Here is a 57,671-nt window from a genome sequence, read left to right on the forward strand (position 1 = left end):
GTGTTCCCGCGTACGCGGGGTCACAGCGTGCGCGCCGCGCGAGGCGTGGCGTCGAGATCGGTCGAGCCGCCCGGAACGAGCGACCAGGGGAATACGTGCAGCCGGGCCTCGGTCGCGGCCGGCTCGAGCGCGCGCGCCACGATGATCTCCGCCTGCCTGCGGTAGAAGTCGGTCGGACCGACGGTCGTCAGCGTCGGCGCGACTGATTGCGCGTCGGGGGTGTTGCCGACGCCGATGACAGCGACGTCGTGCGGCACCCGAAGACCCAGCATGTGCGCGGCGTTGATCGCCGCGATCGCCGCGAAGTCGGTCGTGGCGTAGACGGCCGTCGGACGATCCTTCCGCGAGAGCAGCCCGACGGCCGCAGAGAAGGCGCTCGCCTGCGTTCCGGCGTACGTCGCGGTGTGCTCGGGCACGATCGGCAGGCCGCGCTCGCGCATCCGTTCGAGGTAGGGCGTGTACCGCGAGCCCTCAGGTGCGTGCACGGCGTCCTCGGCCACGAGGCATCCGATCGCGGTGTGCCGCTCGAGCAGGTGGTCCATCGCGAGGTAGCAGCCCGGGATCGCATCGGAGCGGATCACGTCGTAGCCGTTCGGCTCGAGCGTCTCGCTGAAGACCACCAGGCGTTGCCCGCGCTCGGCGAGGGCCTGCACCTTCTGCTCTGCGTCATCGGTTCCGATCGCGCCGTCGAGGTAGGCCACGTCGCTCTCGACCCGGTCGAGCGCCGCGTACCAGTCGCCGTCGGCGAGGATGAGCGTCGTGAGCCCGTGCCGGTTCGCCTCCTCGTTGACGGCGGCCGCGACGGCGAGCGACCACGGGTCGCTCAGCATGTGCAGCGAGAGCTGCACCGTGTCGCTGCGCCCCGTGCGGATCGTGCGGGCCGCGCGATTGGGACGGTAGTTGAGCTGCTCGGCCGCCGCCAGCACGCGCTTCGCGGTCGGCTCGGCAACCCCGGAGCCTCCGCCGCTGCGGCCCGAGAACACGTACGACACGGTTGCGGTCGAGACGCCCGCGAGGTCGGCGACCATGCGCAGCGTCGGCCGCCGGCGCCCCGCGGCGCTGCTGCCGCCGCCGTTGCCGAGATGACCGCCCTGGCCGCCGCCCGTCGTCGATCCGTCCACGTTCGTCCGCACCATCACGTCACCCCTTCGTTCCCGAGAAGGCGATGCCCTGGATGAACTGCTTCTGCAGGATCATGAAGGTGATCAGCATGGGCAGCGTCGCCAGGAGTGCGCCCGCCATCAGCACAGGGTAGTCAGTGCCGTGCAGGCCGACGAGCTGCGACAGGCCCACCGAGAGGGGCATCTTCTCGGGGTCGGTCGTGACGACGAGCGGCCACAGCAGGTCGTTCCACGACCACAGCACCGTGAAGACGGTGAGCGCGACGATGCCCGGCTTCGCGAGCGGCACCATGACCCTCCAGAACGTCTGCCACGGATTCGCGCCGTCGATGCGCGCCGCCTCTTCGAGCTCGGACGGCATCGACATGAAGAACTGGCGCATGAGGAAGGTGCCGAACGCGCTGAAGATGCCCGGCACGATGAGCGCCTGCAGGGTGTTCAGCCAGCCCAGGCTCTGGATGATCTCGTATTGCGGCAGCAGGTAGAGCTGCGACGGCACCATGAGCACCGAGAGGAACAGCACGAAGACCACGTTGCGGCCGCGGAACGGGATGCGCGCGAAGGCGTAGCCCGCCATCGTGCAGAGCACTACCTGGCCGACGGTGCGGCCGACGGTGAGCAGCACCGAGTTCAGGAACATCTGCCCGAACGGCATCGAGTCGAAGACCTCGGCGAAGTTCGTGAACACCCACGGGTCGGGGATCACGACCGGCGGCACCTGCACCGAGTCCTGGAACGTCTTGAACGCCGTGAGGGTCTGCCAGACGAACGGGAAGACCATCAGGATCGCGCCGCCGGCGAGCAGCAGGTGCACGAGCCAGTGACCGCGATTGCGTCGGCCACGGGCAGCGGATGCCGCGCGCCCACGCTCGGTCGCGGCATCCGCGCCGGTCATCGCCCGGGTATCGAGGGAGAGGTCACTCATAGTGCACCCACTTCTTCTGCAGGCGGAACTGCACGACGGTCAGCACCAGGATGATGATGAGAAGGAGGAACGCGATCGCCGCCGCGTAGCCCTTCTCGTTGTCGATGAACCCCGCCTGGTAGAAGAGGTAGACGATGGTGCGGGTGTTCGGCATCGCCGGGTTCGACGTGCCGAGCATCATGTAGATGAGGTCGAACACCTGCAGTGCGCCGATGACGCTGATCACGCTGACGAAGAAGATGCTCGGACTCAGCAACGGGATGGTGATCGAGAAGAACTTGCGCACAGGGCCTGCGCCGTCGAGGTCGGCGGCCTCCATGACCGTGTCGGGGATCCCCTGGAGCCCCGCGAGGAAGATGACGATGTTCGTGCCGAGGCCCGCCCAGATGCCGACGACGGCGATGGCGATGAGCGCCGTGCTCGGGTCGGTGAGCCAGCTCGCGCCCTCGATGCCGAAGACGCCGAGCACCTCGTTGAGCACGCCGTAGTCGCCGTTGTAGATCATGCGCCAGACCAGTGCGATCGCGGCCGGCATGGTGACGACCGGGATGAAGTAGAGGGTGCGGTACACGCCGCGGCCGCGCAGCCCGGTCGTGTTCAGCAGCGCCGCGATGGCCACCGCGAGCGGGATGCCGACGAGGGCGATCACCGTGTACAGCGCGGTGTTGCGGAGGGCGCCGAGCAGCTCGGGGTCCTGGAAGAGCCGCACGTAGTTGTCGACACCGACGAACTCGGAGCCGCCGAAGGGGCCCGACTCGGTGAACGACATGAGGAAGGTGCGCACGGTCGGCCACAGGTAGAAGGCGAGGAGGCCCGCGGCCGTCGGGCCGATGAACAGCAGCGCCCACCATGGCGACTGGCCGGGTCCTCGCCCGCGCCGGCGCCCCCGGCCGGGGGCGGCCTCGAGCCGCCCCCGATCGAGTTCGGAGATCGGCGCGCTCGCGCGCTGCGCGATCAGGTCGGTCATGGCGCTACTCCGACTCCGAGTCGAGCGCCGCCTGCATCTCGGTGGCGAGCTGCTGAAGGCCGTCCTCCGGCGAGATCGAGCCGGCCCAGACCTGCGAGAGCACCTCGCTCTCGATCGACGTCCACGCGGCGGTGTTCTTCGACACGGGGTAGGCAACGGCCGTGTCGAGCGCGTCGATGTAGACCTGGAGGTCGTACTGCGGCAGCGCGTCGACCCAGGCCTGCTGCTTGCCGTCGAACGCCGGGATGACGGTGCCCGAGTCGGCCATGATGTCGGACGCCGCCTCTCCGCTCGCGAACGCGGCGAATTGCTTGGCGAGTTCGAGGTGGTCGCTCTCGGCGTTCACGACGTTGGCGAGGCCGTGGATGACGCTCTGGTTCCCCTCGGCGCCCGCGGCGAGGGGCGCGACGTTCACCTTGTCGGCGATGTCGGGGTTGTCGGCGTAGGCGCCGGCGGCCCACGAGCCGTTCTGGAACATGGCGACCTTGCCGGAGAAGAAGAGGTCTTCGGGGTTGGTGTCGGTCATCTGCTGCGCGGTGGGCGAGGAGCCGGCCGCGATGAGGTCGGTCCACAGCTCGACGCCCGCGAGCGCCTCGGGGCTGCCGTAGCCCGATTCGGTGCCGTCCGCGCTGATGACCTCGCCGCCGGCCTGCGCGATCGAGTTGTAGTAGTTCTCCTGGCCGAACTGCGAGGCCGCGATGCCGAACTGCCCCGTCGCGGGGTCGGTGAGCTTCGCAGCGGTCGCCTTGAGGTCGTCCCAGGTCCAGCCGGCCTCGGGATACGCGACGCCAGCGGCGTCGAAGAGTTCCTTGTTGTACCAGAGTCCGACGGTGTCGAAGTCCTTCGGGGCCCCGTAGAGCGCGTCGTCGTACGTGTAGAGATCGACGAGTCCCTGCGGGTAGTCGGCCGGGTCGATGCCCTGGTCGTCGAGCGGGGCGAGCACCCCGTTCGAGGCGTAGAGCTGGAAGTTCGGGCCGTTCATCCAGAAGACATCGGGAGCCGAGCCGCCCGAGACCGAGGTCTGCAGCTTCGTGAAGTACTCCTTGTACGGGGTGGTGACGAGCTTCACGGTGACCTCGGGGTGCTCCTCCGTGAAGGCGGCGGCGATCTCCTTCATCGCGGCCTCCTGCTTCTGGTCCCAGACGCCGTACTCGAGCGTGACGGCCTCGCCGTCGCCCGCGTCCGAACCCGAGTCGCTGCACGCGCTGAGCGCGAGTGCGGCCGTCGCGGCCAGTGCCACCGCGGCGGCCCCGCGACGGGTGATTGCACTTCGAAGCATCCGATCCTCCTTTGGATCTGTCTCTTGGTGAAGGATGGCGAGACTGTGCCCGCCGAATGTTAATCGTTTAGCTAAACGATTAACACGTGACTGTAGCGGCGGTCGCCGGGCGACGCAAGCTTCACTTCGGAACCACGGACGATCGGTCCATCTCGGCCCGCCATTGCCGGCGCGCGACGGTGAGCTCGGCGACGACCTCTGGATGCTCGGCCCGCACGTTGCGCTGCTCAGAGGGGTCCGTCACGAGATCGACGAGGCGGAGGCCGTCGCCCGGCTCGGTGTGCTCGACGCGCCGGATCTCCGCCGCATGCGGCGAGCGGGACTCGACCCAGGTGAGCTTCCACCGGCCCTGCCGCACCGCCCACTGCCAACGGCAGTCCCAGTGCAGCTCATCGCGAACCGGGCCGCCGTCACCACGGAGGAAGGCCAGGAGGTCGCGGCCGTCGAGCCCGCCGAGCCCGGCGCCCGCCGCGGCGAGCGCCGTCGCCGCGATGTCCATCGAGCTCACGAGTCCGTCGCGCACCACCCCGCCGGGCAGCGCCGCCGGCCAGCGCACGAGGAACGGCACGCGGATGCCGCCCTCGTAGAGCGTGTACTTCGTGCCGCGGAGCGGAGTGTTCAGGCCGTAGTTGCACTGCGAGCCGCCGTTGTCGGTCGTGTAGACGACGATGGTGTCGTCGCCGATGCCCCGCTCGTCGAGCAGATCGAGCAGGCGGCCGATCTGCCGGTCCATCAGCTCGAGCTGGGCGAGGTAGTAGGCCCGCCCGTTCGCCAGGTTCGGGCTGATCGCGCCGTCGTACCAGTCGAGGTATTCGGAGGCCCCGGGGTACCAGTCCTCGAATCCCGGCAGCCCGCGCGCCTCGAGCTCCTCGTCGGGCAACTGCCAGCAGAAGTTGTGCACCGCGTTGAAGGCGACCATCGCGAAGAACGGCCGCTCGTCATCAGCGCCGATGAAGGCGGCGGCACGGTCGGCGATCTCGTCGGTGAGGAATCGCTCGACCTCGACCGGCTCCCCGCCCGCCGACATGGGCTGCACGGCCATGGCCTTCGCCGCGCCGCCGTAATCGCCGACGGCCGCGCTCGAGTGACGCAGGTAGTTGAGGCGCCCCATCGACTGACCAGCGAGCCCGTAGAAGCTGTCGTCGAAGCCGTGCTGCGGCGGTGCGCCGCGATCCCCCTCCCGCTCGGCGCCGTAGTGCACCTTGCCGTAGTAGCCCGTCCGATACCCGACATCGCGGAGCCGCTCGGCGAGCGAGGGATGCTCGGGGCCCGCCATCGACGAGTCGTCGAACCAGTGCGCGCCCCAACGCTGCTGATAGGCGCCGGCGATGAGGCCGGCGCGCGATGGCGAACAGACGGGTGCGGTCACGTACGCCTCATCACAGCCCACCCCTTCGGCAGCCAGTCGGTCGAGCGCAGGGGTGCGCACCTCCGGATCGATGCCGAGGGCCGATCGGTCGGCGTACCCGTGATCGTCGGAGACGATCAGGAGGATGTTGGGGCGCGATCGAGGCGCTCTCCCGGAGAGTGCGTCATCGCGCTCGCTGCTGATCAGGGCCGGCATCCCACTCCCGTCGGGTTGTTAATCGATTAGCAAACCATAACCCGGAGCCCCTCGGCAACAAGGCCACCTGCCGGTTGCGTGTCCAGGCCGTCCTCATCTCCCACCGGCAGCACCGCCGGGCACTGAACGATGGGGGACACCCGTGCGCGGTTCGACCGCCTTCGCACCGCTGGAATCGTGCATTCGGCGAGGGCGGTCGGCATGGGGGCCGAGCCGCGTATTCGCAGAACGGGGGACATTTTTGTATTCAGTATGTAGCGCGTGACATGTAATGCATGACAAGATGACCGCGGTGCTTCGACGAAGACGCACCGCTCCGGCCGAGGCCGGAGACCGCACAGGGTCGAGAACCTGCAGTGCCGGTTCATCGATCCGCAGCACATGATTCAGGAGTCGACGATGACCCAACCCATCAAGCGCAGGGGGACGACCACAGCCATCGCGCTGTCGATCGCCCTCGCCTTCAGCCTCAGCGCTCCCCTCGGGGCGAACGCGGCACCACCCGATCCGGCGCCGTCCGGCTTCGGTCCGACGGCGTCCACCGCTCCCACGCAGACCGCAGCCACCGACGACGCGCCGCGTCCGGACGAGACGCTCGAGCCGGCGCCGTTCACCGCCAACTCCGAGGTGCACCGCACCGAGGCGGGCGAAGAGGTCGCCCTTCCCGACCGTCCCTCGGCGACCGGCACGGATGCACCGCTCTCCCGGCAGTCGGCCGCGGTGGCCGGAGCCTGCACGCCCGCGGAGTTCGCCGCAGCAAGCGGACGAGCGCTCGTCGACCTCGTCACGGCGACGACCCCGGACTGCGTCGACACGCTGTTCCAGGCAGCCGGCGCCGACGCGAAGGCCGTCTTCGCCGAGTCGCAGATGGTGACGATCGCGAACGCGCTGCGCACCGTCGCCACTGCCTACCCCGGCGACAACAGCACCTCGGCGTTGCAGCTCGTGCTCTTCCTCCGGGCCGGCTACTACGTGCAGTACTACGACCCCGAGAACGTGGGCGACTACGGCAGCACGCTCTCGACCGCGACCGCCGGTGCGCTCGACGCGTTCTTCGGCAACGCGCGCTCGCGCGACGTGACCGACGCGAACGGCGAGATCCTGAGCGAGGCCGTCATCCTCATCGACAGTTCCGAGCTGAATGCACGGTACCTCGACGTGGTCGAACGGCTCCTCACGGGCTACGACGCCGAGTACGACGCGTCGTGGTGGATGCGCAACGCGGTGAACAGCACCTTCACCGTGCTGTTCAGGGGCCACCAGGTGCCCGCCTTCGTCACGGCGGTCGCCGCCGACCCGTCGATCCTGACGACGCTGCGCGACTTCGCCGTCACCCACCTCGACCTGATCGGAGGCGACTCCGCGTTCCTCCCGTCGAACGCCGGTCGCGAACTCGCCCGCTTCCTCGGCGACAGCGCGGTGCGCGCCGCCGCGAAGCCCTTGGTGGTCGACCTGCTGACGCGCACGTCGCTCGACTCGCCGACCGCGCCGCTCTGGATCGCAACCGCGACCGTCGTCAACTACTACGACGGCGGGGCCTGCGCCCAGTACGGCACCTGCAACCTCTCCGAACGCGTCGCCGACGCCGTGCTCCCGACCGAGCACGTCTGCTCGTCGAGCATCACGATCCGCGCCCAGGAGATCAGTGCCGATCAGCTCGCGGCGAGCTGCTCGAGCCTGCTGGCCCAGGACCAGTACTTCCACGCGGTCGCGAAGGACCCGGGACCGGTGCCGAACGATGTGAACTCGCGCGTCGAGGTCGTCGTGTTCGACTCGAGCAGCGACTACCAGAGCTACGCGGGCGCCATCTTCGGCATCGACACGAACAACGGCGGCATGTACCTCGAGGGCGACCCCTCGGCGGCCGACAACGTCGCGCGCTTCATCGCCTACGAGGCGGAGTGGCTGCGCCCCGCATTCGCGGTGTGGAACCTGAACCACGAGTACACCCACTATCTCGACGGCCGGTTCAACATGCACGGCGACTTCGAGGAGGGCATGCAGACGCCCACGATCTGGTGGGTCGAGGGCTTCGCCGAGTTCATCTCGTACCACTACCGAGGCGAGGCCTATACGGCCGCGCAGGCGGCGGCCGCACAGGGCACGTACAAGCTCAGCGAGCTCTTCGACACGAACTACGACCACGGTCAGGAACGGGTCTACCGCTGGGGCTACCTCGCCGCGGCGTTCATGCTGAACGAGCGCCCCGCCGAGCTGCAGGCGATCCTCGGTTCGTACCGTGCCGGTGACTGGAGCGCGGCTCGCACGTACATCACCGACACGATCGGCACGCGGTACGACGCCGACTTCGCGGCGTACCTCGAGCGGTGCGCGGCGGGCGAGTGCAGCGCCGATCTCGGCGGCGGCGGAACCGACCCGGTCAACCGCGTGCCGATCGCCTCGTTCGGCATCGCGATCGATGGGCTGAGCGTCGCGTTCACCGACACCTCGACCGACCCGGACGGCACGATCGCCTCGCGCAACTGGCAGTTCGGCGACGGGCAGGAGTCGGACGCATCGAATCCGACGATCGCCTTCGCGGCGGCCGGCGCGTACTCGGTCACCCTGACGGTGACCGACGACGACGGGGCGACCGGCACGGTCACCCTCCCCGTCACCGTCGACGACGGCGGACCGGCACTCCCCGAGTGCACCGGCTCCGACCTTCGCCAGCTCGACGACGAGTGCAGCCGATCGGGACGTTCGGCAGCACGCGGTGACACCGACGGCCTCTACATCTGGATCCCGGCCGGGACCGCCCAGGTGACCGTCACGACGACGGGTGGCACCGGCGACGCCGACCTCTATTACAACTGCTACGACTGGGCCGGTGCGAACGCGCACGTCGCCCGCTCCACGACGCGCGGCAGCAATGAGGAGAGCGTCGTGGTCGCCTGGCCGCTGCCGGGATGGAACTACGTCGGCCTGACCGCCGTCGAGGACTTCGCGGGGGTGAGCGTCACAGCCAGCTACTGATCGATCGATCAGCGGCCGTGCGGTCCGGGTCTCCCGAACCGCACGGCCGCGCTGTCGGACGGCCGCAGGTCCGCCCACTCGCTTGCGAGCGCACCGGGCGGCGGTTAGTGTGATCGAGTCGTGAAGTCGAATCGATTCGACTCCGGCCGATCCGCGGAAGAGAGACAGGCAGCATGACCACCCCCGGCCACACGGAGCAGCCGATGCGCCCTGCACGCGAGCTGCTCGCCTGGCGCAACGCGATCTTCGCCATCTTCTTCCTCTCGGGGCTCAGCCTCGCGAGCTGGGTCGCACGCCTCCCGGCGATCCGCGACGACCTGGCCCTCAGCACGCAGGGCGTCGGCCTCATCATCCTCGCCGGCTCGATCGGCTCGGTCCTCGGTCTCATCGCCGCGCCGTGGCTCATGGCCCGCGTCGGCGCACGCCTCGGCATGTCGCTCGCGCTCGTGACGGTCGCGGCGGGCCTCCTGCTCGTCGGCGTGGGCGGGTCCGTCGTCTCGTCGGTGCCGCTCGTGGTGGTCGGTCTCGCCATGTTCGGCTTCGGCAACGGTGCGGTCGACGTGATGATGAACGTCGAAGGGGCCGAGGCCGAGCGAGAACTCGGCAAGACCGTGATGCCGCTCATGCACGCGTTCTTCAGCTTCGGCACGGTCGCCGGCGCCGGGCTCGCAGCCGCGGCATCCGCCATCGCACTCCCGGTGTGGGCGCATCTGGGTGTCATCGCCCTCGTGATCGCCGCGGGCGTCGTCGTCGCGGTGCGCTTCGTGCCGGTGCGCGTCGAGCTCGGCGACGACCCGCACGATGCGGGCCAGCGCGAGCCATGGACGGTGCGGCTCAAGCGAAGCCTCAGCGTCTGGGCCGACGCCCGCCTCCTCCTGATCGGCGTCGTGATGCTCGGCATGTCGTTCGCCGAGGGCAGCGCGAACGACTGGCTGGCCCTCGCGGTCGTCGACGGGCACGGGTACGACGAGACCACCGGAGCCGCGATGTTCACGGTCTTCACGATCGCGATCACGGGCGCTCGCGTGGTCGGCGGGCGCTTCATCGACCGGTTCGGTCGAGTGGTGATGCTGAGGAGCATGTCGGTCATCGGAGTGGCTGGCCTCGCACTCTTCATCTTCGCGAGCGAGCCGTGGCTGCTCGTCGTCGGCACCGCACTGTGGGGCATCGGCTGCTCCCTCGCGTTCCCGGTCGGCATGTCGGCCGCCGCGGATGTGCCCGATCGAGCGGATGCCGCGGCGCGCGTCAGCGCCGTCGCCATGATCGGATACTGCGCCTTCCTGGTCGGCCCGCCGCTCATCGGATTCCTCGGCGAGGAGTTCGGCATCCTCAACGGATTGATCCTGCTGCTCGGCCTCATGGTGCTCGCCGGCCTCGCCGCGCCGGCCGCGCGCGAACGCACCGGTCCGCGGGCGCGGCACTGATCGGAGCGCCGGGGCGTCGGCCCGAGGCATCCGGCGCATAAACTCATCGGGTGCGTCTCGTCATCGCCCGCTGCTCCGTCGACTATGCGGGGCGCCTCGCGGCCCATCTCCCACTCGCCACCCGCCTCCTGATGGTGAAGGGCGACGGCAGCCTGCTCGTGCACTCCGACGGCGGCAGCTACAAGCCGCTCAACTGGATGAGCCCGCCGTGCACCCTCACGACGCTCGAGCCCGACGACGACCAGCGCGCCGCGGGCATCGTCGAGCTCTGGAAGGTCGTGCACCAGAAGACGGCCGACCAGCTGATCGTCTCGATCCACGAGGTGCTGCACGACACGAACCACGAGCTCGGCATCGACCCGGGCCTGCAGAAGGACGGGGTGGAGGCGCACCTGCAGAAGCTGCTCGCCGAGCAGATCGAGCTGCTCGGCGACGGCCACCGGCTCGTGCGTCGCGAGTACATGACGGCGATCGGCCCGGTCGACATCCTGGCGACGGATGCCGCGGGGGCCTCGGTCGCCGTCGAGCTCAAGCGCCGCGGCGACATCGACGGCGTCGAGCAGCTGACCCGCTACCTCGAGCTCATGAACCGCGACCCGCACCTCGCCCCGGTGACCGGTGTCTTCGCGGCGCAGGAGATCAAGCCCCAGGCCCGCACCCTCGCGGAGGACCGCGGCATCCGCTGTCTCGTGCTCGACTACGACGCGATGCGCGGCGTCGACGACGGGCACTCGCGCCTGTTCTGAGGCGGGTTTCGAAAGACGGCGCAAGCGCACCCCTGCAATCCACACGTGCGAACCTGAGTGTCACTCGGGTTTTTGCCCCCTAGGATGTCACGGTGACTACCGAGACCATCACGATCCCGACGGCGACCGCGCCGACCCGCACCTGGTCGGCTGTGCTGTTCGACCTCGACGGCACGATCGTCGACTCGGCATCCGACATCACCGCGTCCCTCGCGCACATGTTCACCGAGCTCGACCTGCCCGTTCCCAGCGACGAGGTGCTCCGCGCCTACGTGGGCCCGCCGCTGCTCGACAGCCTCCGCCTGAGCGCCGGGTTCGACGACGCCGAGGCGTGGGAGGCGCTGAACATCTATCGCGACCACTACGGCGAGCACGTGCTCCGCTCCCCCGTGTTCCCGGGTGTCGCCGGCGTGCTCGAGCGCCTGCACGCAGCCGGAATCCCCGTGGCCCTCGCCACCTCGAAGCCCGAGTCGATGGCCGTCAAGGTGCTCGACCACCAGGGCCTCAGCCAGTACTTCACCGTCATCGCGGGCGCGAGCGACGACGAATCGCGCAGCACGAAGGCCGACGTCGTCGCCGAGGCGCTGCGCCGCCTGAACGAGCTCGGCATCAGCACCGAGCACTCGGTGATGGTCGGCGATCGCGGGTACGACACGCTCGGCGCCGCCGCGAACGGCGTGCCGACGATCCTCGTCGAGTGGGGCTACGGCTCCCCCTCCGAGGCCGCCGACGCCATGGCGGTCGTGCACTCGGCCGACCAGTTGCGGAGCCTCCTCCTCGGCTGAGGGGTGCGCCGCTGAGCGTGCTCAGTAGCCGGATGTCGCGGGCACGACCTCGACCGTGAACTCGATCGTCTCGCCTGTCTCGCCGTTCTCGAGGGTCACCGCGGTCGATCCGACGGCGGTCGCCGTCAGGCCGGGGTCGAACTGCGCGCTCCCGTCGTCACGACCCGGCGTGAACTCCACGATCGAGGGGTCCTCGATCTGGGCATCCCACTCGGTGTAGGTCTCGTCGTCGCCCGTCAGGTCGATCACGTTGCCGTCGACGACCTCGATCGTCTCGCCGTCGATCTCGCCGAGGTCGACGACGACCGGCGCGGGCAGGGTGTCGGTGCCCGAGCTGCACCCGGCGAGCGCGATGCCGCCGACGGCCGCGACGACGAGCAGCAGTGTCACACGTGCGCGGCGCGCGGCGCGCGGCATCCGCTCGTTCTCACTCGTTCGATCGGCCATGGCAGCCCCCTGCGCGCTCGGCTTGCGGCGCTCGGCGCCGTCGCGTTCAGCGTAGACCGAGCGGATGCCGCGCGACACCCCTGCCCGACCGATCGCCCACTCACGGCGAACGCATATCCTGACGAACCCTCAGCTTGAAGGGTTCGCAAGATTCGCCCCCGTGCGGGGCACACGCGCGCATGATCGACGCGGATCGCGAGGCGCACGCAACAGACATGCGTGATGTTCGGGCAAAGCCCCCACAGCTCTTCCATAGGCGCGGCGTTCCACGGCAGTATTCCGATTACGTTCGCCCACCGACGAACGTCGTACGCGCCTCACGGTCACCTCCGCGAGGCGTTCGAAGGGAGAAGCATGTCTGGATTCACGGGCCGTGTGCGCAAGCGCGCGGTTGCGGTCATCCCGGTCTTCGCGCTCGCTGCCACCGGTCTGGTGACACTCGGCGCATCGGGAGCGGTCGCTGCTGAATCGCCGGTCTCACCACCGGTGATCAGCGATTCCGAGTACTACATGAACTACGTGGCACCGCGCCTCGAGGGCCAGTTCGACACCGACGGCGAAGTCCTCGTCGACGGCGCCGTCGCGCGGTCGTCGGCACAGGTCCAGTCCGAGGCCGAGGCAGTCGACCGGAAGTACTCGCAGGGCAACCCGATCGCCGCGAAGGGGCTCGCGTCACTCGAGGCGGAGTCGCTCGCGACGGGTGAGAACCCCAAGCAGCTGAAGCAGCAGAAGCACGACAAGAAGCCGAAGAAGAACAACTTCAAGCAGGCCGAGTCGACGCAGGAAGCGAAGCTGCTCACGATCCTCGTCGAGTTCAACGAGAACGCGAACGACGACTTCACGAACACCTACGTGCCCACCGAGTTCGGCTCGAAGCAGTGCATGCTCGGCAACGTGCAGAACGGCCCGAAGCACAACGGCATCCCCGACCCCGCGAGCTTCGAGCTCGAGGACAACAACACGATGTGGGTGCCCGACTTCTCCTCCGAGCACTTCAACAAGATGCTCTTCACCGATGAAGGCATCACCGACCGCGTGCGCACCGACCTCACGGGCCCCGACGGTCAGCCCGGCTTCGACATCTCGGGCTACACGATGAAGTCGATGTACGAGGAGATGTCCCGCGGCGCCTACACCGTCACCGGCGAGGCCACCCCGTGGATCACCGTGCCGCACTCCGAGGGCTGGTACGGCGCGAGCGTCTGCTTCCAGAACGAGGAGGGCGTCTACGAGGCCGGCGAGATCCAGGATCAGCAGGGCCACCCCGACAACCCCAAGGGACCGGGCCAGCTCCCGATCGACGCGGTCGCGGCACTCGCCGAGGCGCAGCCCGACTTCCCGTGGTCCGAGTACGACATCGAGGACCAGGGCGACCGTGACGGCGACGGCGACTTCAACGAGCCCGACGGCGTCATCGACCACGTCGTGCTCGTGCACGCCGGCGAAGACAAGTCGGGCAACGGCGGCGAGCAAGGCACGTACGCCATCTGGGCGCACTCCTCAGCTGTCGCCGGTGGCGCCGACATCCCCGGCACCGACCTCAAGCTGTCGAACTACATCGTGCAGCCCGAGGACTCGGGCGTCGGCGTGTTCGCGCACGAGTACGGCCACGACCTCGGCCTGCCCGACCTGTACGACACGTCGAACCAGGGCAACTCCGACGTCGACTTCTGGGACCTCATGAGCTCGGGCTCGCACTCGGGCCCGATCTTCCAGTCGATGCCCACGCACATGGGCATCTGGGACAAGTGGGTGCTCGGCTGGGTCGACCCCGTCGTGATGAACCCCGGTGACGACGCCGAGACCATCAAGGTCGGCCAGACGTCGCGCTCGCCCAAGGGCTCCGAAGACGGCGTGAAGATCAACCTTCCCGACAAGGTCATCACGCTCGCCGAGCCGGCCAGCGGCGAGAACATGTGGTACACCGGCGCCGATCAGGACTGGGGCGACATCCGCATCTCACGCACGGTCGACGTTCCGGCCGACGCGAAGTTCTGGATGAGCAACAACTTCGTGATCGAGCAGGACTGGGACTTCGGCTTCGTCGAGGTCTCGACCGACGGCGGCACCACGTGGACCGACGTCAAGGTCTTCAACGAAGACGGCTCGGAGGCCACCACGCCCGACGGCTACCCCGACCCGAACGGCAACCTCGCCACCTTCGGTGACAAGAAGTACGGCCTCACGGGTGACTCCCACGGCTGGGCTCGCCAGTACGTCGACCTCTCGTCGTACGCAGGCACCACGGTGGGCGTTCGCCTTCGCCTCGCCACCGACGCCGCCTTCCAGGAGCGCGGATGGTTCGCCGACGACTTCGCCGTCACGAGCGGGGCGACCGAGGTCTGGGCCGACGACGTCGAGAGCGGCGAGAACGGCTGGACCCCCGAGGTCACGACGTTCGCCGACACGACCGGCCCCGGCTGGCGCATCGACACCGGCACCTCCAGCAAGGCGCAGTACTACATGGTCGAGTGGCGCAACTTCGACGGGTTCGACGAGGGCCTGAAGTACGGCTACAACTCCGTGTACAACGACGGTGCGTGGAAGGTCGAGAAGCTCGCCTACAACGCGCCCGGTGCGCTGGTCTGGTACCGCGACACGACGTACGGCAACACCAACCACGTGCGCACCAACGAGACGGCCCTGCCGAGCTACGGCGCCAAGGGCGGCCTGCTGCTCGTCGACAGCCACTTCGACCCGCTGCGCCGCACGGGCGAGGCGGCCGCGGCCGACGGCACGCTGCAGCACAACCTGCCGTCGCGTTCGCAGTCCTCGGATGTCGCTTTCGGCCTCACCCCGACGTACGCCTTCACGGAGTGCTTCCCGGGTGCGGAGCTGACGACCGAGTACTGCACCGACATCCCGTCGCGCGAGCCGGTGAGCACCTTCACCGACGACCTCGGCTGGACCTCGGGTCTCGAGGTGCTTCCCGACGGCCGCATGGCCCGCCGCTTCCGCGACGGTTCAGTGGTGGTGCCCTCGGTGGGCAACGCTCCGTACAGCACGCGGATCGTCGACTTCGACGGCAACCCGCTGACCGACCTGTACGGCGCGGCGAGCCCGCTGGGCGGCGTCTTCGGCACCGGCAACCCCGGTGACGACGGCGTCGGCTACGGCACCGTGATCCAGGTGAAGAAGGCGTTCAAGGGCAACCAGTCCGCCCTCATCTCGATCACCCCGCCCGCGGCGGGCTGATCGGGCGACACCGGTAGCACCAGCACGAACGGCGAGGCGCCGGCTCCCTTCGGGGGTCGGCGCCTCGTCGCGTGTCAGGCCGCGTTCGGCACGAAGAGCCGACGGATGACCCGGCCCTCCGCGAGCGCGTCGAGGCTCTCGTTGATCTCCGCGAGCGGCACGGTGTCGGTATGCAGCAGTTCCATCGGCAGTCGCCCGGCACGCCAGAGGGCGACGTAGCGCGCGATGTCGCGAGCGGGCACCGCGTCGCCCATGTAGGAGCCGAGCAGGCGCTTGCCCGCCCCGGCGAACTGCAGGGCCGGCACCGCGAGTTCCTGCTCGGGGTGCGGCAGCCCGACCGAGACGAGGGCGCCGCCGCGGGCGAGCAGCTCGAGGCATGCGCCCATGACCCGCGCGCTGCCGACGGCCTCGATCGCGAAGTCGACCCCGACGCCGCCGGTGAGATCGGCGACGAGGTCGGCGGCTCCGTCGCGGGTCGCCACCGCGTTCGCGCCGGCCTGCAGCGCGAGCTCGTGCTTGTCGGTGTTGGGGTCGACGGCGATGACCGTGACCTCGTCGACCTGGGCCGCCGCCATGACGGCCGCGAGTCCCACCGCGCCGAGGCCGAAGACGATGACCGACTGGCCTGGTCGCACGTCGGCCGTGTTGAACACCGCGCCCATGCCGGTGAGCGCGGCGCAGCCGAACATCGCCGCGATGTCGAACGGCACGTCGCGGTCGATGACGACGACCGACTCGGAGGCGACGACGGCGTACTCCGCGAACGCCGAGACCCCGAGGTGGTGGTGCACTCGGCCGCCGGCCGCATCGGTGAGCACGGATGCCCCGTGCAGCAGCCGGCCCGAACCGTTCACCTCTGCGGCACGCGAGCACAGCGCGGGCCGGCCCGATCGGCACTCACGACAGTCGCCGCAGCTCGGCACGAAGACGAGCACGACGTGATCGCCGACCTCGATGCCGTCGACCCCGTCGCCGACCGCCTCGACGATTCCGGCGGCCTCGTGGCCGAGCGCCATCGGCAGCGGACGGGGCCGGGAGCCGTTCACGACGGAGAGGTCGGAGTGGCAGAGGCTCGCGCGCTCGATGCGCACACCGACCTCGCCGGCGCGAGGTGCGGCGACCTCGAGGGCCTCGATCGCGAGCGGCCAGCTCTCGGCGTATGGGCGGGCCGCGCCCTGCGCGCGGAGCACGGCGCTACGCATCGGTGGCCTCGACATAGCGTTCGATGACGCGATCGTCGAGCAACGGGATGATGCGACCGACGCCGATGCGCTGGAAGTGCTCCGTCTCGCGGTGCGCTGCGAAGCCCGCAGCGTCGTCGTAGCGTTCGAGGATCACGATCTCGTCGGGATTCGCGACGCCGCGGTAGAAGTCGTAGGCGCGGTTGGCCGGCTCGGTGCGGCTCGCTGCGGCGAGTTCGCCGAGCAGTTCGAGCACGGTCTCGGTCTCACCGGGAAGCGGGAAGTAGCGGGCGATGACCTGGAACTGGGGCACGTGGGTCTCCTGTCGAGATGAGAGCGGTGGGGTGAATGGGCGACGGTGCACACGGCCGGAGCTCGCCTGCGGAGGGCCCGCAGTACGTCCGCAGACCGGCCACGCGACATCCGCTCAGCGTCGGGTGATCGACCAGAGCTCGACGTCGCTCGTCGAGACGGCCTTCGCGCCGCCCTTGAGCGCGGCGATCACGTCGTCGCGACTCTGCACGAAGCCGGCCGCCACGTAGGGCGTGAGCTCGGCGAGCTCCTGCTGCTTGATGTACGGGATGACCGGCCACGGCATCAGCTGCACGAGGTGCGGCCGGTTCTGCCGCACCGCATTGGTGCTGCGCGGCAATGTTGACCGATCGGTGACGAAGACCTTCTGCATGGTCACCATGCCGAGCTGGTTCGCCTTCTGGATGAGCATCGTGCGGGTCGTGATGAGCCCCGGTGTGCCGATCTTTCGCAAGTACTCGACGCCGCCGCGGTCCTGCGCGAGACCGTCGCTGTTGTCGATGTTGACGAAGACGAACTTGCCCGCGGACGAGAGCGTCGAGACGATGCCCTCGAGGTCGGGGAGCGCCACGTTCGCGGCGATCGCGACCTGGCAGGGACCGGAGAGGAACGCCTCGACCGACTCGGTGCCGTAGAGGGATGCGATGACCGGGTTGCGGTAGAGCCGCTCCTCGAGCGACCGTGGGAACTCCAGCACGTTCACCGCATTCCTGCCCTCATCCGCGGACACGTTCACGGCTTCATCAGGCGTCGAGCCCCAGTTTACCGGGGTTCAGCAGGTTCTTCGGGTCGAGCGCCGCCTTCACGGCACGCAGCACCTCGAAGCCGGCCCCGAGCGATTCCGCCATGTACGGCGCTCGAAGCAGGCCCACGCCGTGGTGGTGGCTGAGGGTCGCGTCGTGCTTCAGGATCACGGCGTTCGCGGCATCCCACGCCGCCCGGTACCAGTCGGCCCGCCGCTCCACCTCGACGTCGCCGCGGAGCGAGAAGTAGAGGCAGGCGCCGTCGACGTAGGCGTGCGACTGGTGGGCCGAACCGGCGAGCGTGCCCGGCACCTCGTTGATCGCGGCGACGACCTCGTCGTAGATCGCCGGCAGGTCGCGCCACCGCCCGATCATCTCGAGGGTGTCGGCGACGAAGCCGGGGCTGCGCTTGAAGCCCTCGGCGCTCTTGCCGGTGAGGTAGCGGGTGTCGAGCCAGCGCTCGAAGATCACCTCGTCGTCGAGCTTCTCGCCCGTCTCGGCGCAGACGCGCTCGCTGATCGCGAGGCCGGCGTCGACGAGCTCCTGCGTGCCCTCGTCGGCGACGAGCAGCACGTTCTGCTCGGGCAGGTCGAACTGCACGCCGCTCTCGAGGTTGTCGTAGAGGCGCAGGGCGGCAGGGTTCGCTCCCTGCTGCATGATCTGACGGCACGCCTCGAGGCCGGCGGCGAAGGTCGGGAAGCCGTAAGCGATGGCGCGGCCGTACGACGGCAGTCGGTGCAGCTTGAACCGGATCGTCGTGATGACGCCGAGGGTGCCCTCCGAACCGATGACGAGCTGCAGCAGGTCGGGTCCGACGGCGGCGCGGGCGCTCTCGCCCACCGTGATGAGCGAACCGTCGGCCAGGACGACATCCATGCCGTAGACCATGTCCTCGATCTTGCCGTAGCGCGTCGACAGCTGGCCGGCGCCGCGGCAGGCGACCCAGCCGCCGACCGTCGAGATGCCGTACGACGAAGGCCAGTGGCCCATCGTCATGCCGTACTGCGACTGGATGAGCTCCTCGAAGACGTCGCCGAACATGCCGGCCTCGACCTCGACGATCTGGCTCTGCTCGTCGAAGCTCACGAAGCGGTTGAGCTCGCACACGTCGAGCACGATGCCGCCGCGCACCGGGAGGGCCGCGCCTGTCACGTTGCTGCGGCCGGCCGAGACGGTCACCGGCAGGTCGTTCGCGTCGGCGATGCGCATGACCGCCTGCACCTGCTCGGTCGTCGAGACCTTGACGATGACCGCGTCGGGCGTCGCGGGCGAGCCGGCGGTCTCGCCGATCATCGAGCCGGCCCACCAGTCGCGAGTGCCTTCGACGACGGATGCCGCGTCGGTAACGACCTGGTCGGCGGCCGCCTCGAGCTCGGCGACGACGGCCGCGGGAACGGCGACGACGTCCTCCTGGAAGTACGCCTCCGAGCCGATCGTCTCGATGCTCGCGGCGTAGTGCGGCTGGGTCGGTGCACCCACCACGTAGTTGCCGCGGTTGTAACCGCGCTTGACGGCTTCCTTGCTGATCATTCGGACTCTCCCATCAGGATGGCGCGTTCGTGCGCCGTTGCGGTCTGGTAGGCGGTCACCTGAGCGGTGACCGCGGCGTCGCTGAGGCCGAGCTCGGCCTGCAGCAGCTGGCCGACGCGCGGAGCGGCGGCGGCGGATGCGTCGCGGGCCATGAGGCGCGCTCGGGTGCGGCGGCTCAGCACGTCGTCGACGCTGCGGGCCATCTCGTGGCGGGCCGAGTACACGACCTCGGCCTCGAGGTAGGGCAGTCCCTCGACGATCGGCTTGGCGAGCGAGGGGTCGTTGCCGAGGATGTCGGTGATGAACGGCGCCTCGTTGCCGTACCGCTCCCCGAGGTGGGCGGCGAGCCCGCCCGAGGCGGTGACGGCCTCGGGGTCGTACCCGGCGGCGCCGAGGAGGTACGCGTTCTTGGTGACGCACCGGCGCCGTTCGCCGAGCACCTTCTGCGCGGCGTCGATCGTCTGCTGCGCCATGTGGCGCGAGGTGGTGAGCTTGCCGCCGACGACGGTGACGAGGCCGTCGCGGTCGGTGCGGATCTCGTGCTTGCGCTTGACGTCGATCGTCTTGCCGCCGGGCGGTGCCACGAGCGGACGGCAGCCGCCGATGCTGCCGACGACGTCGGAGGCCTCGAGGTCGGTGTTCAGCGCGGTGCGCGCGCCCGAGATGAGGAAGTCCATCTCCTCGCGCGTGCAGTTCACGTCGTCGAGGTCGCCCGTGTAGTCCTCGTCGGTAGTGCCGAGGTAGGCGGTGTCGCCCCAGCGCGTGATCGTGGCGCGGCGATTGCGGCCGGGGATCGGAATGGTGACCGTGCAGTCGTTGCGGATCTTGGTCCACGGCACGGCGATGTGCACGCCCTTGGCCGGGCGGATGTTCGGGGCATCCGCGTCGGCACCCGCACCGTTCCAGTCCCGCAGCCAGGCGCCCGTCGCGATCACGACGACGCTCGCGAGCGCGGTGATCTCGCGGCCGTCGACCTCGGCGACGACGCCGTTGACCTTGCCGCGGCTGCGGGTGACCTCGGTCACCTTCGCGCCGTTCAGGATCACGGCGCCGTGGTGGGCGGCGGTGCGGGCGAGGGTGAGCGTGAGCCGGGCGTCGTCGGCGCGCGCGTCGTAGTACATGAAGCCGCCGTCGAGGTTCTCGGCCTTGAAGGTCGAGCAGTGCGCGAGCACCTCGTTCTTCGAGAGCTTCTGGTGCAGCACGCCCTCGCGCCAGCCGCCCGCGAGGTCGTAGGTCCAGAGGAGGCTCTCGAAGCCAGCGGCGAGGCGGCGATCGAAGACGCCGTCGTGCGAGAGCACGGGGAAGAGGAACGGCAGGCGCTGCACGAGGTGCCTGGCGTTCTTCCGCAGCCGCTGGCGCTCGAGCAGCGAGTGCCGCACGAGCGGCAGGTTGCCCTGCTCGATGTAGCGCAGCCCGCCATGGATCATCTTCGACGACTTCGACGAGGTACCCGACGCGAAGTCGTCCTTCTCGAGCAGTGCGACGCGGTAGCCGCGCAGCGCCGCGTCCATCGCGGCGTACGCCCCGGTCACGCCGCCGCCGACGATGATCATGTCGAAGCGACCGCCCTCGACCGCGGCCACCTGCTCGGCGCGGCCGAGCTGCAGGGGCTCGACTCTCGTCATGTGCTCGCGGGCGGTGTCGGTCTTGCGGGCTGGCAGTCCTACCATCGTGTGGTTCTCTACTTCCGTGTTGCACGGCTCGCGGTGAGCCGGAGTTCGTTGTCGATGCGTTCGTTCCACGCCGCTCGGCGCTCTGCGCGCTCGTCGGCGCCGATCAGGGGCTCGAAGACGTCGCCGGCGCCCATCGACGCGGCGGCCTCCTCGAGCGAGTTCCAGAGCAGCCCGTCGGCGCCGGCGAGGAAGGCCGCTCCGCGCAGGCTCGCGCCCTCCGAGGCGGGCAGGCGCCGCATCGGTACGCCGACGAGGTCGGCCTGCATCTGGATGAGCGGGTCGCTCGCCGACATCCCACCGCCGACGACGATCTCGGTGATCGCCGTGCCCGCGACTTGCTCGTCGGCCTCGGCGCTCGAGGCGACCGAGTGCGCGATGCCCTCGAGCACCGCGTAGGCGATCTCGGGCAGCGTCGTCGACATCGAGAAGCCCGTGAGCGAGGCCTTGGCCCTCGGCTCCATGACGGGCATCCGGAGGCCGGTGAGCGCGGGCACGAACATGACGCCCTTCGCCGACGGCACCGTCGCGGCGAGCTCGCTGATGCGCTTCGACGACTCGAACCAGCCGAGCGTGTCGCATACCCAGTCGAGCGCCGAGCCCGTCGTCGCCGTGAAGGTCTCGATCGCGAAGACGGATGCATCGTGCCGCCGCCAGGCCGTCAGGGTGAGCGCCCCGTCGTAGAGGCCCGGGTTCGCCGGTGCATCGTTGCCGATGACGAGGTCGACGAAGCTGCCGGTGCCGTGCACGCACATCGCCTGGCCCTTGGTGAGGCAGCCGAGGCCCACGGTGCCGGCGTGCTGGTCGCCCGCCGCCGCGAGGATCGGCACCTCGATGCCGAGCACCGAGGCATCCGTCACGCCGAAGTCGTCGGCGTCCTGCCGCAGTTCGGGCAGGAGGTCGCTCGGGAAGCCGAGCGCGTCGATCCACTCGCGCTCGTACTCGTGACGGGCGAGCACGTAGGCGCCCGCCGAGGTCGCGTTGGTCGAGGTCGCGGCGTAGGTGCGGTCACGGGAGAGGCTCCAGAGGAGCCAGGTCTCGATCGTTCCGAAGCCGAGTCGTCCCGCCCGGTGCGCGGCGGCGACCTCGGGGGTCTCCCGCAGGTGATGCGCCGCCCAGAGGTAGGGCGAGCGCACCCCGGTGGGGCGGCCGACGGTGCGGGTCAGTCGTTCGTTCCACTCGGCCCCGAGGGCGGCGAGCTCGTCGGCGTAGCGGCTGTCCTGCCACACCATGGCGGGCACGAGGGCGCGCCCGGTCGACGTGTCCCAGAGCACGGTCGTCGCACGCTGGGTGGCGATGGCGAGGCCGACGAGGGCGACCCCGTCGCCTGCCGCGCGGGCGATGACCGCGCGGCAGGCGTCGATGGTCTTGTCGAGGATCGCATTGGCATCCTGCTCGACCACGCCCGCGACCGGGGTGCTGACACGGAGCGGGCGGTATTCGAGCGCGTGCACGATGCCGTCGGCCGTGACCCACGCCGCGCGCGTGCCGGTCGTTCCTTCATCGATCGCCAGGATCGCGGGAGTCGTCATTTCGGATGCCGCCTCGTTACTTGCCGGCCAGGACGGCCGCCTCGGCGGCAGCTGCCTGCGCCGCGGCGTCGCTCTTGAACTGCGGCGCGTTCAGCTCCTCATCGGGGCTGATCGTCGTGCGAGTCGGGTCCCACTTGATGATCGAGCAGATGATGAACGCGAGGAGCGGCACGATCGAGAGGATGAGGAACGTCGGGCCGAGGCCGATGCCCTCCTTCAACAGCGGGAAGACGAGCAGGCCGAGCGCTGCACCCGCACTGCCGATCGCGCCGATGATGCCGTTCGCGCCGGCCCGCAGCTCGCTGCGGAACGAGAGCGTCGAGAGGCTCTTGCCGTTGGCGCCCGGGCCGCCCGAGTGGAACAGGATGAACAGCGACGGCACCACGAAGGCGAGCCACAGCGGCATCGACTCGTAGAAGAATCCCAGCACGACGAGCATGAGGAAGACCGCGCCGAAGCCGATCGCCGAGGCGCGGCGCAGGCCGAAGCGCTTGCCGATCACGGGCGACATGAACCCGCCGACGATGCCGAACACGTTGAAGACGAGCGCACCGAGGGTCGCGACGACGAAGTCCTCGCCGAACAGCGCGATGCTGATGATCGGCAGGTACCAGCCGACGGCGAAGTACTGGATCGACTGGGCCATCTGCACCGTCGCGGCGAGCACCGTGCGCGGCAGGTAGATGCCCCGGAAGATGAGGGCGACGTTCGCGAACCCCTTCGTCGCCTGGTTCGTGACCGGGATGCGATCCTCGACGGGAGCGGCCTTGAAGGTCTCGCCGTAGATCTTCGTCATCGAGGCCGCGGCGCGGGTGAGCTTCTCCTTGCGGGCGAGCCACGTGGGGCTCTCGACCATGAAGACCGCCTGCAGCACGAAGAGCACGAGGGCCACCAAGCCGGCGGCGCCGACGGAGTAGCGCCAGATCGAGTCGCCGACGTTCATGTTGTAGAAGATGATCGCGAGCACGAGGTTCGAGCAGACGGCGACGTACCAGATGCCCTGCCAGGTGTTCAGGCGGGCCTTGAAGCGGGCCGGCGTGAACTCCGCGAGCAGCGCCATCGCGATCGCGAAGTCGATGCCGTATGCGGCGCCGACGAAGAAGCGACCGGCGAGCACCATCTCGAAGCTCGGGGCGAACGCGGCGAGCATGGCTCCGGCGAGCGCGAGCACCTTGGCCACGAGCAGCGGCGGGATGCGGCCCCACTTGTCGGCGAGCCATCCGCCGATCGGGTTGAACGCGATCGCGACCCACGACGCCAGCGAGGTGAGGATCGCGACCTGCGTCGCGCTGAGCTCCATGTCCCTCGTCATCGGGCCGAGGCCGGCCGAGAGCGCGGAGTTGGAGAACGCGTCGAGGAACAGACCGCTGAGCGCGAGCCACCAGATGAGGCCGGCGCGGCCGCCGATGCGCGAGCGCGAGTCGATGAACGAGACGACGTCGCTGACGCCTCGCAGAAGATGTTGTGGCACGGTGTCCGACCTCTCTGTCGGGAAACCCTGTCAGAGACGTGCACCAACCAAAAAAGGGCAGACGAAAACCTCCAACAGGAGGTCTCCATTCTTACCCTATTGCCCATGACCGTAGCCGACGCCGCTGCCCACGTCAAACGCCGGGGTTGCGGCCGGAATCGTCCGCTGTGCCCGTCGCCCGCGCCCGTACACTTGCCTCGACGCACGAGGAGGTGCCGTGAACGAGGCCCGAACCGCACTCACGCATGAGCGCGAGATCACCGAACCCGTCTCACTGACCCTGCCCGACGGCAGGCTGAACCGGGCGGCGGTCGGGTGGATGCGGCATCCGCTGCTCGACACCTCGGGCATCGGAGCCGGCGTGCGGGGCCGCGGTCGAAACAAGCGCTGGGAGTACTGGGGCATCACGACCCCCGACCACATCATCGCCGTGACGGTCGCGATGCTCGACTACGCGACCCTGAACCAGGTCTGGGTGTTCGACCGAGCCACGTCGACCGACATCGACGCGAGCGCGATCACACCGCTCTCACACGGCGTCGACCTGCCGGGTTCGCTCAGCGAGGGCGATGGGGGCGCCGGAGCGAGGCCGGCCACCGCGCGGGTTCCCGGCATCGAGACGACGATCACCGACTCGGCGACCGGAACGCGCATCGACTCGACGACGAAGCGCGTCGCGATCGACATCGTCGCCGAACGCCCCGATGGTCACGAGGCGCTCGGCGTCGTCGTGCCGTGGAGCGACACGAGGTTCCAGTACACGGTGAAGGATGTCGCACGCCCCGCCCGCGGCACCATCACGATCGACGGGGTGACCCACGAGCTCGCCGCCGGCGAGAGCTGGGCGGTGCTCGACCACGGGCGCGGCCGGTGGCCCTACTCGATGCGCTGGCACTGGGGCGCCGCCTCGGGCATCGAGCACGGACGACGCCTCGGACTGCAGCTCGGCGGGATCTGGACCGACGGCACCGGGTCGACCGAGAACGCGCTCTCGGTCGACGGCCGCCTCCACAAGCTCGGCGCGGAGCTGCGCTGGGACTTCGACTCGAGCGATTGGCTGCGGCCGTGGACGATCACGGGCGACCGCGTCGAGCTGACGTTCACGCCGTTCCACGAGCGGTGCGCGTTGACCGCGCTCGGGGTCATCCACTCCGAGACGCACCAGTGCTTCGGCACCTATCAGGGCACGGTGACGGATGACTCGGGCACCGCGGTGCCGATCGAAGCCCTGATGGGCTGGGCTGAGTTCGTGAAGAACCGCTGGTAGCGGCGTGCCAGCCTGGCCGAGCGGATGCCGCGTGGTGCGCACCGCGCGGAATCAGGCCGCGAGCAGTCCGTCGAGCAGCCGGTCGAGCCCCCACGCCAAGGCAGAGGGCTCGGCGTCGCCGGCGACGAGGTGCGCGGTCGCCTCGGTGAGCGGGTGGCTCGCGGCATCCGACCACAGGGCACCGGCCGTCGACGTCTCGGAGGCGGTCTCGACATCGTCGACCCGCTCGGCGGCGTCGAGGGCGGCGACCCCGAGCACGTGGGCGCGCACGGCGTAGGCGGCGCGTGCGGCGTCGGCCTGCGGCATCCCCTCGGCCATGAAGCCGGCGATGAGGGTCTCATTCAGGCCGAGCGCGTGCCGGCCGTCGAGCGGGCCGCTCGTGACGAGCACCATTGCGCCCGTGTGCTCGGCGATGCGGGCGCGCAGCGCAGCGGCGAGTGCGTGCACCCGTTCGCGCCACGGGGCGCCGGTGTCGGCCGCCGCGGCGAGATCGAGGCTCGAGAGCAACTCCTCGACCATGGCGCGGAGCAGCGCGTTCTTCGACGGGAAGTAGGTGTAGATCGCCGTCGGCGTGAGGCCGAGCGCCGCGGCGACGCCGCGCACGGAGACGGCGGCGAATCCCTTCTGCTCGAGGATCTCGAACGCCGCATCGACGATATCGACCTGGCTGACGCTGCGCCTCGGTCCGGGTTTCATGCTGCTCCTCGTGGTCGACCCCCAAGCGTAACCGCGCGGGCCGGGCCCGAACGACCGCCGGCGCCCCGTCGAACGCCGACGCCCCGTCAGCCGAGTGGCGCCAGGAAGGTCAGCACCGAACCGCGCTCGACGATCAGTGGGGCGAGCGCGGCATTGAAGTCGGCGCCGTAGGGGGCGGCGAGGTGCTCGGCGAATGCCGAGGCGTCGCGATAGACCTCCGTCACGACGAACCGAGCACCGACCGGTGCCGGCCCGGTCGCCGCCGCTGCCGCCGCGAACGCGGCCCCGCTCGGTGCCGCGGCCACACGGTGCGGCGTGAAGTCGAGGCATCCGCTCTCGCGCCGAACCTCGGCGGTCAGCGCGAGGAGGAGGCGCTCGACCTCCTCCTCGCGGCCGGGGATCGCAGTGAACTCGGCGATCAGTTCGACCCGGCCGTCGGGCACGGCATCGGCGGAGAGCCGATGACTCGTCTCGCTCACTCGCGGAGCGCCCCGGTCATGATCGCCACCGCATCGGTCATCGAGTGCGACTCGGGAGTGATCGTCGCCGCACGCTTGCCGAGGCGCTGGATGTGGATGCGATCGGCCACGTCGAAGACGTGCGGCATGTTGTGCGAGATGAGGATCACGGGGATGCCGCGATCGCGGAGGTTCCGGATGAGCTCGAGCACCTGGTTCGACTCCCGCACGCCGAGCGCCGCGGTCGGCTCGTCGAGCACGACGACCTTCGACCCGAACGCCGCCGCCCGGGCGACCGCGACGGCCTGGCGCTGTCCGCCCGAGAGGTTCTCGACCGGCACGGTCACGTCTTGCAGCGTCGAGATGCCGAGCGCGCGCAGCTCGTTGCGGGCCTTCTCGCGCATGCCCTTCTGGTCGACCATGCGGAAGACCGAGCCGAGGATGCCCTTCTTCCGCTCCTCGCGGCCGAGGAAGAGGTTGGCTGCGACGTCGAGCGCCGGCGACACGGCGAGGTTCTGGTACACGGTCTCGATGCCGGCGGCTCGGGCGTCTTGGGGGCGCTTGAAGTGGATCGGCTTCTCATCGAGGAAGATCTCGCCCTCGTCGGGGATCTCGGCGCCCGTGAGGCACTTGATGAGCGTCGACTTGCCGGCGCCGTTGTCGCCGATGATCGCGAGCACCTCACCGGGGTAGAGCTCGAGGCTCACCCCGTCGAGTCCGACGACCCGGCCGAACGTCTTGACGAGTCGCCGCGCGCGCAGGATCGGAGTGCGGGTCTCTGCGGGGCCGACGGCGGGCGCCTGGCCCGCGGCATCCGTTGCGGTGGTCATTTGCGTACCTTTCGAATCCACTGGTCGACCGAGACGGCGACGATGATGAGCACGCCGACGGCGAAGGTCTGCCAGAGCACGTCGAGCCCGGCGAGCGAGAGGCCGTTGCGGAAGACGCCGACGATGAGGGCGCCGAGCAGGGTGCCCCACACCGTGCCGCGACCGCCGAAGAGGCTCGTGCCGCCGATGACGACGGCGGTGATCGAGTCGAGGTTGAGCTCGGCGCCCGCGTTCGGCGACGCGGCGTTCGTGCGGCCGATCTGGATCCAGGCGCCGAGGGCGAGGATCGCGCCCGCCGCGAGGTAGACGCTCATGAGCACCCGGTTGACGCTGATGCCGGCGAGGCGCGCGGCCTCGGGGTCGTCGCCGACCGCGTACACGTGGCGTCCCCAGGCCGTCTTCGCGAGGATCAGGGCGACCACGACGTAGAGCAGCAGCATCATGAGCACGCCGACGGTGAAGTTCACGCCGCCGACGTTGAACGTCGCGCCCATGGCGGTGAGCAGTTCGGGCATCTCCGCGCCGCGCACCGTGGCGCCGCCCGAGTAGAGCAGGGTGAGCGCGACGAAGATGCTGAGCGTGCCGAGCGTCACGATGAACGGCGGCAGCTTCAGGCGGGTGACGAGGAAGCCGTTGAACGCGCCGGCCGCGAGGCCGACGACGAGGCCGAGGAGGAGGGCGAGCCAACCCGGGAGGCCGAGCTGCACGCTCGTCTGCGCCATCACCATCGAGCTCAGCACCATGACAGCGCCGACCGAGAGGTCGATGCCCGCGGTGAGGATGATGAGGGTCTGGGCGACGGCGAGCGTGCCGACCACGGCGACCTGCTGCGTGATGAGCGAGAGGTTCGCCGGGTTCAGGAACCGGTCGTTGAGCAGGCCGAAGACGATGACGGCGACGACGAGCACGATCGCCGGGCTCACGGCCGGGTAGCGGTGCAGGGTGTTGCGGATGCGACTGAGCGGGGTGGTGCGGTCGAGGAATTCCTCGGCCAGGTCGAGCGCCGAGGTCGGCGGCTCGGCCTTCGCCGGCTCGGTGGTCTGCTGGGTCACGTTGATACTCCGTTGTTCGGTGGGTGAGCGGTGCGGGCCGGGGTGGCCGGATGCCGCGAGGCGGGGTCGTGGTCAGGGGGCGCCGCGCCGCGGCATCCGACCGACCTGCACCGACCCGCACCGCTCACGATGCGGTGCCGGGGATCAGCCCCAGCAGATCTCGCCGCCCTCGGTGGTGTCGATGGAGTCGACACCCTCCTGCGGGTCGTCGGTGACGAGCGCGACGCCCGTGTCGAAGAAGTCGAGCCCCTCGGTCGTCTCGGGCGCCTTCCCGGTCTTCACGAGGTCGAAGATCGCCTGCACGCCGAGCTCGGCCATCTTGACCGGGTACTGCTGGCTGGTCGCGCCGATGATGCCCTCGGCGACCTGGTCGACGCCGGCGCAGCCGCCGTCGACGGAGACGACGATCACGTCGTCCTTGCCGGCGGCCTTGAAGGCCTCGTAGGCGCCGTAGGCGGCCGGTTCGTTGATCGTGTAGACGACGTTGATGTTCGGGTTCTTCGAGAGCAGGGTCTCGGCGGCGGTGCGGCCGCCGTCTTCGGCGCCGCCGGATGCCTCGTTGCCGACGATCTCGTAGTCGCCGCCGCTGTAGGTGCCGCTCTTCGCCTCGTCGCCGTTCACGGCTGCATCCGCTGTGTCGATGCCCATGCCGTCGAGGAAGCCCTGGTCGCGGTTGTAGTCGACCGAGACGATCTTGTCGTCGAAGAGGTCGATGAGCGCGATGGTCGCCGTCTCACCGGCGAGCTTCGCCGCGGTCCACTTGCCGATCTCCTGCCCGGCCGCGAAGTTGTCGGTCGCGAAGGTGATGTCGACGGCCTCGGGGTCGGCGGGCGGCGTGTCGAGCGCGATCACGAACAGGCCGGCGTCGCGGGCCTTCACGAGCGCGTCTTCGACGCCGGGGCCGTTCGGGGTGATCAGGATGCCGGCGTCGCCCTTCGAGATGGCGTTCTCGACGGCCTGGATCTGGGTGTCCTCGTCGCCGTCCTCTTTGCCCGCGGCGAGCGTGAGCTCGACGCCGAGTTCGTCGGCGGCGGCCTCCGCGCCGTCCTGCATGGCGACGAAGAACGGGTTGGTGGTGGTCTTGACGATGAGCGAGACGCCGATCGCGTCGGTGTCCGAGCCGCCGCCGTCGCCCGCGGTGGCGCCGCCGCCGGCACAGCCGGTCAGGGCGAGCGCTGCGGCAGCGGTCAGGGATCCCGCGGCGATGAGACGGCGGCGGAGCGCACCTGGTGCTGTGTGATTCATCGATGAATCTCCTCTGGTGTTGGAAGGCCCGTTGTCGCCTTGACAACGATGTCATCGATAGGTCTAGCTCACATTGCCATGTATAGTCAAGTCCAACTTGCATATTTGGGAGCAAATCGTGACACCGTTGTCAAACACGAGTACGGGGCAAGAGAGCGCGCGTTCGCGACCGACGATGCGGCACGTGGCCGCTCTGGCGGGCGTCGGCGTGAAGACGGTCTCGCGCGTCATCAACGGCGAGCCGAACGTCTCGGCGGCCACGATCGCCAAGGTCGAGGCTGCAGCCCGCACGCTCGACTACCAGCCCGACCTGCACGCCGGAAACCTGCGCAGGGCCGACGGTCGCACGCGCACGCTCGGCCTGCTCGTCGGCAGCGTCGACAACCCGTTCTCGGGAGCCGTGCACCGGGCCGTCGAAGACGCGGCCCTCGCTCGCGGCGTCTCGGTGTTCGCCTCGAGCCTCGACGACGACCCCGACCGCGAGCAGGAGGCGGTCTCGGCCTTCCTCCGCCGCCGCGTCGACGGACTCATCCTCACCACGATCTCCGAGAGCCAGGCCTATCTCGCGCCCGAACTGCGACGCGGCACTCCCGTCGTCTTCGTCGACCGCGAGCCCGCCGGCATCACCTCCGACGCCGTCGTCAGCGACAACGCCGACGGCGCCGCCATCGCGACCCGCCACCTGCTCGAGCACGGGCACCGCCGCATCGCGTACCTCGGCGACCGCCACGACATCCAGACTGCGCGGGAGCGGCACCGCGGCTACCTCGACGAGCTCGGCCGGGCCGGCGTCTCCACCCGCGGCCAGCAGGTCGTCGAGGGGCTCCACGACGAGGCGACCTCTCGCGCCGCGACCCTCGCGCTCTTCGACGTGCCGAACCCGCCGACCGCGATCTTCTCGAGCCAGAACCTCGTGACCATCGGAGTCATCCGGGCGCTCCGCGAACTCGGGCGCCAGCACGACACCGCCCTCGTCGGCTTCGACGACGTGCCGCTCGGCGACCTGCTCGAGCCCGGCGTGACGGTCGTGGCCCAGAACCCGCAGGCGATCGGGCGCATCGCCGCCGAGCGCGTCTTCGCACGCCTCGACGGCGACGACTCGGCTGCGGCACGCACCATCGTGCCGACGCAGTTGCTCGAGCGCGGCTCGGGCGAGATCGCACCGCGAGCGGAGGGCTGAACGGATGCCGCAGCAACCGTTGCAGCGAACGGGATCAGATACCGGCACCGGCACCGAGGCCGACGCCCGCGCCGGTGCGCGCATCACCGTCATCGGCGACGCGCTCATCGACGAGCTCCGCGACCCGAGAGGTGCTCGCGAGTTCATCGGCGGCGCCGCACTGAACGTCGCGGTCGGGCTCGCCCTGCTCGGCGAACGGGCGACGCTCGTCGCGATGCTCGGCGACGACGAGCCGGCGACGCGCATCCGCGCCTACCTGCGCGACTACGGCGTGCGGCTCGTCGAGAGCCCGTCCGAGTCGGGCACCTCGCGCGCCGTCTCCGACCGCACCGACGGCGAGCCGCGCTACGAGTTCAACGAGGCCGCGCAGCGGCGCCGCATCCGCTTCGACGACGCGACCCTCGCCGCGATCGGCGAGGCCGACCTCGTGGTCGTCAGCTGCTTCCCCTTTGACGACGCCGAGCAGTACGCCGAACTCGTCGCCGCGATCGCCGACCCCGAGCGGCGGGTGATCGTCGACGGCAACCCGCGCGCCGGGATGCTTGCCGATCGCGCACGGTTCCTCGCGAACTTCGAGGACTTCGCGTCGCGGGCGCTGCTCGTGAAGGTCGGCGACGAAGACGCCGAGCTGCTGCTCGGCGGATCGCTCGACGAGTTCGTCGCGCGTCTGCGGGCTGCGGGTGCAGCGGCCGTGCTCGCGACGGCAGGGCGCGACGGGGCCAGGCTGCACCGCGACGAGCGCCCCGTGCACGCGCATATCGTGCCATTGCCCGGGCCGGTCGTCGACACGATGGGTGCCGGCGATGCGACCCTCGCCGCCATGGTGCGGCGCATCGCGGTCGACGGTCTGCCCACGACGAACGCGGCGTGGGCGCGCGCGCTGCACGAGGCGATGGTGATCGCCGCCGCGACCGTTCGGCACGAAGGCGCACTGCTGCGGAGACCGCATGCTGATGCTCCAGCGGCGGGGTACCCCAGCTGATCCGTCAGCGCACGAAGCGCACCTCGGTGATCTGCCAGAGGTCGTCGAACTTTCGGGTGCCGTCGGCGACGAAGCCGTTGCGGCGATAGAACGCGTGAGCGCGCGGGTTGTCGGCGAGGGCCCAGAGGTAGGCGGGTCGATCGCCGATCGCCGCGTCGAGGAGCGCCTGGCCGACGCCGGTGCCGTGGTGGGCGTCGAGCACGTAGAGCCCCTCGAGCTCGAGGTCCCGGGGGCCGTCGGGGTCGCGGCCGGCACTCGTGTTCGCCCAGCCGACGATCTGGCCGTCGGCCTGGCCGTCGACCACGGCGACCCAGATCGCCATGCGATGGAAGCCCTCGGGCGCCGGGTACACGTCGTTCGAGATGGCGAGGTTCGCCGTCCACCGCGCGACGCGGTCGGCCATGGTCCACGCCTCGACCCGCTCGCGTGCGACGCGACCGGGCTCGACGTAGGTCGCCTGGTGGCTGTCCCAGTGCACCCGGGCGATGCCCGGGGCGTCGGCGATGACAGCGGGGCGGATGCTCGCGTGGTGCATGCGTCGAGAGTACGGGGTGGGTGGGCGGAGGAGCATCCGCCCGAGGCCTTGCAATGTCCGCCGGACAGTCCGTAGCATCGCCGTCGTTCACTGACAACGATGTCAAGTAGACATCGACACTCGTGCAATGAAGGGCGATTCGAACGATGACGACGAAATCACGATGGCGCGCGGCCGTCGCCGCCACGGCGGCCGGGGCACTCGCGCTCGGGCTGCTGGGCGCGATGCCCGCGACGGCCGATGACGCAGCCGCGGGCGCAACCACGGGCGCAGGCACGCTCCCCGACCCGGCGACGGAGCAGTACCGGCCGTCGCTGCACTTCTCACCGGAGCGCAACTGGATGAACGACCCGAACGGCCTCGTCTACGACGACGGCACATGGCACCTGTTCTTCCAGCACAACCCCTCGGGCACCCGCTGGGGCAACATGAGCTGGGGCCACGCCACGAGCACCGACCTCGTGCACTGGGAGGAGCAGCCGGTCGCGATCCCGCAGACCTTCGACGCGAACGGCGTCGCGATCGAGGACATCTTCTCGGGCTCCGTCGTGGTCGACGACGAGAACACGAGTGGCTTCGGCACCGCTGAGAACCCGCCGATGATCGCGATCTACACGAGCGCCTACACGCCCGCGCACCCGACCCACGCCGGCAAGCAGGCGCAGTCGCTCGCCTACAGCCTCGACCACGGGCAGACGTGGACGAAGTACGAGGGCAACCCCGTCTACGACCGCGACTCCGCGAACTTCCGCGACCCGAAGGTCTTCCGCTACACGAACCCGGTCACGGGCGAGTCGTACTGGGTGATGGCCGCGGTCGAGGCCCTGCAGTACAAGGTCGTGCTCTCGCGCAGCGACGACCTGAAGACCTGGACTCATCTCAGCGACTTCGGCCCGGCGAACGCCGCGGGCGGCATCTGGGAGTGCCCCGACCTGTTCCCGATGGCGGTCGACGGCGACCCCGCGAACACCAAGTGGGTCATGGTGGTCAACTTGAACCCGGGCTCGGTCGCAGGCGGTTCGGGCGGCCAGTACTTCGTCGGCGAGTTCGACGGCACGACGTTCACGTCCGAGAGCACGGTGTCGGATGCCGCGGTGCCGCCGGGTGAGCTCTTCGCCGGGTTCGACGACGGCACGTATGGCGACTGGGTCGTCGGCAACGAGCCGGGCAACTGGAAGAACGGGCCATGGGGCGACGCCCCCGCGTCGGGCACCCTGCCGGGCCAGAACACCGTGACCGGCCACGTCGGCGCCGGCCTCGTCAACGGGTTCAACGACTTCGACTGGCCCGTCGGCACGCTCGAGTCGCCCGAGTTCACGATCGACCAGCCCTTCGTGAACCTGCTCGTCGGCGGCGGCAACCATCCGCACGTCGACGGCACGCGACTCGGCAACGAGGCACCGGCCGGGCGGCTGCTCTTCGACGGCTTCGAGTTGGCCGACGGCACGAACCTGGCCGACATCGGCTGGCAGGCGACCGGTGACCTCGCGATCGATCCGAGCCGCAGCCCGTCGACGCAGGGCGGCGACTACTACCTCGGCCAGAAGCGCATCAACACCTTCGAGTCCGGTCCCTTCGGCGACACGAACCTCGGCGACCTCACCTCGCCCGCGTTCGCGATCGAGCCCGGCGAGGATCACCTCTCGTTCCTCCTCGGCGGCGGCAAGCGCTTCGACGGCACGCTCGAGGCACGGCTCGTCGTCGACGGCGAGGTCGTGCGCACGGCGTACGGTCCCGAGGGCGGCGCGCTGAACTGGCAGGCGTGGGACGTGTCGGAGTTCGCCGGCCGTGACGCGCAGTTCCAGGTGCACGACGACGCGACCGGCGGCTGGGGCCACCTCACGGTCGACCACCTCGTGCTCGGCGATGAAGCAGCACTGCCCCGCAGCGAAGAGACGAGCGTCAACCTCGTCATCGACGGCGAGGTCGTGCGCACCGCCACCGGCCGGAACAGCGAGAACCTCGACTGGGTGAACTGGAACGTGGCCGAGTTCGCCGGGCAGGAGGCATCCGTTCGCATCGTCGACAACAACCGCTTCGGCTGGGGCCACGTGCTCGTCGACCAGGTGATGTTCTCCGCCGCCGCGGCCGCGCCGCGCATCGAGGGCTACGACTGGCTCGACTGGGGCCGCGACTACTACGCGACCGTGTCGTTCTCCGGCGCTCCCGACGGCCGGCGCGTGATGCTCGGCTGGATGAACAACTGGGACTACGCGAACGACATCCCCACCGATTCGTGGCGAAGCGCCATGGCGCTGCCGCGCGACGTGTCGCTCGTGACGACCGAGCGCGGCCCGCGACTCGTGCAGCAGGTCGCGGCCGAGTTCACCGAGCTCGAGCAGGCCGATCGGGCCTTCACGGATGCCTCGCGGCCGATCGCCGACGGCGCCGAGACGTTGCCCGTGGCGGGCGACGTCGTGCGCATCGATGCCGTGCTGCGCCCGGGCGGCGCCGACGCGGTCGGACTCAGCGTGCTGGGCGACGACGAGTCGGCGACGCGCATCGGGTACGACGCGGCATCCGGCCGCCTCTTCGTCGACCGACGCGACTCGGGGAACACGGACTTCCATCCCGCGTTCGCCTCGCTCGACGACGCGCCCGTCGCGCTCGACGCCGACGGCACGGTCACGTTGACCGCCTACGTCGACCGCTCCTCGGTCGAGGTGTTCACGGGCGACGGGCGCACAACGATCACCGACCAGGTGTTCCCGAACGCCGGTGCCGACGCCATCGGGCTGTGGGCCGACGGCGAGGGCGCGGCGCTCGAGTCGCTCACGGTCACGCCGCTGCACGGCGCGATGTACCGGGAGGCCGGCGTCGACGATGCCACGGCCGCGCCGGGGGCCGCCGAGGTGTCGGCGCTCACGGGCCCGCGAAACGGCGCCGACGCCGACGGTGACTTCGTCGTCAAGGTCAAGGTCGCCAAGGGCGAGCCGACGACGGTCGTGCGGCTCGTCGAGAACGGCTCGGTGATCGGCCGGGTCTACCGCTCGGCCGACGACGACCGGGTCGTCGAGTTCGCGATTACGGATGCCGCGGCGGGCGAGCACCGTTACGCGGTCGAGGTCGAGAACTCGGCGGGCGTCACGCCGAGCGGCGAACTGCTCGTGCGCGTGGCCGGCTGAGCTCGACGGGTGTCCCGGGGTGCAGTCGAGGCTGCCCCCGGGACACCCGCCGGTCGTGCTCGAGGCTTGCGCTCAGAACGGCCAGAGGAGCGGCACGTAGAACACCCCGACGACGAGGAAGAGCAGCAGCAGGGGCAGGCCGAGCTTCCAGTAGTCGCCGAAGCGATAGCCGCCGGGTTCGAGCACCATCGTGTTCACGGGCGTCGCGACGGGCGTGAGGAAGGATGCGGCACCGGCCACCGTGAGCGCCATCATGAAGGGCAGCACCGAGACCCCGAGGTCGGCCGCGACGACGACCGCGACCGGCGCCACGATCAACACCGTCGCCGTGTTCGAGATGAGCTGGCCGAGCACCATCGTGAGGGCGCAGATCGCGAACAGCGCCAGGTGGGGCGATGCGTCGCCGACGAGTCCGAGCAGGCCGTCGGCGATCAGCCCCGCCGTGCCGGTCGAGATGAAGGCCGTCGACAGCGGGATCATGCCCGCGACGAGCACGACCGTCGTCCACGAAATGCTGCGGTAGGCCTGCGTCGGGCTGACCACCTTGGTGAGCACGAGAGCGGATGCCGCGGCGAGCCCCGCGATCGCGGGCGGCACGAGGCCCGTGGCGAGCAGCACCACCATCGCGCCGAGGATCACGATCGCGCGCTTCGCGCCGGCGCCCAGCGGCACCGAGCGGCGCATCGTCGCCGGGTCGTCGACGACGAGCACGTCGGGCCCCGCCGTGTTGCGCTCGAGCTCGCCCCAGGGCCCGCTGACGAGGAGCGTGTCGCCGGCCGCCAGCAGCGTCTCGGCGCCGACGAGGTCTTCGCCGCCGCGCTGCACCGCGAGCACGACGAGATCGCCGCTCGGCGTGCACATGCCCGGGAAGAGGTGCAGCCCGATGAGCGAGGAGCGCGGGGCCACGACCACCTCGGTCACGCCCTCGCGCACGCCGATGAGCTCGGTGCCCTCGGGCAGGTGGTACTGCTTTCGCAGCGTGCTGGCGTGCCGGCTCACGTCGGGCGGCAGCCTCGTCGCGGCCCGTTCGGGCAGCAGCCGCCGGCCGAGCAGCGAGATGATCAGCAGCGTGCCGACCACGAGCGGCACCCCCACGAGGCCGAACTCGAAGAAGCCGAACGGACGCGCGCCGGCGTCGGCCGCCGTCTCGCTCACGATGATGTTCACCGGCGTGCCCGTCAGCGCGAGCAGCGACCCCGCGTGGGCCGAGAAGGCGAGCGGCATGAGCATCTGCGACGGGGCGATGCCGGCACGGGTCGCGACGACCACGACGACCGGGATGAGCGCGGCCACCGCGCCGTTGACGCTGATGAGGGCGGTGACTCCCGCGACGAGGAGACAGACGACGAGGAGGAGCGGCCCGCGCTTCGTGCCCGCGCGGCCGACGACCTGCTGCCCGGCCCACGCCGTGACGCCCGTCGAGTCGAGGGATTCGCTCACGACGAAGAGGGCGGCGATGAAGATCACCGTCGGGTCGCCGAACCCGGCGAGCGCCTGCCCGAGGTCGAGGATGCCCGTGAGCCAGAGCGCCACCGAGACGCCGATCGCGACGATGCCGATCGGCACCCGATTCGACATGAACGCGATGATCGCGAGCGCCAGGATGACGAGCGTGGTCGCGACGGGGTCCATGGGCACAGACTAGCGGCGAGGCATCCGCTACAGGAGGGGCCCGCGCGACGACCGGAGCCGGCCCGTGATCGCCGACCCGGCGAGGATGCCGAGGGCGATCGCGACCATGGTCGACGCGGTCGTCACGAGCGTGTCGACCCCGGCCTGGTCGCCGCCGAGGAGCGTGGCGACGCCGACGAGCCCGATCGCACCGGGCACGAGAAGCCAGAACGCCGGCAGGAAGCTGACGACGGCGGGCGGCCCGGTGCGCTGCCGGGCGACGAGCACGGCGACCGGCGTCATCACGAGCGCGCCGACGAAGGCGGAGAGCACGCCCCCGAAGAAGACGTCGCCGATCACCTGCCCGCCGTACGCCGAGTAGAGCACCAGCAGGATCCACAGGATCGAATCGCGCCGGCCGCAGTTGTAGACGACGATGCCGACGCCGAACACGGCGACGGCGATCCAGGGCGCGATCGGACCGATCGGGTGGGTGGAGGCGGTGAATGCGATCCGCGGCACTCCGACGAGGGCAGCCGCTCCGAGGATGCCGACGGCGAGCAGCACGAGCTGCATGGTGCCCGCCGCGAGCCGGCCACCGCCCGACATCATCTGCCCCGTCGCGAGCTCGATGACCCCCGTGGTGAGCAGCGAACCCGGCAGCAGCGTCACGAGCGGTGCGATGAGCGCCGGCAGCACCCCCGGGTCGAGCCCCGCCCTGATGAGCAGGAACACGGCGATCGAGACGCCGAACGCGATCGCCACCGTCACGAGCGCCTGGTAGTCGCGCGGCGCGCGGGCCGAGAGGAGCTGGGCGGCACCCGCGAAGACGCCCAGCACCGCAGCGGCCCCTGCCCCCGCCCATGAGGCCCCCAGCAGCACCGAGAGTCCTGCCGAGAGCAATGCGTACGCCACGACCCGCTGCACCGGCGAGTACGGCAGCTGCTGCCGGCGAAGCCCTCGGATGCGGCGCCTCGTCGTCGCCGGATCGATCGCCCCGGTGCGGGCGGCCTCGACCGTGCGGTTCAGCCCATCCACCTGCGAGAGCGTGAGCTTGCCGGTGCCGCTCGAGACCGCGCCGGTGCCGAGCTCGCCGACTCCCCGGGCCGACACGATCAGGGCGGTCGGGAAGACGATGATCTCCGTCGCCGGGGCGGCGTTGACCGTGGCGATATCCCGGAGGGCGGCATGCACGGTCGTCACCGAGTATCCGGCATCGATCATGGCCTCGCCCACGGACTCCATCGCGGCCAGGGTGACCGCTGGCGGCGGGGTGCTTCCGGGCGCCGGCCCTCCCGGGACGAGCACGCCCGTCGGGAGCGCCGTCGCCGCGACCGCGCCGGTCCCGGTCTCCTCGACCGGCACCCCGGGCCTGCGGATCGCGAAGAGCACGGCGGCGCTCGCGAACAGCACGAGCACCGCGATGATCCAGGACCACGGCGAGCCCCCGTCGTCGACGAGCACCGCGGGCGGCACCGGTTCGAGCACCGGCGCCTGGGACGGTGTCTCGGTCGGCGGCGGCGGGGGCTCGGTGGCGGGCACCTCGGTGGCGGGCGGCGGAGTGGGATCCGGGTCCTCGGTGGGCACGGGCTCGATCGTCGGTGTCGGTTCCGGTGCCGGTTCGGTGGCGGGCGGTGTCGACTCGACGGGCTCGACCGGCTCGTCCGTCGGCAGCGGCTCCTCGACCGGCGCGGCCGCCCAGGCGGCCGCGGATGACGCGGGCACGAGACATCCGACCGCGCCCCAGCCCGCGATGGCGAGCGCACCCATCGCGACGACGACCCGCACCCGCCCCCCGGCTGACATGTCGCTCACCCTAGCCTCGCCCGACCGCACGACTCAATGCCGTGCCGTATCGCCGACGGCCCCGGTGCCACTACGGTGAGCAGCAGTAGCAGCTCGAACTCGAGGGGACGTTCATGAGCATGCAGGCCGAAGCATCCGTCACCGCTCCGATCGCGAAGACCTCGTGGCTCGCGCTCATCGTGGTGGTGATGACCCAGATCCAGGTCTCGTTCGCCGTGAACGCGCTCACCGTCTCGATGGCGGGCATCACGAGCGACCTCGACACTCCGGCGAGCACGGTCGGCACGGCGATCACGGCGGGCACCTTCGCGATGGCCGCGTTCATCCTGCTCGGGGCGAAGGTCGGCTCCCGCTTCGGATCGCGCGGCGTGTTCCAGATCGCCGTGGCGATCCACGGCGTCGCCATGCTGGGCGTCGCGCTCAGCGTCTCGCCGGCCATGCTCTTCATCGCCCAGGCCTCGTCGGGTGCGGTCATCGCCCTCATCGCGCCGGCGCTCACGGTCTTCATCGCGACGAACTACCGCGGCCTGCAGCAGGGCAAGGCGATCGGGCTCCTCGCGGCGGCGATCCCGGCGGCCGGGGTGCTGGCGCTCCTCCTCGCCGGCTGGTTCGCGAACACGATCGGCTGGCGCTGGTCGTTCGTGCTGATGGTCGCCCTCGCCGTCGTCAACCTGCTGCTGAGCTTCAAGCTCGGCCGTGTGCCGGCCCAGCCCGGCCTCTCGATCGACTGGACGGGCGCGGTTCTCGCCGCCGTCGCGGTCATCCTCCTGAGCTTCGGATTCTCGGGGCTCTCGACGTGGGGAGTCTGGCTCGCGACGAGCCAGGCGCCCTTCGACATCGCCGGCATCTCACCCGCCCCGCTGCTCGTGATCGCGGGCCTCGTCGTCGGCCAGGTGTTCTTCTCCTGGCTGCGCCGTCGCGGGCGCGAAGGCAAGCCGCGCATCTTCGACCTGCGAGTGCTCGCAACGGGCTCGGAGCGTGCGATCACGGCGTGCATGGCGATCATGCTCTTCGTCGGCACCGCCGCGAACTTCCTGATCCCGCTCTACATCCAGGTCGTGCAGGGCCGGTCGAGCATCGAGACCTCGTTCGCGATCATCCCCTACACGCTCTCGATCTTCCTCGCCTCGACGTTCGTCGCCTCCCTCTACGGTCGGTTCACACCGAAGGTCATCGCGAGCGCGGGGTTCATCGTCGTGGCTTCGGCCCTCACGCTCCTCGCCTTCACCGTGCGAGGCGAATGGAGCCAGGGCTTCGTCGTCGCCGGCCTCATCCTGCTCGGCCTCGGCCAGGGCGCGATCGTCGCCCTCGTCTTCAACACACTGCTCTCGTCAGCGCCCAAGCAGCTCGCCGGCGACGTCGGCGCGTGGCGCGGGCTCGTGCACAACCTCTCGGGCAGCGTCGGCATCGCGGTCGCCACGGCGTTCGCGGTCGGCATGCTCTCGACGCTGCTACTGAGCGGCGCGCAGGAGCACCCCGAGATCTCCGACGAGCTCATCGCGCAGGTGAACATCAACGAGGCCGACTTCCTCACGAACGAGCAGCTCGCCGCGGTGCTCGAGTCCCGGGCGACCGGCCCCCAGCTCGACGCCGCGATCGCGATCAATGCCGAGGCGCGCCTGCAGTCGCTGAAGGTGTCGCTGCTCGGCCTCGCGGCGCTCTCGCTCCTCGCGATCGTGCCGGCGACCCGCATGCCCGGGCGCCGCCGCGACGAACTGCCCGAGAAGCTCGAGCCCGACGACGGCGACCCGATCGATCCGGTCGACCTCGATGACGTCAACGACCTCGATGGACCGGGCCTCGACGACCTCGCCCAGAAGGAGACGCCGGCATGACCCGCAGCGCGAACAAGCTCATCCCCGACGACTTCGACGCAGTGTCGTCGCTCGCCCGCTCCCCCATGGTCGTGCTCGACGACGCGCTCACCGACGTCGAGGTGACCGGCGTGCTCGTCACGAGTCCGGCGGCCGACACCGAGTCGATCGCCGGTCTCGACCAGGCGGCCCGGGAGCGCGCCGGCTTCGAAGCGAAGCCGGGGCAGACGCTGTACGTGCCCGGCGCCGAGCCGACCGTGCTCGTCGGCGGCGGGCCGGCCGCCGAGCTCACGATCAACGGGCTGCGCGACGCGGCCGCCGCGCTGGTTCGGGCGACCACCCGGTTCTCGCGCATCGGGTTCGAGATCCCGGCGCTCGGCACGCTCGATCGGGCTGCGGCGGGCCAGGCGATCGCCGAGGGCGCAGCCCTCGCGCGCTACCGGTACACCGGCCGCTCGACGAAGCCTGCGGAGGCGCCGCTCGAGCGGATCGCCGTGCGCGTCGGCGATGCGCAGGCGGCCGACGCCGACGCCGTGGCACTCGACACCGGCATGAAGGCCGGCCTCGTCACCGCACGCGCGGCGAACGTGGCGCGCGACCTCGCGAACACTCCCCCCGGACACCTCACCGCGACCGACCTGGCCGATGTCGCCGTGTCGCTCGGCGCACGCTACGGCTTCGACGTCGAGGTCTTCGACAAGCAGCAGCTCATCGAACTCGGTTGCGGCGGCCTGCTCGGCGTCAATCGCGGCTCGACCGAGGAACCGCGCATGGTGAAGCTGCGCTACACGCCCGCCGGCACCTCGACCGGGCACCTCGGCCTCGTGGGCAAGGGCATCATGTACGACTCGGGCGGCATCAGCCTGAAGCCCTCCGACCCGATGCACCTGCTCATGAAGATGGACATGGGCGGCGCGGCATCCGTGCTCGGCGCCTTCACCGCGCTGCGGGCCCTGCGCGGCACCGCGACGGTGACCGGCTGGCTGATGTGCACCGACAACATGCCGTCGGGTTCCGCGTACCAGCTCGGCGACGTGCTCACCGCCCGCAACGGCACGACCGTCGAGGTGAAGAACACCGACGCCGAGGGCCGGCTCGTGATGATGGACGCCATCGCCCTCGCGAACGAGGAGGGCGTCGACACGATCATCGACATCGCGACGCTCACGGGCGCCGCGCTCATGGCGCTCGGCACCTCGACCGCGGCGCTCTTCGGCAACGACGAGACGACCCTCGCCTCGGTCGAGCGGGCGTCGGCGACGACCGATGAGCAGGTCTGGCGGATGCCGCTCGAGCGCCGGTATCGCAAGCAGCTCGACTCGGAGGTCGCCGACCTCTCGAACCTCGGCGGCACCTTCGCCGGTGCGACGACGGCGGCGCTCTTCCTCGATCACTTCGTGGGCTCGACGCCGTGGGCGCACCTCGACATCGCGGGCACCATGCAGTCGGATGCCGACGATTCCTGGCGGTCGAAGGGGGCGACGGGCTTCGGCACCCGTCTCCTCATCGACGTGGCTCGGGGCTTCCAGCCGGCGCGCTGACGGGAGTCGAGCGGACGCCATGCCGCGCCGACGAGTGCCCGTCGAACGCGTCGGGTCGCCTCGGCGGAATGGTCAGCGCAGCACGCCGGCGCGGTACGCGGCCTCGGTGCGGGTCGCCGCACCGAGCTTGCGCAGGATCGCCGAGACGTGCACGCTCGCCGTCTTGCCGCTGATAAAGAGCCGCTCGCCGATCTGACGATTGCTGAGTCCCTCGGCGATGAGCTCGAGCACCTGGCGCTCGCGAGCGGTGAGCTCGGCGGTCGCATCGGCATCGGATGCCGCGACGCCCGCGATGCCGGGAGCGGCACCCGCCTTGGCGCGGCCCGAGCCCATACCCCCGTCGAGCGTGAATCCAGCCGCGGCGGCGACCTGTTCGACGCGATCGCGCACCGCGCCGACCCCGCCGCTCAGGGCCAGGTCGAAGGCGCTCTGCAGCGTCACCTTCGCCGCCGCCCGGTCACCGGCGGCGAGCTCGGCCTCACCCTGGCGGAGGAGTGCATAGGGAGCGAGGTAGCCCGGGGCGGTCGGCGCCGCGGCGGCCTTCGCCGCCGCCCGCCAGGCCTCGGCGTCGGAGCCGGCACCGCCGCCGGCGTCGCCGCCCGGCGCCTCGCGCAGTTCGGCGTCGACGAGCGCCGCCCAGAGCGCGTGCGTCGGCCAGCCGGCCATCGCGGCGAGTTGTTCGCGGAGCGCCGGCTCGGCCGCGCTGATCTCGGCGGCGAGTGCCTCGGTGAGCCCGCCGGCACGGGCAGTTTCGGCATGGGCGGCGCCGACGACTCGAGCGGCCACCCAGATGAGCGGGAGACCGTAACCCGGCAGCGGCGTCTGACGCTCGTCGAGCACGCGTCGCGCCTCGGTCCAGGCGCCGGCGACGTCGCCCCCGGCGAGGGCGACCTCGGCCGCGACGCGGCTGACGCTGAGCCGGGTCTGCTCCTCGATCTCCATGATGTCGGCCATCAGCGGCCGCACGGCGCGCAACAGCTCGGCGGCGCGCACGGGGTCGCCGAGCCACAGGATCGACCAGATTCGCGCGCGTTGCAGGTAGACGCCGAACGGCCCCGGAGGGTCGAGGGCGAGGGCGCGCTCGATGAGCGCCGCGGCCCGCTGCCACTCGCCGAGCGCGAAGAGCGGATCGACGGCGTTCGACGCGAGGATGATGCCCGAGCTGCGTTCGACGCCCTGCTTGCGGGATTCTTCGAGCCCGGCTTCGGCGAGCCGCACCGCCTCGGCGTGATTGCCGACGAGGAAGTGCAGGTCGGAGGCGTTGACCCAGTAGCGGAGCATCGCCGCCCCGTCGCCGTGCGCGAGCTGGCGGGCCCGTTCGAGCCCGGCGAATCCGGCCTCGACCTCGCCCCGGCTGGCCCGGCTGACGGCCGCGACGTTGGCGGCGACGGATGCATCGCGCGGGGACTCGATCTCGAGCGCGAGCTCGAGCGCGCGCTCGGCGGTCTCGACCGCCTCGTCGTAGTGACCCTCGATCATGAGCCGGCCGGAGAGCACGATGAGCACCGACATGCGATCTTCGAGCGCGTCGTCGGCGAGCACCTCGAGCGCCTCCTCGAGCACCGGGATGGAGCCGGGCCGGCCGACGTTGGCGAGGTACATCGCCTTGCCGCGCAGAAGTCTCGGGTACTGCGGGTCGTCACGGGGGCACTCGGCGAGCGCGGCCTTGACGAGGGCGAGGCTGCGTTCGCCCTCGCCGGCGTTGCGGAGATGGGAGGCGGTGCGCCCCATGAGTTCGAGCTTGGTCATGCCGGCCGCCTGCTCGGGGTCGGGCACGACGTCCCACAGGCCGATCGCTCGTTCGCCGAGCTGTGCGGCCGTGGCGTACGCCGCAGCAGCGCGCGCCTCGCGCATCGCCTGCATGGTCGCGGGGAAGGCGCGCGCGGCATCGTGCGCGCCGAGCCAGTGGAACGAGATCTCGGCCGCGAGGCGCCTCGTGCCGCTGGCGCTCGCGGCCTCGTACGCCTCGGCGTACCGGGCGTGGAACCTCGCTCGTTCACCGGGCAGCAGGTCGGAGAGGATCGCCTCGCGCACGAGCGCGTGCCGGAAGGCGTAGTCGTCGCCCTCGATCGTCAGCACCCCGAAGAGCACGCACTGCCGGGCCGCGGCGTCGAGCTCGTCGGCCGTGCCGGCATAGACCGCAGACAGGAGGGAGTGCGGGATGCGCACGCCCCCGGTGGAGATGAGCCGCAGCAGCTCTTGCGCCGGCTCGGGCAGACGCTCGTACCGAGCGAGCAGCAGGTCGCGGAGCGTGTCGGGCACGAAGCCCTCGTCGCGGCATCCGTCGATGCCCACGAGCTCTTCGACGAAGAACGGCACGCCGTCGCTGCGCCGGAAGACGGTGTCGAGCGCGCTCGCGCTCGGCGCCTCGTCGACGACGAGCGACTTCACGAGCTTGCGCACCTGGGCGCGCGTGAGCCGACCGAGTTCGCGGCGCTCGACCCACCGGTCGCGTTCGGCCTCGGAGAGGAAGTCGCGAACCGGGTGGCCTCGCGTCACGTCTTCGGTGCGGTAGCTCAGCACCGTGAGCACGCGGCTCGAGCCGAGCGAACGCAGCAGGAACCGGAGCAGGGCGAGCGTGGCGGCGTCGACCCAGTGCAGGTCTTCGATGAGGAAGACGACGGGCCGCTCGCGTGAGACGGTCTCGAGCAGCACCGCGATGCCCTCGTGCAGCTGACCGGTCGCCGCGCCGATGCCCGCGGGAGCGGCGGCCGCAGAAGTGTCGGCGTCGGTCGCAGCGAGCTCGGGCAGGAGTGCGGCGAGGGCGGTGCGGCCCGGGCCGGCAGCCTCGAGCACCCGCTCGGGCCCGATGTCGGCGATGAGCGTGCGCAGCGCCGCCTTGACCGGCGCGTACGGCGCCGCAACGCTGCCGAGGTCGACGCACTGCCCCGGGAGGAGGCGCACGTCTGCCGGCAGCCCGCGCTGGAACTCGCGCACGAGCCGCGTCTTGCCGATGCCGGCCTCACCGCCGATGATCACGGTGAACGGTGCGCCCGCGCGCACCTCGTCGAGGCGCTCGTTGAGCCTCGAGAGGTCGGCGTCGCGGCCGACCATTGCTGCCGCTGACGTGGTCACGATCTCATCGTGCCACGTCCCTCCGACAGCGTCACGCGTGATCGCGATCGGCGGAATCGGCGCCGCAGGCGGCACCGCGGGGCTCGCCGCGCCGCCCATAGTGGGGAGAGCTGCGAGGCTCACCGCAGGGCGAGCCGCGGGGCGTGGTGCGTACGGCGGTGGCGACGCCGGATCGGCTCGGCCGGCGCCACCGCGTCGTCCGAATCCTCGCTCCAGCGCTCGAGCTCGCGCTCAGCACGGTGCACGTCGCTCTGGTGCGTGTGCAGGGCCACGAAGTCTGCCGAGAACTGCATTGCTGCCTCCTGAGTCGCTCCGGCGGTTCGACCGGATGCCTCCAGCGTGCGCTCTGAGGCCCCCGCCGCTCATCGGACGATCGCCCTATTTCGCGTCGCGGGGCCTCAGATCGGCCTGAGGAGGCGAGGTCGCCGTCGAGGTCGTCAGGGCGACCACGGAGTCGGGCGTCGGGGTGCCCGCCGGGGTCAGCGCCGAGGGCTCTGGAGTGCCCCAACGGCGGCCGAGCGGCACGACGCCCGCCCAGACTGAGTGATCCTCCCCGTCATCGGCCGCCTCCGACGCCCCGGCCGCCCGCACCTTCATCACGACGTCGTCGAGGCGGAGCCGGAGCACCCGGGTCGCCGCGATCTCCTTGCGGGTCATCGCGCGCACCTCGTCGGCCCGCCCGGGCATGAGCCGTTCCGAGAGCGCGAGCAGGGCGGCATCCGCTCGCTCGCCGTCGACGGGCTCGAGCACGCCGTACGCGACGGCGCTGCGGTAGTTCATGGAGCTGTCGAAGAGGGAGCGGGCGAAGACGAGCCCGTCGAGCGCGGTCACCGAGAACGCGACCGTCTGACCCTCGGATGCCGCGCGCAACGCGAACCCGCCCCCGGTCGAGCCGTGCACGAGCACGTACTCGCCGTCGCGGGCGTAGCCCATCGGCACGACGATCGGCACGCCATCGACGACGGCGGCGAGATGGCCGACGAGCTCGGTGTCGAGCAGCTCGAAGAGCGCGTCGCGGTCGGTCGTCTGGCGCTCCGACATGCGGCGGATGCGGCGGGGTGCGGGGGCTTCTGGTGCAGCGTCGATCGTGGTCACCCTTCGAGTCTCAGGCGTACACTGGTCGCGTTCACAGTCCAGTTGTCGCAGATTCCACCAGTCCAGTGAGGAGCCGGATGGACGGCCCGATCATCGAACTCGACCGCGGCTCCCCCACGCCCGTCTGCGTACAGCTCGTCGACGGACTCCGTCAGCAGGTGCTCGGCGGCAGCCTCCGCACCGGTGACCCGGTGCCGTCGACCAGGGCCCTCGCGAGCGCACTCGGGGTGTCGCGGAGCGTCGTCGTCTCGGCCTACGACCAGCTCGCCGGCGAGGGCTATCTCGACACGAGACAGGGGGCCGTGACCCGGGTCGCCGAGCTCCAGCCACGTGTCGAGCGGGCAGCGGATGCCGCGACAACCGTCCGACCCGCAGGGGCGGCCGGTTCGTCCACGACGCTGCCGGAACCGGGTGGCCTCGCCGAGCCCCGCATCGACCTCCTGCCCGGCCGCCCGTCGACCTCGCGCATCGAGACCCGAGCATGGCGCGCAGCCTGGCGTCGGGCCGCCGCGCTCGAGATCCCGGCGGACTCGCCTCCGCCGTTCGGGGTACCGCGCCTGCGCGCCGAGATCGCCGACCACCTGCGGCACGCGCGCGGTCTCGCCTGTTCGCCCGACGACATCGTCGTGACGGCCGGCACGAGCGAGGCGCTCGGGCTCGTGGCAGCCGTGCTCGCTCACGCCGCGCGCTCGGCCGCCCGCGCCCCCGCCCTCGCGATCGAAGACCCCGGCTACCCCTCGGCGCGCCGGCTGTTCGAGCGGCGCGGCGTGCGCACTCACCCCGTCGGTGTCGACCACGACGGCTTCGACGTCGGCGCACTGCGCCGGCTTCCACTCGCACCCGATGCCGTCATGGTCACGCCGAGCCACCAGTACCCGCTCGGCGGACGCCTGCCGGTCGCGACCAGGCTCGAGCTGCTCGCCTGGGCGCGAGCCCATGACGCCCTCGTGATCGAAGACGACTACGACAGCGAGTTCCGCCACCTCGGGCCGCCCTTGCCGGCGCTCGCGTCGCTCGACGCCGCCGGCCGGGTCGTGCTCATCGGCAGCTTCTCGAAGGTGCTGACGCCGTGGATCAGGCTCGGCTACCTCGTGCTGCCCGCGGCGAACCGGCAGTTGCGCGAGGCGATCGCCGCATCGCGGAACGACGAGGCGTGCCCGGTTCCGGGCGTCGCGCAGCACGCGATCGCCGAGCTGCTCGCGAGCGGCGCCGTGCGCCGGCACATCGCGGTCGCCCGGCGCGAGTACGCCCACCGGCGCGGCCTCGTGCTCGCCGCGCTCGACGACCTGCCCGGCGCACCGCTGTCAGGGCTCGACGGCGGGCTGCACGCGGTCGTCGAGCTTTCGGACGCCGCGGCATCCGCTGCCGTCGTGACCCGGCTCGCGAGCGAGGGCGTGGCCGTCGCACCGCTCTCGGACTACTCGGTCGGCCGCGACTCGGGGGGCTCGGGCCCCTCTGGGCGCTCCGGCATCGTGTTCGGCTACGCCGCTCCGAGCGATACGCAGCTCGTCGAGGGGCTCGGCCGCATCCGGGCGGCGATCCTCGATGCTCTCGTCGGCCCGGGGCGCTCCGGCTCCGTCCTCCCGACGGATCGGAAGAGGTGAGCTGCCGTATTCACCCGGGAATACGACGTTCGGCCCGCTGTCGCGAGCCCTTCACCAGCAGATAGGGTGAACCGACCGGCGCGCTGAAGACGGCGCGCCACCCTACGGTTGGAGGCCCGGTGCGGCGAGCAGTCGGTGGTATCGGGGCATCGGCCGCCCTCGCAACGGTGGCGGCCACGCTCCTCCTGAGCGGATGCGTCCCCACCCCCGCTCCACCGCCGGTCACGATCGTCGCGACCGTCACCGCGACACCCAAGCCGACGCCGACGCCGACGCCCGCTCCAGCGCCGGTCGCACCGCCGCCCGCGCCCGCGCCGGCACCCGACCCCGTGCCGAACGCGCCGGCGCCCGTCTACGAACCCGGCCCCGCGGTCGACCTGGGCGCGCGCGACGGTGCCAACGGCACCCCCTCGCTCGACGGCAGCGGCATGCCGATCAGCTACGTCGTCGTCTCGGGCGACCACTTCTTCGACATCGCGCAGCGCTTCGACCTGCCGCAGCAGCAACTGCTGCGCATGAACCCGCAGGTACACGACTTCGGCGAGAACGTCTACATCGGCGACGTCATCAACCTCGACTGGACGAAGACCGGATGACCCTGGCCGCTTCGGCCGACGTCGTCATCACGATCGCTCCGTGGAACCCCTGGCCGATCGCGATCCCGTTGCTCGTGCTGCTCGCGGGCGTCGTGGTCTCGTTCGTCGGCACCCGGCGCCGCTCGAAGCCGATCCGGGAGCTCGGCTACGTGCTCTTCCTCGTCTCGGCGCTCACCGCGGGCGCCATGGCGTGGGTGATGTCGGGCATCTGGGACACGCAGGCGCGCGAACAGGCGCTCGAGGAGCTCGGCTACATCTCGCCCATCTTCAGCGGCGGCATGGCTCTCTCGGAGCACGGCCTGCCGCCGATCGACTTCACGGCCGAACGCGCCGACGGCACGCGGGTGAACGGAGTGCTCATCGACCAGGGCGACGGGCGTTGGCTCGTGAAGGTCGGCGACTGAGGGGATGCCGGCGCGGTGCGGCACCGCGCGTCGTGCATCGCCGGAGCTCAGGCGAAGAGCGCCTGCCCCACGAACTCGCCCTCGGCGACCCCGCCCGGCACCGCGAAGATCGCCGACCCCACGTGCTTCAGGTATTCGTTCAGCCCGTCGCTTGCGAGGCTGCGCTGCACGTCGATGAACTGCTGCGGTGAACGCTGGAACGACAGGAAGAAGAGTCCGGCGTCGAGCCGGCCGAGCGAGTCGTTGCCGTCGACGAAGTTGTATCCCCTGCGGAGCATGCGAGCGCCGCCGTTCGTCGAGGGGTGCGCGAGCCGCACATGCGCATTGGCGTCGATGAGCGGCGCATCGGTGGCACCGGTCTTCTCGAAGTCGGGTTCGGTGAACTCGGTGCCGCCCGAGAGGGGCGCGCCCTCGCCCTTCGATCGGCCCACGAGCATCTCCTGCTCGCCGAGCTGCACGCGGTCCCAGTTCTCGATGATCATGCGGATGCGGCGCGCGACGAGGTAGGAGCCGCCTTCGAGCCACGCGGGCTCGTCGCTCGCGGCCACCCAGATCTGCTCATCGACGGTGGCCGTCTCCTCGGCCTTGACGTTCGCGGTGCCGTCCTTGAAACCGAAGAGGTTGCGGGGCGTCGCCTGCGTCGTCGAGGTCGAGGAGGTGCGGCCGAAGCCGAGCTGCGACCAGCGCAGGCTCGCCCGGCCGAAGGCGATGCGACTGAGGTTGCGGATCGCGTGCACGGCGACCTGCGGATCGTCGGCGCACGCCTGAATGCAGAGGTCGCCGCCCGAGATCTCGGGCACGAGCGCGTCACCCTGGAATCGCGGGAGCGGCTCGAGCAGTGCCGGCCGCCGGGTCGCGATGCCGAACCGGTCGGCTCCCGCGGCGTCGGCGAAGAGGCCGGGGCCGAAGCCGAACGTGATGGTGAGCCCGCTCGCGGGCAGGCCGAGCGCCTCGCCCGTGTCGGCCGGCGGCGCGTAGTCGGAGCCGCCCACGGCTCCTCCCTCGGCGACCTCGAGACCTTGGCTGAGGCGAGCCGCGGCATCCGTCCACTCCGTCAGCAGTTCGATGAGCCCGTCTCGGTCGAGGGTCTCGGCGACGTCGAAGGCGGCGAAGTGCAGGCGGTCCTGCGCCGGGGTCACGATGCCGGCCTGGTGCTCGCCGAAGAACGGGTAGACGGATGCCGCGGCGCTCGAGGCATCCGTACCGCCCGTCGCAGCAACGGCGACGCCGGCCCCCGCGGCCGCACCGACGACGGCGCCGGCCGCGCCCGCACCGAGGAACCCGAAGAGCTGACGCCGGCTGACGCCGCCCTCCGATGCCGCGGGTTGAGGAGCCGACGAAGGAGGCGTCTCGAAACCCTCGTCGCGCGCAGCGGGCTCTCGAGACGCGCCCTCCTTCGTCGAGCGCTCCTCAACCGGCGAGTCGTCGCTCATCAGACCCCGAGCACCGTCGCGGTGAGCTGCGAGAGCGGCTCGGCGAGCGCATTGACCTCGTCGCTGAGCGTCTTCTTGTCGGCATCGGTCAGGGTCGCGTAGTCGACGAAGCCCGACTCCAGCGAGCCGTACTTGGCGAGCGCGGCCTCGAGCGCGGTGAACTGCTCGTCGATCTCGGTCGCGAGCGCCGTGCCCTCGTCACCCTTCGACTCGGCGAGTGCGCGCACCGCGCCGAACGCGACGCCGGCACCCTGCACGTTGGCGGCGAAGTCGGAGAGGTCGGTGCCCGACCACCAGTCCTCTTCACCCGTGATCTTGCCCGAGGCGACCTCATCGAGCAGCGCGATCGCGCCGTTCGAGATGGCGTCGAGCGAGACGGTGAAGTCGTCGGCGGTCACGAGGTCGTGGAGCTCGGTGACATCCGCGACGAGGCCGTCGGCGTACGCCTGACGCTCCTCGGCGGTCGACGGCGCCCAGTCGAGGAACGCGTCCTGCCCGTCCGAGTTGAGGTCTCCGGCGACGGGGGCCCAGAGGTCCTTCTCGATGCGGTGGAAGCCGGTCCACTCGAGGCCGTCGGCCACGGCGTCGACCTCACGGAAGTCGATCTTCGGGTCGAGGTCGCCGAACGCCTCGGCCGTGGGCTCGATGCGCTCGTAGGGCACGCGGGTCGCCGCGAAGAGCGAGCGTGCGGTCTCATCGTCGCCGGCGGCGTAGGCCGCGGCGAACGCCTCGACGAGCGGCAGCAGCTCGGCGGCCTGCGAGCGCACGTAAGCGAGGTACTCGGTGACGGCCTGCTCGGAGAGCTCCTTGTCGCCGGCCGACACAGCGGATGCCTCGCCCGTCACCGTGAACTCGGCGAGGCCGATCGGTGCGCCGACCTGCTGGAACTTGCACGCCGTGTAGTAGGTGCCCGGTTCGAGCTGCGCGGTGAAGTCGATCTCCTGGCCGGGCGTCACGTTCTCCTTCTCGCCCACGATGCGCAGCTGGTCGTCGGCGAGGATCTCGAACTCGTTCACGTCGGTGCCGTTGTTGGCGAGCGCGAACGTCACGGCGCCGGCGGGCGCGGTGGCGGCGGCCACGGAGCATCCGTCATCGGTGATGTCGACGGCGATGGCCGAGGCGAGGTCGGCTTTCGCGACGCAGCCGGTGAGGGCGAGCGCGAAAACGGTCACGGCAGCGGATGCCGCGAGGACACGTCGGGTCATGGAAGCTCCTGTTTTCGGGGTGGGGTGAGGCGTGGGGTGAGGGGTGGTCAGTTCGCCGCAGCGGGCTCGGTCGTCGGCGCAGCGGTGGCGGGAGCCGCGGCGGGCACCGGTCGGCGCCGGCGATGCAGCATGCCGAGGTAGAGCGTCGTCGTGATGGCGACGTAGAGCACCCACCCGATGACTTGGGCCCAGGTCGGCTCGGGGGTGAAGTTGAAGATGCCGGCGAGCACCGTGCCGTACCAGCTGCCCGGCGGCACGAGTTCGACGAGGCTGAACGCGTGGGTACCCCAGCCGGGGATGACGGATGCCTCCTGCAGGTCGCCGATGCCGTACACGAGCACTCCGGCGGCGACGAGGATGAGGAAGAGCCCGGTCCAGGTGAAGAACCTCGAGAGGTTGATGCGCACGAGCCCGCGTGAGATGCCCCACGAGATGACGATCGCGGTCACGATGCCGAGCAACGCGCCGACGGTGCCGAGCACCGGGTCGTTGCCGCCCGAGACGTTCGCCCAGACGAAGAGTGCCGTCTCGATGCCCTCGCGCCCGACGGCGAGCGCGCCGAGCAGCACGATGGCGAACCACGACCGGTCGACCGCGGCGTCGACCTGGCCGCGCAGCTCCTTCGAGAGACCGGCGCCGTGCGTGCCCATCCAGAAGATCATCCAGGTCACGAGCGCGACGGCGACGAGCGAGAGCGTGCCGCCGAGCACCTCCTGCGCCTGGAAGGTCATCGCGTAGGGACCCCAGGTGAGCAACGCGCCGACGCCGAGGGAGACGGCGACCGCGATGCCGATGCCGAACCAGAGCCGGCCGAAGAGGTCGCGGCGCCCGATCTTGCCGAGGTAGGCGATGAGGATGCCGACGATGAGCCCTGCCTCGAGGCCTTCGCGGAGGCCGATCAGGTAGTTGGCGAGCACGGGCATCTCCCGGTACGAACGGAGGGTGGATTGAGCTAAGGCTAACCTAAGGTGGATGATCCCGCGAACCCCGCGGTCGCACTGGATTCCCGTGCTGAACAAGGTTTTCGGGAGCGGACGACACCGGTTCGGCGCAGGGGCGTAGCGTGGGAACGTGCTGACTCCGCCGAAGACCGACAAGCGACCCATCGAACGCGTGCACCACGGCGACGTCGTCGTCGACGACTACGAGTGGCTGCGCGACAAGGAGGACCCCGAGGTGCTCGCGCACCTGCATGAAGAGAATGCGTACACGAAGGCGCGAACCGAGCACCTCTCGATCCTGCAGGAGCAGATCTTCGAGGAGATCACGGCCCGCACCAAGGAGACCGACCTCAGCGTGCCGACCCGCGAGGGCGACTGGTGGTACTTCACCCGCACGGTGGAGGGCCGCGAGTACGGCATCCACTGCCGGGTGCCCGCCGCAGGCCCCGACGACTGGGAACCCCCGGTGCTGCCCGAGACCACGGGCGACGAGTTGACGGATGCCTCGTTCGAGACGCTGCCCGGCGAGCAGGTGCTGCTCGACGACAACGCAGAGGCCGAAGGCCACGACTTCTACTCGCTCGGCAGCTTCGACGTCACCCCCGACGGGGCGACCCTGCTCTACGGCATCGACATCGAGGGCGACGAGCGGTACACGATCCGGCTGCGCTCGCTCGACGGCTCGGGCCGCGAGTACGACGACGTCATCGAGAACACCTCGAGCGGCGCGACCTTCGACCCCAGCGGTCGCTACGTCTTCTATGCGACCGTCGACGAGTCGTGGCGGCCCGACACGATCTGGCGGCACGAGATCGGCACCGCGGCATCCGACGACGTCTCGGTCTTCACCGAGCCCGACGAGCGCTTCTGGCTCGGCGTCGGCGTGACGCGCAGCCGCCGGTTCCTCGTGATCGAGGCCGGGTCGAATGTCACGAGCGAGACCTGGCTGCTCGATGCCGCCGAGCCGACCGGCGAGTTCTCGGTCGTCTGGCCGCGGAAAGACGGGGTGGAGTACGACGTCGAGCACGTCGTCGCCGGCGGCAAGGACCGTCTGCTCATCGTGCACAACGACGGGGCCGTGAACTTCGAGCTCGTGAGCGTCGCGGCATCCGACCCGCAGGGCGACCGGCGCATGCTGCTGCCCCACAGCGCGGACGTGCGACTCGAGGGGGTCGACGCCTTCCGCGACTTCGTCGCCGTCGAGTACCGCCGCGAGGGGCTGCCGCGCGTGGCGATCGCGAAGGTGCCGGCCGCCGGCATCCCCGCCACTGCATCGACTGATGCCGGCACCCCCGACGACACGCTGCACGAGCTCGCCTTCGATGAGGCGCTCTTCTCGGTGGGCCTCGCGGGCAATCCCGACTGGTCGCAGCCGACGCTGCGCATCGGGTACACGAGCTTCGTGACGCCATCGACCGTCTACGACGTCGTCGTCGCGACGGGCGAGCGGCGGCTCCGCAAACGCCAGCCCGTGCTCGGTGACTACGACGCGACCCGCTACTCGCAGCGCCGCGAATGGGCGACCGCCGACGACGGCACACGCATCCCGGTCTCGCTCGTCTACCGGCATGACCTCGTCTCGCTGGGTGAGCCGGCCCCGACGGTGCTCTACGGTTACGGCTCGTACGAGCACTCGATCGACCCCGGCTTCGGAATCCCCCGGCTGTCGCTGCTCGACCGCGGCATGATCTTCGCCGTGGCCCACGTGCGCGGCGGCGGCGAGATGGGGCGGCTCTGGTACGAGCACGGCAAGAAGCTCGAGAAGCGCAACACCTTCACCGACTTCGTCGCCGTGGCGCGTCACCTCATCGACAACGACATCACGGCGCCCGACCGGCTCGTCGCACAGGGCGGCAGCGCCGGCGGCCTCCTCGTCGGCGCCGTCGCGAACCTCGCCCCGAAGTACTTCTCGGGCTTCCTCGCCGAGGTGCCGTTCGTCGACCCGCTGACCTCGATCCTCGACCCGTCGCTGCCGCTCACGGTCATCGAGTGGGACGAGTGGGGCAACCCGCTCGATGACGAGGAGGTCTACGCCTACATGAAGTCGTACTCCCCCATCGAGAACGTGCACGAGAACCACTATCCGCGGATCCTCGCCGTGACCTCGCTGAACGACACGCGCGTGCTCTACGTCGAACCGGCGAAGTGGGTCGCGAAGCTCCGTGACGTCGGCGCCGACCCGCTGCTGAAGATCGAGATGGCGGCCGGGCACGGCGGCGTCTCGGGCCGCTACGCGGCCTGGCGCGAGCGCGCCTTCGCCTACGCGTGGGTCATCGACGCGGCGGGGGCGCACCCGAGCGGCGAGTAGCGACCGCACGCTGGGCATGTCGGGCGAGCGGATGCCGCGGCATCCGCTCACCTCGTCGTCAGCGTCGCTCGTACGTGATGTGGGTCGCGAGCGGCGTGTTCAGCACTTCGACCGGCGTGAGGCCGGGATCATCGATGCCCTCGAAGAGGCGTTCGCCGCCGCCGAGCATCATCGGCGAGATCGAGACGATGATGCGGTCGATGAGGCCGGCAGCGAGGTATTGCCGCACGGTGCTCGCACCGCCGGCGACGGAGATGCGGCCGTCGTCGCCGACCGCGGCCCTCGCCTGCGCGAGCGCATCTTCAATGCCGGTCGTCACGAAGTGGAAGGTCGTGCCGCCCTCCATCGGGATCGGGTCGTGCGGGTGGTGCGTGAGCACGTAGACCGGCCCGTGGTACGGCGGGTTCTCGCCCCACCAGCCCTTCCACTCCTCGCTCGACGAACCGCCCGGCCACTCGCCGCGGATCGGCCCGAACATGTTGCGGCCCATGATGTACGCCCGCGGCGCGAGGATCTGCTCGACGATCGAGGCGTTCTCGTCGGGCTGCTCGAACATCCACCGGTGCAGGTCTTCACCGCCTTCGCCGAGCGGGTCGGTGAACGTCTGGTTCGGCCCGGCGACGTAGCCGTCGAGCGAGATCGAGAGGTTGGCCGTAACGAGGCCGTCGTCGAACGTCATGCGCGCCACGGTACGCCGCTCCGCCGACACCCGCACCGCTGCATGCGAACGCACCGATTCCGCGCTGAGCGGGCATCCGACCGAGCGACGGGCGATCGGGGATCGCGTCGCCGGGTGCGACGCGATCCCCGGGTGTGAACAGCCGATCCGGGCGGACTCAGCCCTTGCCTGGGCGGTGCGATTCGATCGGGAAGCTCCACGCGTTCACACCATCGCCCGCCGCCGTGTCACCGGAAGGCTCCTCAGCGAAGGAGACGAGGATCCGCGCGTCATCCGCGAGCGCCGAGCGGACTCCGGCGTCGATCGGCACCGTCAGCTTGCCCTTCCCTGCGGCGACCTCCTGCTCGAACGTGGCCAGGAGTCGGCCGCTCATGTCGGGCGCCCACGGCGGAGCCGCACCGTCCGTCGGGGAGCAGGCCTCGAATCCGAAGACGTCGCCGACGCAGCTCGAGGTCCACACCGGGATGAACGACGTGTCGCCCTTCCACAGGAACACGCGAACCGTTCCGGCCTCCTCCGAGCGGTACGAGAGACTGACCTTCTCCTGCTGGATCTTCACATCGGAGAAGGTCATCGCATCACTCGGCTGCACCCCCGAGATCGTGCCGCCACGCGTCGCCGACTGCGCGACCGTCTGCGGCGACTGCACACCCTGCAGGGCGGTGTCGGGGATGATCGGATCGGCGGACTCGATCGGTCGATCCGCCGGCGGCGCATAGCCGTCGAGATAGGCGTGACCCCATCGGTACGGCTCCGACTGCTGGCTGCCGAACGCCGACCACGCGGTTCGGGTCTGCCCGATGAAGTTCTGCGTGTCGGAGTCGTACGGCGTGACGTTCAGCCCCAGGTACTCGGGATCGACGTCGTTCAACGCCGCGTCGCCCTGCGGCACCGCACTCGTCGGGCCCACCGCGGCAGGAAGGCCGGAGAGCGGCACCTTCACCTCGATGTCGTATCCACCGCCTGCGTAGGTTCCGTCGGCCTCGCGCACGACCTGGACGCCGACCTCGACGCCCTCGGCGTTCAGGCCGCCTTCGATCGTCTCGGCGAGCGGGCCGGTCGAGAAGCCCTGATGGTTGTCGGCGTCGCGCGACCAGCACGGTCCGTCGACTCCATTCCCGTTGGCGCCTTCGGCGTCATCGGTGAACGGGAACATGCCGAGCTTGAACGTCGACGCGGTGTCGAGCGAGTCACCGCGCGGATCGAGCAGCAACTCGACCGAGTCGACCAGCCAGTGCCCGAAGCAGCGCTCGGGTGTCGACGCGGCGCTGGCCACGTCGTCGGTCACGTGGATCTGCGCGTACAGCGCGTCGTCGTACCAGCCGAGGCTGGCGAGACCGCCGTCACCGCAGTCGACGCCGTCGGCGGCGCACTCGGCGCCCTCCCATCGGGTACCCACGTCGATCGGCTGGCCGACGTAGACGTCGTCGGCCGTTCCGTCGATCGTCGGCGCAGCGCCGAGCTGCGGGATCACGACGGTCGGCACGAGGTAGACCGTCTCGTTCTCGGACACGACGCCGGCACCCGACATCGTCGTCGCCGTGAATGTGACCGTCCTGCTGCCGGGATCGGCGGGATCGGTGTGCGTGACGACGAACGGGATCGTCGTCGTCTCGCCGGGAGCGAGATCGGCGAACGACTTGCTCGCGCCATCGACGACAAAGCCCGCCGGCACCGCGAGTTCGACGGCACCCGACTCGACCACGGCCGTGCGGTTGGTCACCTCGACCGGCACGGTGACCGTCTCGCCGGCGCCGACCTGGGCGACCGCTCGTGAGCGGCCGCCGACGTAGGCGTCGTTGTCCTCGGTCCACTCCTCGTACTCGGCAGCGGTGCCCCAACGTTCGAAACGACCCTCCACCGGTGCGACGAGTTCGATCCGCGTGTCGTTGTACGCCGTGATGCCGTCCCCGATGAACTCCGCTGCGAGCTTGTAGACGGCCGGTGCCGCGTCGCTCGCGGGCGTGACGGTGAACTCGGCCTCCGTGGCATCCGTGTCGCCGATGCCGTCGACCTCGACCGGCTCGGAGACCTGCCAGCCGGCGGGCACGACGAGGCTCACAGCGCCGGCGCCCAGCTCGCCCTCGCCGGAGCGGAGCGTGACGGTCGTGGTGAACGGCTCTCCCGCGGCCTCGAAGTACTCCTCGGCCTCGACCGAGAACTCCGAGCCGAGAGGCATGCCACCCGGGTCGGCGATCACGGCGCCGTAGAGCACCGCATCGTCGTTCGCCGCGGCGGACGAGCCGTTCGGTTGCATCGGCACGATCGACTGGGAGACGCCGTAGCGCTGGCAGCTCGGGTCGACGAGTGCGGTCTGCATG

Annotated in this window: 44 protein-coding genes (1 of these 44 running past the window's edge); 15 read left to right on the forward strand and 29 right to left on the reverse strand. The window is 70.5% G+C overall.

The genetic code is table 11. The features are described from left to right. Positions 1-20: 20 nt before the first annotated feature. The 5 genes from VPH61_RS04085 to VPH61_RS04105 all read right to left on the reverse strand — a co-directional run bounded on the left by VPH61_RS04085 (position 21) and on the right by VPH61_RS04105 (position 5,856). Positions 21-1,136, reverse strand: coding sequence for a LacI family DNA-binding transcriptional regulator (locus VPH61_RS04085; protein ID WP_332062235.1), 1,116 nt, complete (start codon positions 1,134-1,136; stop codon positions 21-23). Positions 1,137-1,140: 4 nt separating this feature from the next. Then, complete coding sequence (locus tag VPH61_RS04090) at positions 1,141-2,046, reverse strand: carbohydrate ABC transporter permease (RefSeq protein WP_332062236.1); 906 nt, start codon at positions 2,044-2,046, stop codon at positions 1,141-1,143. Next, positions 2,039-3,013 (reverse strand): carbohydrate ABC transporter permease, encoded by a 975-nt coding sequence (locus VPH61_RS04095; protein ID WP_332062237.1) that lies wholly within the window; start codon positions 3,011-3,013, stop codon positions 2,039-2,041. Before VPH61_RS04095 ends, VPH61_RS04090 begins: the two co-directional genes overlap by 8 nt. Before the next feature lie 4 nt (positions 3,014-3,017). Continuing rightward, a complete protein-coding gene (locus tag VPH61_RS04100) occupies positions 3,018-4,292 on the reverse strand; it encodes an ABC transporter substrate-binding protein (protein WP_332062238.1) in 1,275 nt (424 codons plus the stop codon). A gap of 121 nt (positions 4,293-4,413) precedes the next feature. Beyond that, positions 4,414-5,856 carry a sulfatase family protein gene (locus tag VPH61_RS04105; RefSeq protein WP_332062239.1) on the reverse strand — a complete coding sequence of 481 codons (1,443 nt, stop codon included), beginning with the start codon at positions 5,854-5,856 and terminating at the stop codon, positions 4,414-4,416. A gap of 399 nt (positions 5,857-6,255) precedes the next feature. Between VPH61_RS04105 and VPH61_RS04110 the strand changes: the two genes are divergently transcribed. From VPH61_RS04110 to VPH61_RS04125, 4 genes are all read left to right on the forward strand, one after another. Beyond that, complete coding sequence (locus VPH61_RS04110; RefSeq protein ID WP_332062240.1) at positions 6,256-8,832, forward strand: collagenase; 2,577 nt, start codon at positions 6,256-6,258, stop codon at positions 8,830-8,832. A gap of 173 nt (positions 8,833-9,005) precedes the next feature. After that, a complete protein-coding gene (locus tag VPH61_RS04115) occupies positions 9,006-10,256 on the forward strand; it encodes an MFS transporter (RefSeq protein WP_332062241.1) in 1,251 nt (416 codons plus the stop codon). Between the two features lie 50 nt (positions 10,257-10,306). Continuing rightward, positions 10,307-11,002, forward strand: coding sequence for an endonuclease NucS (gene nucS / locus VPH61_RS04120; RefSeq protein ID WP_332062242.1), 696 nt, complete (start codon positions 10,307-10,309; stop codon positions 11,000-11,002). 92 nt (positions 11,003-11,094) lie between these two features. Beyond that, positions 11,095-11,787: an HAD hydrolase-like protein gene (locus VPH61_RS04125; RefSeq protein WP_332062243.1), complete on the forward strand. Its 693-nt coding sequence runs from the start codon at positions 11,095-11,097 to the stop codon at positions 11,785-11,787. A 21-nt stretch (positions 11,788-11,808) separates the two neighbouring features. Here VPH61_RS04125 and VPH61_RS04130 read toward each other — a convergent pair whose 3' ends face one another. After that, positions 11,809-12,234 carry a hypothetical protein gene (locus tag VPH61_RS04130; RefSeq protein WP_332062244.1) on the reverse strand — a complete coding sequence of 142 codons (426 nt, stop codon included), beginning with the start codon at positions 12,232-12,234 and terminating at the stop codon, positions 11,809-11,811. Between the two features lie 354 nt (positions 12,235-12,588). On the opposite strand from VPH61_RS04130, the gene VPH61_RS04135 reads away from it, so the two are divergent. Continuing rightward, positions 12,589-15,429 carry an immune inhibitor A domain-containing protein gene (locus tag VPH61_RS04135; RefSeq protein ID WP_332062245.1) on the forward strand — a complete coding sequence of 947 codons (2,841 nt, stop codon included), beginning with the start codon at positions 12,589-12,591 and terminating at the stop codon, positions 15,427-15,429. Between the two features lie 74 nt (positions 15,430-15,503). Here VPH61_RS04135 and VPH61_RS04140 read toward each other — a convergent pair whose 3' ends face one another. The 7 genes from VPH61_RS04140 to VPH61_RS04170 all read right to left on the reverse strand — a co-directional run bounded on the left by VPH61_RS04140 (position 15,504) and on the right by VPH61_RS04170 (position 23,868). Further along, a complete protein-coding gene (locus VPH61_RS04140) occupies positions 15,504-16,631 on the reverse strand; it encodes an alcohol dehydrogenase catalytic domain-containing protein (protein ID WP_332062246.1) in 1,128 nt (375 codons plus the stop codon). Then, positions 16,624-16,923 carry a putative quinol monooxygenase gene (locus tag VPH61_RS04145; protein WP_332062247.1) on the reverse strand — a complete coding sequence of 100 codons (300 nt, stop codon included), beginning with the start codon at positions 16,921-16,923 and terminating at the stop codon, positions 16,624-16,626. The genes VPH61_RS04140 and VPH61_RS04145 overlap by 8 nt, the downstream gene beginning before the upstream one ends. Positions 16,924-17,037: 114 nt before the next feature. Continuing rightward, positions 17,038-17,652, reverse strand: coding sequence for a glycerol-3-phosphate responsive antiterminator (locus tag VPH61_RS04150; RefSeq protein WP_332062248.1), 615 nt, complete (start codon positions 17,650-17,652; stop codon positions 17,038-17,040). 13 nt (positions 17,653-17,665) lie between these two features. Further along, the gene (locus VPH61_RS04155; protein ID WP_332062249.1) at positions 17,666-19,195 is read right to left on the reverse strand and encodes an FAD-binding oxidoreductase; all 1,530 of its coding nucleotides are present in this window, start codon (positions 19,193-19,195) and stop codon (positions 17,666-17,668) included. After that, positions 19,192-20,865 (reverse strand): glycerol-3-phosphate dehydrogenase/oxidase, encoded by a 1,674-nt coding sequence (locus VPH61_RS04160; protein WP_332062250.1) that lies wholly within the window; start codon positions 20,863-20,865, stop codon positions 19,192-19,194. The genes VPH61_RS04155 and VPH61_RS04160 overlap by 4 nt, the downstream gene beginning before the upstream one ends. An 11-nt stretch (positions 20,866-20,876) precedes the next feature. Further along, positions 20,877-22,397: an FGGY family carbohydrate kinase gene (locus VPH61_RS04165; RefSeq protein WP_332062251.1), complete on the reverse strand. Its 1,521-nt coding sequence runs from the start codon at positions 22,395-22,397 to the stop codon at positions 20,877-20,879. Between the two features lie 16 nt (positions 22,398-22,413). Further along, positions 22,414-23,868 carry an MFS transporter gene (locus tag VPH61_RS04170; RefSeq protein WP_332062252.1) on the reverse strand — a complete coding sequence of 485 codons (1,455 nt, stop codon included), beginning with the start codon at positions 23,866-23,868 and terminating at the stop codon, positions 22,414-22,416. Between the two features lie 217 nt (positions 23,869-24,085). Here VPH61_RS04170 and VPH61_RS04175 point away from each other — a divergent pair, with 217 nt between their 5' ends. Next, positions 24,086-25,135, forward strand: a complete 1,050-nt coding sequence (locus VPH61_RS04175) for a DUF2804 domain-containing protein (RefSeq protein WP_332062253.1) — start codon at positions 24,086-24,088, stop codon at positions 25,133-25,135. A 51-nt stretch (positions 25,136-25,186) separates the two neighbouring features. Here the strand turns inward: VPH61_RS04175 and VPH61_RS04180 are convergent, their stop codons facing one another. The 5 genes from VPH61_RS04180 to VPH61_RS04200 all read right to left on the reverse strand — a co-directional run bounded on the left by VPH61_RS04180 (position 25,187) and on the right by VPH61_RS04200 (position 29,416). Beyond that, the gene (locus VPH61_RS04180; RefSeq protein ID WP_332062254.1) at positions 25,187-25,831 is read right to left on the reverse strand and encodes a TetR/AcrR family transcriptional regulator; all 645 of its coding nucleotides are present in this window, start codon (positions 25,829-25,831) and stop codon (positions 25,187-25,189) included. Between the two features lie 86 nt (positions 25,832-25,917). After that, complete coding sequence (locus tag VPH61_RS04185) at positions 25,918-26,310, reverse strand: putative quinol monooxygenase (RefSeq protein WP_332062255.1); 393 nt, start codon at positions 26,308-26,310, stop codon at positions 25,918-25,920. Continuing rightward, complete coding sequence (locus tag VPH61_RS04190; protein WP_332062256.1) at positions 26,307-27,119, reverse strand: ATP-binding cassette domain-containing protein; 813 nt, start codon at positions 27,117-27,119, stop codon at positions 26,307-26,309. The genes VPH61_RS04185 and VPH61_RS04190 overlap by 4 nt, the downstream gene beginning before the upstream one ends. After that, positions 27,116-28,171 carry an ABC transporter permease gene (locus tag VPH61_RS04195; protein ID WP_332062257.1) on the reverse strand — a complete coding sequence of 352 codons (1,056 nt, stop codon included), beginning with the start codon at positions 28,169-28,171 and terminating at the stop codon, positions 27,116-27,118. Before VPH61_RS04195 ends, VPH61_RS04190 begins: the two co-directional genes overlap by 4 nt. 144 nt (positions 28,172-28,315) lie before the next feature. Beyond that, positions 28,316-29,416 (reverse strand): substrate-binding domain-containing protein, encoded by a 1,101-nt coding sequence (locus VPH61_RS04200; protein ID WP_332062258.1) that lies wholly within the window; start codon positions 29,414-29,416, stop codon positions 28,316-28,318. Positions 29,417-29,591: 175 nt separating this feature from the next. Here VPH61_RS04200 and VPH61_RS04205 point away from each other — a divergent pair, with 175 nt between their 5' ends. After that, a complete protein-coding gene (locus VPH61_RS04205; RefSeq protein WP_332062259.1) occupies positions 29,592-30,596 on the forward strand; it encodes a LacI family DNA-binding transcriptional regulator in 1,005 nt (334 codons plus the stop codon). A 4-nt stretch (positions 30,597-30,600) separates the two neighbouring features. Then, positions 30,601-31,578 (forward strand): PfkB family carbohydrate kinase, encoded by a 978-nt coding sequence (locus tag VPH61_RS04210; RefSeq protein WP_332062260.1) that lies wholly within the window; start codon positions 30,601-30,603, stop codon positions 31,576-31,578. A gap of 4 nt (positions 31,579-31,582) precedes the next feature. Here the strand turns inward: VPH61_RS04210 and VPH61_RS04215 are convergent, their stop codons facing one another. Continuing rightward, on the reverse strand, positions 31,583-32,113 hold the full coding sequence (locus tag VPH61_RS04215) for a GNAT family N-acetyltransferase (RefSeq protein ID WP_332062261.1): 531 nt from the start codon (positions 32,111-32,113) through the stop codon (positions 31,583-31,585). A 146-nt stretch (positions 32,114-32,259) separates the two neighbouring features. On the opposite strand from VPH61_RS04215, the gene VPH61_RS04220 reads away from it, so the two are divergent. Further along, positions 32,260-35,238, forward strand: coding sequence for a GH32 C-terminal domain-containing protein (locus tag VPH61_RS04220; protein WP_332062262.1), 2,979 nt, complete (start codon positions 32,260-32,262; stop codon positions 35,236-35,238). Between the two features lie 72 nt (positions 35,239-35,310). Here the strand turns inward: VPH61_RS04220 and VPH61_RS04225 are convergent, their stop codons facing one another. After that, positions 35,311-36,870 carry an SLC13 family permease gene (locus VPH61_RS04225; RefSeq protein ID WP_332062263.1) on the reverse strand — a complete coding sequence of 520 codons (1,560 nt, stop codon included), beginning with the start codon at positions 36,868-36,870 and terminating at the stop codon, positions 35,311-35,313. Between the two features lie 27 nt (positions 36,871-36,897). Beyond that, on the reverse strand, positions 36,898-38,655 hold the full coding sequence (locus VPH61_RS04230) for a threonine/serine ThrE exporter family protein (protein ID WP_332062264.1): 1,758 nt from the start codon (positions 38,653-38,655) through the stop codon (positions 36,898-36,900). Between the two features lie 113 nt (positions 38,656-38,768). On the opposite strand from VPH61_RS04230, the gene VPH61_RS04235 reads away from it, so the two are divergent. Together VPH61_RS04235 and VPH61_RS04240 are read left to right on the forward strand one after the other, a co-directional pair. Beyond that, positions 38,769-40,490, forward strand: a complete 1,722-nt coding sequence (locus VPH61_RS04235) for an MFS transporter (RefSeq protein ID WP_332062265.1) — start codon at positions 38,769-38,771, stop codon at positions 40,488-40,490. Continuing rightward, positions 40,487-42,010, forward strand: coding sequence for a leucyl aminopeptidase (locus VPH61_RS04240; RefSeq protein ID WP_332062266.1), 1,524 nt, complete (start codon positions 40,487-40,489; stop codon positions 42,008-42,010). The genes VPH61_RS04235 and VPH61_RS04240 overlap by 4 nt, the downstream gene beginning before the upstream one ends. Positions 42,011-42,082: 72 nt before the next feature. Here VPH61_RS04240 and VPH61_RS04245 read toward each other — a convergent pair whose 3' ends face one another. From VPH61_RS04245 to VPH61_RS04255, 3 genes are all read right to left on the reverse strand, one after another. After that, on the reverse strand, positions 42,083-45,085 hold the full coding sequence (locus VPH61_RS04245; protein WP_332062267.1) for a helix-turn-helix transcriptional regulator: 3,003 nt from the start codon (positions 45,083-45,085) through the stop codon (positions 42,083-42,085). Between the two features lie 119 nt (positions 45,086-45,204). After that, positions 45,205-45,378, reverse strand: a complete 174-nt coding sequence (locus tag VPH61_RS04250; protein WP_332062268.1) for a hypothetical protein — start codon at positions 45,376-45,378, stop codon at positions 45,205-45,207. A gap of 85 nt (positions 45,379-45,463) precedes the next feature. Next, positions 45,464-46,180: a pyridoxamine 5'-phosphate oxidase family protein gene (locus VPH61_RS04255; RefSeq protein WP_332062269.1), complete on the reverse strand. Its 717-nt coding sequence runs from the start codon at positions 46,178-46,180 to the stop codon at positions 45,464-45,466. Positions 46,181-46,257: 77 nt separating this feature from the next. Between VPH61_RS04255 and pdxR the strand changes: the two genes are divergently transcribed. The 3 genes from pdxR (at position 46,258) to VPH61_RS04270 (ending at position 48,784) form a co-directional block, all read left to right on the forward strand. After that, the gene (pdxR, locus tag VPH61_RS04260; protein ID WP_332062270.1) at positions 46,258-47,784 is read left to right on the forward strand and encodes a MocR-like pyridoxine biosynthesis transcription factor PdxR; all 1,527 of its coding nucleotides are present in this window, start codon (positions 46,258-46,260) and stop codon (positions 47,782-47,784) included. Between the two features lie 119 nt (positions 47,785-47,903). Further along, positions 47,904-48,380, forward strand: coding sequence for a LysM peptidoglycan-binding domain-containing protein (locus VPH61_RS04265; RefSeq protein ID WP_332062271.1), 477 nt, complete (start codon positions 47,904-47,906; stop codon positions 48,378-48,380). Beyond that, complete coding sequence (locus VPH61_RS04270) at positions 48,377-48,784, forward strand: hypothetical protein (RefSeq protein ID WP_332062272.1); 408 nt, start codon at positions 48,377-48,379, stop codon at positions 48,782-48,784. The genes VPH61_RS04265 and VPH61_RS04270 overlap by 4 nt, the downstream gene beginning before the upstream one ends. Before the next feature lie 47 nt (positions 48,785-48,831). Here VPH61_RS04270 and efeB read toward each other — a convergent pair whose 3' ends face one another. From efeB to efeU, 3 genes are read right to left on the reverse strand one after another with little or no spacing between them, the layout of a single operon-like run. Next, the gene (gene efeB, locus VPH61_RS04275; RefSeq protein ID WP_332062273.1) at positions 48,832-50,217 is read right to left on the reverse strand and encodes an iron uptake transporter deferrochelatase/peroxidase subunit; all 1,386 of its coding nucleotides are present in this window, start codon (positions 50,215-50,217) and stop codon (positions 48,832-48,834) included. Beyond that, positions 50,217-51,422: an iron uptake system protein EfeO gene (gene efeO, locus VPH61_RS04280; RefSeq protein WP_332062274.1), complete on the reverse strand. Its 1,206-nt coding sequence runs from the start codon at positions 51,420-51,422 to the stop codon at positions 50,217-50,219. Before efeO ends, efeB begins: the two co-directional genes overlap by 1 nt. A 47-nt stretch (positions 51,423-51,469) precedes the next feature. Then, the gene (gene efeU, locus VPH61_RS04285; protein ID WP_332062275.1) at positions 51,470-52,345 is read right to left on the reverse strand and encodes an iron uptake transporter permease EfeU; all 876 of its coding nucleotides are present in this window, start codon (positions 52,343-52,345) and stop codon (positions 51,470-51,472) included. Between the two features lie 148 nt (positions 52,346-52,493). Between efeU and VPH61_RS04290 the strand changes: the two genes are divergently transcribed. Beyond that, complete coding sequence (locus tag VPH61_RS04290) at positions 52,494-54,671, forward strand: S9 family peptidase (RefSeq protein WP_332062276.1); 2,178 nt, start codon at positions 52,494-52,496, stop codon at positions 54,669-54,671. 58 nt (positions 54,672-54,729) lie between these two features. On the opposite strand, the gene VPH61_RS04295 is transcribed toward VPH61_RS04290, so the two are convergent. Both VPH61_RS04295 and VPH61_RS04300 read right to left on the reverse strand, forming a co-directional pair. Next, on the reverse strand, positions 54,730-55,350 hold the full coding sequence (locus VPH61_RS04295; protein ID WP_332062277.1) for a dihydrofolate reductase family protein: 621 nt from the start codon (positions 55,348-55,350) through the stop codon (positions 54,730-54,732). Between the two features lie 157 nt (positions 55,351-55,507). Further along, positions 55,508-57,671, reverse strand: partial view of an NEW3 domain-containing protein gene (locus tag VPH61_RS04300; protein ID WP_332062278.1) — the 3' portion only. It continues 911 nt past the right edge of the window; only the last 2,164 of its 3,075 coding nucleotides appear in the window; its start codon lies off the right edge, out of view; the stop codon is at positions 55,508-55,510.

Origin of the sequence: Agromyces sp. CCNWLW203 (genome assembly GCF_036576125.1) — a bacterium.
Lineage (GTDB): Bacteria > Actinomycetota > Actinomycetes > Actinomycetales > Microbacteriaceae > Agromyces.

Bases quoted from the DNA above. Each gene is read 5' to 3' on its own strand.
- VPH61_RS04085 (WP_332062235.1), bottom strand. From the start codon at position 1,136: ATGGTGCGGACGAACGTGGACGGATCGACGACGGGCGGCGGCCAGGGC.
- VPH61_RS04090 (WP_332062236.1), bottom strand. From the start codon at position 2,046: ATGAGTGACCTCTCCCTCGATACCCGGGCGATGACCGGCGCGGATGCC.
- VPH61_RS04095 (WP_332062237.1), bottom strand. From the start codon at position 3,013: ATGACCGACCTGATCGCGCAGCGCGCGAGCGCGCCGATCTCCGAACTC.
- VPH61_RS04100 (WP_332062238.1), bottom strand. From the start codon at position 4,292: ATGCTTCGAAGTGCAATCACCCGTCGCGGGGCCGCCGCGGTGGCACTG.
- VPH61_RS04105 (WP_332062239.1), bottom strand. From the start codon at position 5,856: ATGCCGGCCCTGATCAGCAGCGAGCGCGATGACGCACTCTCCGGGAGA.
- VPH61_RS04110 (WP_332062240.1), top strand. From the start codon at position 6,256: ATGACCCAACCCATCAAGCGCAGGGGGACGACCACAGCCATCGCGCTG.
- VPH61_RS04115 (WP_332062241.1), top strand. From the start codon at position 9,006: ATGACCACCCCCGGCCACACGGAGCAGCCGATGCGCCCTGCACGCGAG.
- VPH61_RS04130 (WP_332062244.1), bottom strand. From the start codon at position 12,234: ATGGCCGATCGAACGAGTGAGAACGAGCGGATGCCGCGCGCCGCGCGC.
- VPH61_RS04135 (WP_332062245.1), top strand. From the start codon at position 12,589: ATGTCTGGATTCACGGGCCGTGTGCGCAAGCGCGCGGTTGCGGTCATC.
- VPH61_RS04140 (WP_332062246.1), bottom strand. From the start codon at position 16,631: ATGCGTAGCGCCGTGCTCCGCGCGCAGGGCGCGGCCCGCCCATACGCC.
- VPH61_RS04155 (WP_332062249.1), bottom strand. From the start codon at position 19,195: ATGATCAGCAAGGAAGCCGTCAAGCGCGGTTACAACCGCGGCAACTAC.
- VPH61_RS04160 (WP_332062250.1), bottom strand. From the start codon at position 20,865: ATGGTAGGACTGCCAGCCCGCAAGACCGACACCGCCCGCGAGCACATG.
- VPH61_RS04165 (WP_332062251.1), bottom strand. From the start codon at position 22,397: ATGACGACTCCCGCGATCCTGGCGATCGATGAAGGAACGACCGGCACG.
- VPH61_RS04180 (WP_332062254.1), bottom strand. From the start codon at position 25,831: ATGAAACCCGGACCGAGGCGCAGCGTCAGCCAGGTCGATATCGTCGAT.
- VPH61_RS04190 (WP_332062256.1), bottom strand. From the start codon at position 27,119: ATGACCACCGCAACGGATGCCGCGGGCCAGGCGCCCGCCGTCGGCCCC.
- VPH61_RS04200 (WP_332062258.1), bottom strand. From the start codon at position 29,416: ATGAATCACACAGCACCAGGTGCGCTCCGCCGCCGTCTCATCGCCGCG.
- VPH61_RS04205 (WP_332062259.1), top strand. From the start codon at position 29,592: ATGCGGCACGTGGCCGCTCTGGCGGGCGTCGGCGTGAAGACGGTCTCG.
- VPH61_RS04210 (WP_332062260.1), top strand. From the start codon at position 30,601: ATGCCGCAGCAACCGTTGCAGCGAACGGGATCAGATACCGGCACCGGC.
- VPH61_RS04215 (WP_332062261.1), bottom strand. From the start codon at position 32,113: ATGCACCACGCGAGCATCCGCCCCGCTGTCATCGCCGACGCCCCGGGC.
- VPH61_RS04220 (WP_332062262.1), top strand. From the start codon at position 32,260: ATGACGACGAAATCACGATGGCGCGCGGCCGTCGCCGCCACGGCGGCC.
- VPH61_RS04225 (WP_332062263.1), bottom strand. From the start codon at position 36,870: ATGGACCCCGTCGCGACCACGCTCGTCATCCTGGCGCTCGCGATCATC.
- VPH61_RS04230 (WP_332062264.1), bottom strand. From the start codon at position 38,655: ATGTCAGCCGGGGGGCGGGTGCGGGTCGTCGTCGCGATGGGTGCGCTC.
- VPH61_RS04235 (WP_332062265.1), top strand. From the start codon at position 38,769: ATGAGCATGCAGGCCGAAGCATCCGTCACCGCTCCGATCGCGAAGACC.
- VPH61_RS04240 (WP_332062266.1), top strand. From the start codon at position 40,487: ATGACCCGCAGCGCGAACAAGCTCATCCCCGACGACTTCGACGCAGTG.
- VPH61_RS04250 (WP_332062268.1), bottom strand. From the start codon at position 45,378: ATGCAGTTCTCGGCAGACTTCGTGGCCCTGCACACGCACCAGAGCGAC.
- pdxR (WP_332062270.1), top strand. From the start codon at position 46,258: ATGGACGGCCCGATCATCGAACTCGACCGCGGCTCCCCCACGCCCGTC.
- VPH61_RS04270 (WP_332062272.1), top strand. From the start codon at position 48,377: ATGACCCTGGCCGCTTCGGCCGACGTCGTCATCACGATCGCTCCGTGG.
- efeB (WP_332062273.1), bottom strand. From the start codon at position 50,217: ATGAGCGACGACTCGCCGGTTGAGGAGCGCTCGACGAAGGAGGGCGCG.
- efeO (WP_332062274.1), bottom strand. From the start codon at position 51,422: ATGACCCGACGTGTCCTCGCGGCATCCGCTGCCGTGACCGTTTTCGCG.
- efeU (WP_332062275.1), bottom strand. From the start codon at position 52,345: ATGCCCGTGCTCGCCAACTACCTGATCGGCCTCCGCGAAGGCCTCGAG.
- VPH61_RS04295 (WP_332062277.1), bottom strand. From the start codon at position 55,350: ATGACGTTCGACGACGGCCTCGTTACGGCCAACCTCTCGATCTCGCTC.